The 55,573-nt window shown below is 67.0% G+C and carries 54 protein-coding genes, 1 other RNA gene and 3 pseudogenes; 21 read left to right on the top strand and 37 right to left on the bottom strand.

The features are described 5' to 3' along the window. Nucleotides 1-7 precede the first annotated feature (7 nt). From gcvP to ACYVD0_RS13905, 9 genes are all read right to left on the bottom strand, one after another. Nucleotides 8-2,881: an aminomethyl-transferring glycine dehydrogenase gene (gcvP, locus tag ACYVD0_RS13945; RefSeq protein WP_460427358.1), complete on the bottom strand. Its 2,874-nt coding sequence runs from the start codon at nt 2,879-2,881 to the stop codon at nt 8-10. A gap of 99 nt (nt 2,882-2,980) precedes the next feature. After that, complete coding sequence (gene gcvH / locus ACYVD0_RS13940; RefSeq protein WP_460427357.1) at nt 2,981-3,370, bottom strand: glycine cleavage system protein H; 390 nt, start codon at nt 3,368-3,370, stop codon at nt 2,981-2,983. A 43-nt stretch (nt 3,371-3,413) separates the two neighbouring features. Beyond that, nucleotides 3,414-4,496, bottom strand: a complete 1,083-nt coding sequence (gcvT, locus tag ACYVD0_RS13935; RefSeq protein WP_460427356.1) for a glycine cleavage system aminomethyltransferase GcvT — start codon at nt 4,494-4,496, stop codon at nt 3,414-3,416. A gap of 146 nt (nt 4,497-4,642) precedes the next feature. Then, entirely contained in the window at nt 4,643-6,259 is a 1,617-nt protein-coding gene (locus tag ACYVD0_RS13930; RefSeq protein ID WP_460427355.1) for an ABC transporter permease, read from the bottom strand. Between the two features lie 94 nt (nt 6,260-6,353). Beyond that, nucleotides 6,354-7,355: an extracellular solute-binding protein gene (locus tag ACYVD0_RS13925; protein ID WP_460427354.1), complete on the bottom strand. Its 1,002-nt coding sequence runs from the start codon at nt 7,353-7,355 to the stop codon at nt 6,354-6,356. A gap of 106 nt (nt 7,356-7,461) precedes the next feature. Continuing rightward, entirely contained in the window at nt 7,462-8,679 is a 1,218-nt protein-coding gene (locus tag ACYVD0_RS13920; protein WP_460427353.1) for a Rossmann-fold NAD(P)-binding domain-containing protein, read from the bottom strand. 65 nt (nt 8,680-8,744) lie between these two features. Next, on the bottom strand, nt 8,745-9,932 hold the full coding sequence (gene ubiH / locus ACYVD0_RS13915) for a 2-octaprenyl-6-methoxyphenyl hydroxylase (RefSeq protein ID WP_460427352.1): 1,188 nt from the start codon (nt 9,930-9,932) through the stop codon (nt 8,745-8,747). Between the two features lie 2 nt (nt 9,933-9,934). Beyond that, a complete protein-coding gene (gene pepP, locus ACYVD0_RS13910) occupies nt 9,935-11,269 on the bottom strand; it encodes a Xaa-Pro aminopeptidase (RefSeq protein ID WP_460427351.1) in 1,335 nt (444 codons plus the stop codon). Between the two features lie 35 nt (nt 11,270-11,304). Continuing rightward, nucleotides 11,305-11,859, bottom strand: a complete 555-nt coding sequence (locus ACYVD0_RS13905) for a YecA/YgfB family protein (RefSeq protein WP_460427350.1) — start codon at nt 11,857-11,859, stop codon at nt 11,305-11,307. A gap of 186 nt (nt 11,860-12,045) precedes the next feature. Here ACYVD0_RS13905 and ACYVD0_RS13900 point away from each other — a divergent pair, with 186 nt between their 5' ends. The 5 genes from ACYVD0_RS13900 to ACYVD0_RS13880 all read left to right on the top strand — a co-directional run bounded on the left by ACYVD0_RS13900 (nt 12,046) and on the right by ACYVD0_RS13880 (nt 14,281). Continuing rightward, nucleotides 12,046-12,255: a TIGR02449 family protein gene (locus ACYVD0_RS13900; RefSeq protein ID WP_460427349.1), complete on the top strand. Its 210-nt coding sequence runs from the start codon at nt 12,046-12,048 to the stop codon at nt 12,253-12,255. Further along, complete coding sequence (locus tag ACYVD0_RS13895) at nt 12,252-12,566, top strand: cell division protein ZapA (protein ID WP_460427348.1); 315 nt, start codon at nt 12,252-12,254, stop codon at nt 12,564-12,566. The genes ACYVD0_RS13900 and ACYVD0_RS13895 overlap by 4 nt, the downstream gene beginning before the upstream one ends. A gap of 29 nt (nt 12,567-12,595) precedes the next feature. Further along, nucleotides 12,596-12,773: non-coding RNA, 6S RNA (ssrS, locus tag ACYVD0_RS13890), on the top strand. 76 nt (nt 12,774-12,849) lie between these two features. Beyond that, nucleotides 12,850-13,509, top strand: coding sequence for a 5-formyltetrahydrofolate cyclo-ligase (locus ACYVD0_RS13885; RefSeq protein WP_460427347.1), 660 nt, complete (start codon nt 12,850-12,852; stop codon nt 13,507-13,509). A 322-nt stretch (nt 13,510-13,831) separates the two neighbouring features. Next, nucleotides 13,832-14,281 (top strand): EVE domain-containing protein, encoded by a 450-nt coding sequence (locus tag ACYVD0_RS13880; RefSeq protein ID WP_460427346.1) that lies wholly within the window; start codon nt 13,832-13,834, stop codon nt 14,279-14,281. Nucleotides 14,282-14,302: 21 nt separating this feature from the next. On the opposite strand, the gene ACYVD0_RS13875 is transcribed toward ACYVD0_RS13880, so the two are convergent. The 4 genes from ACYVD0_RS13875 to trxA form a co-directional block, all read right to left on the bottom strand. Continuing rightward, entirely contained in the window at nt 14,303-15,271 is a 969-nt protein-coding gene (locus ACYVD0_RS13875) for a CDP-6-deoxy-delta-3,4-glucoseen reductase (protein ID WP_460427345.1), read from the bottom strand. A 67-nt stretch (nt 15,272-15,338) separates the two neighbouring features. Further along, entirely contained in the window at nt 15,339-16,805 is a 1,467-nt protein-coding gene (ubiD, locus tag ACYVD0_RS13870) for a UbiD family decarboxylase (protein WP_460427344.1), read from the bottom strand. A 97-nt stretch (nt 16,806-16,902) separates the two neighbouring features. Next, nucleotides 16,903-18,162, bottom strand: coding sequence for a transcription termination factor Rho (rho, locus tag ACYVD0_RS13865; protein WP_460427343.1), 1,260 nt, complete (start codon nt 18,160-18,162; stop codon nt 16,903-16,905). Between the two features lie 328 nt (nt 18,163-18,490). After that, the gene (gene trxA / locus ACYVD0_RS13860; RefSeq protein WP_460427342.1) at nt 18,491-18,817 is read right to left on the bottom strand and encodes a thioredoxin family protein; all 327 of its coding nucleotides are present in this window, start codon (nt 18,815-18,817) and stop codon (nt 18,491-18,493) included. A 345-nt stretch (nt 18,818-19,162) separates the two neighbouring features. On the opposite strand from trxA, the gene ppx reads away from it, so the two are divergent. Next, a complete protein-coding gene (gene ppx / locus ACYVD0_RS13855) occupies nt 19,163-20,668 on the top strand; it encodes an exopolyphosphatase (protein ID WP_460427341.1) in 1,506 nt (501 codons plus the stop codon). 44 nt (nt 20,669-20,712) lie between these two features. On the opposite strand, the gene ppk1 is transcribed toward ppx, so the two are convergent. Both ppk1 and hemB read right to left on the bottom strand, forming a co-directional pair. Beyond that, on the bottom strand, nt 20,713-22,935 hold the full coding sequence (ppk1, locus tag ACYVD0_RS13850) for a polyphosphate kinase (RefSeq protein ID WP_460427340.1): 2,223 nt from the start codon (nt 22,933-22,935) through the stop codon (nt 20,713-20,715). Nucleotides 22,936-22,953: 18 nt separating this feature from the next. Then, the gene (hemB, locus tag ACYVD0_RS13845) at nt 22,954-23,967 is read right to left on the bottom strand and encodes a porphobilinogen synthase (RefSeq protein ID WP_460427339.1); all 1,014 of its coding nucleotides are present in this window, start codon (nt 23,965-23,967) and stop codon (nt 22,954-22,956) included. A 360-nt stretch (nt 23,968-24,327) separates the two neighbouring features. Between hemB and elbB the strand changes: the two genes are divergently transcribed. Next, nucleotides 24,328-24,981 carry an isoprenoid biosynthesis glyoxalase ElbB gene (elbB, locus tag ACYVD0_RS13840; protein WP_460427338.1) on the top strand — a complete coding sequence of 218 codons (654 nt, stop codon included), beginning with the start codon at nt 24,328-24,330 and terminating at the stop codon, nt 24,979-24,981. 25 nt (nt 24,982-25,006) lie between these two features. On the opposite strand, the gene ACYVD0_RS13835 is transcribed toward elbB, so the two are convergent. The 5 genes and pseudogenes from ACYVD0_RS13835 to ACYVD0_RS13815 all read right to left on the bottom strand — a co-directional run bounded on the left by ACYVD0_RS13835 (nt 25,007) and on the right by ACYVD0_RS13815 (nt 30,563). Further along, nucleotides 25,007-25,456, bottom strand: coding sequence for a YaiI/YqxD family protein (locus ACYVD0_RS13835; protein WP_460427337.1), 450 nt, complete (start codon nt 25,454-25,456; stop codon nt 25,007-25,009). A 175-nt stretch (nt 25,457-25,631) separates the two neighbouring features. After that, nucleotides 25,632-27,524: an FTR1 family protein gene (locus tag ACYVD0_RS13830; RefSeq protein ID WP_460427336.1), complete on the bottom strand. Its 1,893-nt coding sequence runs from the start codon at nt 27,522-27,524 to the stop codon at nt 25,632-25,634. A 103-nt stretch (nt 27,525-27,627) separates the two neighbouring features. Beyond that, nucleotides 27,628-27,834, bottom strand: a pseudogene (locus tag ACYVD0_RS13825) (threonine transporter RhtB); the annotation flags it as partial. Between the two features lie 3 nt (nt 27,835-27,837). Next, on the bottom strand, nt 27,838-28,593 hold the full coding sequence (locus ACYVD0_RS13820) for a TerC family protein (protein WP_460427335.1): 756 nt from the start codon (nt 28,591-28,593) through the stop codon (nt 27,838-27,840). A gap of 59 nt (nt 28,594-28,652) precedes the next feature. Beyond that, a complete protein-coding gene (locus ACYVD0_RS13815; protein ID WP_460427334.1) occupies nt 28,653-30,563 on the bottom strand; it encodes an ATP-binding cassette domain-containing protein in 1,911 nt (636 codons plus the stop codon). Nucleotides 30,564-30,613: 50 nt separating this feature from the next. On the opposite strand from ACYVD0_RS13815, the gene ACYVD0_RS13810 reads away from it, so the two are divergent. Next, a complete protein-coding gene (locus ACYVD0_RS13810) occupies nt 30,614-31,072 on the top strand; it encodes a TIGR02444 family protein (protein WP_460427333.1) in 459 nt (152 codons plus the stop codon). On the opposite strand, the gene ACYVD0_RS13805 is transcribed toward ACYVD0_RS13810, so the two are convergent. The 8 genes from ACYVD0_RS13805 to ACYVD0_RS13770 all read right to left on the bottom strand — a co-directional run bounded on the left by ACYVD0_RS13805 (nt 31,069) and on the right by ACYVD0_RS13770 (nt 38,160). After that, a complete protein-coding gene (locus tag ACYVD0_RS13805; RefSeq protein ID WP_460427332.1) occupies nt 31,069-31,749 on the bottom strand; it encodes an AlgP family protein in 681 nt (226 codons plus the stop codon). The genes ACYVD0_RS13810 and ACYVD0_RS13805 overlap by 4 nt on opposite strands. A 136-nt stretch (nt 31,750-31,885) precedes the next feature. Next, entirely contained in the window at nt 31,886-32,353 is a 468-nt protein-coding gene (gene rsd / locus ACYVD0_RS13800) for a sigma D regulator (RefSeq protein WP_460427331.1), read from the bottom strand. A 212-nt stretch (nt 32,354-32,565) separates the two neighbouring features. Continuing rightward, entirely contained in the window at nt 32,566-33,057 is a 492-nt protein-coding gene (locus tag ACYVD0_RS13795) for a disulfide bond formation protein B (RefSeq protein WP_460427330.1), read from the bottom strand. Nucleotides 33,058-33,192: 135 nt separating this feature from the next. Continuing rightward, entirely contained in the window at nt 33,193-34,422 is a 1,230-nt protein-coding gene (locus tag ACYVD0_RS13790; RefSeq protein ID WP_460427329.1) for a heme biosynthesis HemY N-terminal domain-containing protein, read from the bottom strand. Continuing rightward, on the bottom strand, nt 34,419-35,534 hold the full coding sequence (locus ACYVD0_RS13785; RefSeq protein ID WP_460427328.1) for a uroporphyrinogen-III C-methyltransferase: 1,116 nt from the start codon (nt 35,532-35,534) through the stop codon (nt 34,419-34,421). The genes ACYVD0_RS13790 and ACYVD0_RS13785 overlap by 4 nt, the downstream gene beginning before the upstream one ends. 16 nt (nt 35,535-35,550) lie before the next feature. Then, nucleotides 35,551-36,339, bottom strand: coding sequence for a uroporphyrinogen-III synthase (locus ACYVD0_RS13780; RefSeq protein ID WP_460427327.1), 789 nt, complete (start codon nt 36,337-36,339; stop codon nt 35,551-35,553). After that, nucleotides 36,336-37,274, bottom strand: coding sequence for a hydroxymethylbilane synthase (hemC, locus tag ACYVD0_RS13775; protein ID WP_460427326.1), 939 nt, complete (start codon nt 37,272-37,274; stop codon nt 36,336-36,338). Before hemC ends, ACYVD0_RS13780 begins: the two co-directional genes overlap by 4 nt. Nucleotides 37,275-37,401: 127 nt before the next feature. Continuing rightward, on the bottom strand, nt 37,402-38,160 hold the full coding sequence (locus tag ACYVD0_RS13770; RefSeq protein ID WP_460427325.1) for a LytR/AlgR family response regulator transcription factor: 759 nt from the start codon (nt 38,158-38,160) through the stop codon (nt 37,402-37,404). Nucleotides 38,161-38,386: 226 nt separating this feature from the next. Between ACYVD0_RS13770 and argH the strand changes: the two genes are divergently transcribed. Further along, a complete protein-coding gene (gene argH / locus ACYVD0_RS13765; RefSeq protein WP_460427324.1) occupies nt 38,387-39,781 on the top strand; it encodes an argininosuccinate lyase in 1,395 nt (464 codons plus the stop codon). A 37-nt stretch (nt 39,782-39,818) separates the two neighbouring features. Here argH and ACYVD0_RS13760 read toward each other — a convergent pair whose 3' ends face one another. Beyond that, nucleotides 39,819-40,793: a magnesium transporter CorA family protein gene (locus tag ACYVD0_RS13760; RefSeq protein ID WP_460427323.1), complete on the bottom strand. Its 975-nt coding sequence runs from the start codon at nt 40,791-40,793 to the stop codon at nt 39,819-39,821. A 289-nt stretch (nt 40,794-41,082) separates the two neighbouring features. On the opposite strand from ACYVD0_RS13760, the gene ACYVD0_RS13755 reads away from it, so the two are divergent. Further along, complete coding sequence (locus ACYVD0_RS13755; RefSeq protein ID WP_460427322.1) at nt 41,083-41,367, top strand: hypothetical protein; 285 nt, start codon at nt 41,083-41,085, stop codon at nt 41,365-41,367. A 68-nt stretch (nt 41,368-41,435) separates the two neighbouring features. Beyond that, a complete protein-coding gene (locus ACYVD0_RS13750) occupies nt 41,436-41,681 on the top strand; it encodes a TIGR02647 family protein (RefSeq protein WP_460427321.1) in 246 nt (81 codons plus the stop codon). 22 nt (nt 41,682-41,703) lie between these two features. Here the strand turns inward: ACYVD0_RS13750 and cyaY are convergent, their stop codons facing one another. After that, nucleotides 41,704-42,036, bottom strand: coding sequence for an iron donor protein CyaY (gene cyaY / locus ACYVD0_RS13745; protein ID WP_460427320.1), 333 nt, complete (start codon nt 42,034-42,036; stop codon nt 41,704-41,706). Between the two features lie 174 nt (nt 42,037-42,210). Between cyaY and lptM the strand changes: the two genes are divergently transcribed. From lptM to ACYVD0_RS13710, 7 genes are read left to right on the top strand one after another with little or no spacing between them, the layout of a single operon-like run. Then, a complete protein-coding gene (lptM, locus tag ACYVD0_RS13740; protein WP_012703235.1) occupies nt 42,211-42,345 on the top strand; it encodes an LPS translocon maturation chaperone LptM in 135 nt (44 codons plus the stop codon). A gap of 52 nt (nt 42,346-42,397) precedes the next feature. Next, the gene (lysA, locus tag ACYVD0_RS13735) at nt 42,398-43,645 is read left to right on the top strand and encodes a diaminopimelate decarboxylase family protein (protein ID WP_460427319.1); all 1,248 of its coding nucleotides are present in this window, start codon (nt 42,398-42,400) and stop codon (nt 43,643-43,645) included. Between the two features lie 13 nt (nt 43,646-43,658). After that, nucleotides 43,659-44,489 carry a diaminopimelate epimerase gene (gene dapF / locus ACYVD0_RS13730; protein ID WP_460427318.1) on the top strand — a complete coding sequence of 277 codons (831 nt, stop codon included), beginning with the start codon at nt 43,659-43,661 and terminating at the stop codon, nt 44,487-44,489. A gap of 2 nt (nt 44,490-44,491) precedes the next feature. Continuing rightward, entirely contained in the window at nt 44,492-45,196 is a 705-nt protein-coding gene (locus ACYVD0_RS13725; protein WP_460427317.1) for a DUF484 family protein, read from the top strand. Nucleotides 45,197-45,203: 7 nt separating this feature from the next. Continuing rightward, nucleotides 45,204-46,103, top strand: a complete 900-nt coding sequence (gene xerC, locus ACYVD0_RS13720) for a tyrosine recombinase XerC (RefSeq protein WP_460427316.1) — start codon at nt 45,204-45,206, stop codon at nt 46,101-46,103. Beyond that, nucleotides 46,100-46,801 (top strand): HAD family hydrolase, encoded by a 702-nt coding sequence (locus tag ACYVD0_RS13715; protein ID WP_460427315.1) that lies wholly within the window; start codon nt 46,100-46,102, stop codon nt 46,799-46,801. Before xerC ends, ACYVD0_RS13715 begins: the two co-directional genes overlap by 4 nt. A 5-nt stretch (nt 46,802-46,806) precedes the next feature. Next, nucleotides 46,807-47,619, top strand: coding sequence for a CPBP family intramembrane glutamic endopeptidase (locus ACYVD0_RS13710; protein WP_460427314.1), 813 nt, complete (start codon nt 46,807-46,809; stop codon nt 47,617-47,619). A gap of 68 nt (nt 47,620-47,687) precedes the next feature. Here the strand turns inward: ACYVD0_RS13710 and sutA are convergent, their stop codons facing one another. The 4 genes from sutA to glnK form a co-directional block, all read right to left on the bottom strand. Then, nucleotides 47,688-48,008: a transcriptional regulator SutA gene (gene sutA, locus ACYVD0_RS13705; RefSeq protein ID WP_460427313.1), complete on the bottom strand. Its 321-nt coding sequence runs from the start codon at nt 48,006-48,008 to the stop codon at nt 47,688-47,690. 123 nt (nt 48,009-48,131) lie between these two features. After that, nucleotides 48,132-48,557: a YjbQ family protein gene (locus ACYVD0_RS13700; RefSeq protein WP_460427312.1), complete on the bottom strand. Its 426-nt coding sequence runs from the start codon at nt 48,555-48,557 to the stop codon at nt 48,132-48,134. A 155-nt stretch (nt 48,558-48,712) separates the two neighbouring features. Next, nucleotides 48,713-50,029, bottom strand: a complete 1,317-nt coding sequence (locus tag ACYVD0_RS13695) for an ammonium transporter (protein WP_460427311.1) — start codon at nt 50,027-50,029, stop codon at nt 48,713-48,715. Between the two features lie 32 nt (nt 50,030-50,061). Beyond that, nucleotides 50,062-50,400, bottom strand: coding sequence for a P-II family nitrogen regulator (gene glnK / locus ACYVD0_RS13690; RefSeq protein WP_090621567.1), 339 nt, complete (start codon nt 50,398-50,400; stop codon nt 50,062-50,064). A gap of 364 nt (nt 50,401-50,764) precedes the next feature. Here glnK and ACYVD0_RS13685 point away from each other — a divergent pair, with 364 nt between their 5' ends. Beyond that, complete coding sequence (locus tag ACYVD0_RS13685) at nt 50,765-51,040, top strand: accessory factor UbiK family protein (protein WP_460427310.1); 276 nt, start codon at nt 50,765-50,767, stop codon at nt 51,038-51,040. A 31-nt stretch (nt 51,041-51,071) separates the two neighbouring features. After that, the gene (locus tag ACYVD0_RS13680; protein ID WP_460427309.1) at nt 51,072-52,565 is read left to right on the top strand and encodes a YifB family Mg chelatase-like AAA ATPase; all 1,494 of its coding nucleotides are present in this window, start codon (nt 51,072-51,074) and stop codon (nt 52,563-52,565) included. 47 nt (nt 52,566-52,612) lie between these two features. Here the strand turns inward: ACYVD0_RS13680 and ACYVD0_RS13675 are convergent. The 3 genes and pseudogenes from ACYVD0_RS13675 to ACYVD0_RS13665 form a co-directional block, all read right to left on the bottom strand. Next, a pseudogene (locus tag ACYVD0_RS13675) lies at nt 52,613-53,475 on the bottom strand (SPFH domain-containing protein). Between the two features lie 27 nt (nt 53,476-53,502). Continuing rightward, nucleotides 53,503-53,928: pseudogene (locus tag ACYVD0_RS13670) on the bottom strand (NfeD family protein). A gap of 141 nt (nt 53,929-54,069) precedes the next feature. Beyond that, nucleotides 54,070-54,951 (bottom strand): LysR family transcriptional regulator, encoded by an 882-nt coding sequence (locus tag ACYVD0_RS13665; RefSeq protein WP_460427378.1) that lies wholly within the window; start codon nt 54,949-54,951, stop codon nt 54,070-54,072. Nucleotides 54,952-55,068: 117 nt separating this feature from the next. On the opposite strand from ACYVD0_RS13665, the gene ACYVD0_RS13660 reads away from it, so the two are divergent. Then, complete coding sequence (locus ACYVD0_RS13660; protein ID WP_460427308.1) at nt 55,069-55,491, top strand: DoxX family protein; 423 nt, start codon at nt 55,069-55,071, stop codon at nt 55,489-55,491. Nucleotides 55,492-55,573: the final 82 nt, after the last annotated feature.

The following is a 55,573-nucleotide window of genomic DNA, read 5'->3' as shown; positions in this document are numbered from 1 at the left end:
CCTCTCCTCACTCGCGGTAGTCCTCCACCGGCACGCAGGCGCAGAACAGGTGGCGGTCGCCATAGACGTTGTCCACCCGGTTCACCGTCGGCCAGTACTTGTGGGCCCGGGTGTGGGGGGTCGGCGTCACCGCCTCGTCGCGGGCGTAGGCGCGCTGCCAGTCGCCGAGCACGTCGGCCAGGGTGTGCGGGGCGTGCTTGAGGGGGTTGTCCTCGGCCGGCCAGTCACCGGCCTGGACCTTGGCGATTTCCGCGCGGATGTTCAGCATCGCCTCGACGAAGCGGTCCAGCTCGTGCAGGGACTCGCTCTCGGTGGGCTCGATCATCAGCGTGCCGGGCACCGGGAAGGACATGGTCGGGGCATGGAAGCCGTAGTCCATCAGGCGCTTGGCGACGTCCTCCTCGCTGATCCCGGTTTCCGCCTTGAGCGGGCGCAGGTCGAGGATGCACTCGTGGGCGACCCGGCCGTTGCGGCCGCTGTAGAGCACCGGAAAGGCGCCGCCCAGGCGGTGCGCCAGGTAGTTGGCGTTGAGGATGGCCACCTCGGTGGCGGCCTTGAGTTGCGGGCCCATCATGGCGATGTACATCCAGCTGATCGGCAGGATGCTCGCACTGCCCCAGGGCGCTGCGCTGACCGCACCGTTGTCCGGGTTCGGGCCGTCCAGCGGCACCACCGGGTGGTTGGCGATGAAGGGCGCCAGGTGCGTCTTGACACCGATCGGGCCCATGCCCGGGCCGCCGCCGCCGTGGGGGATGCAGAAGGTCTTGTGCAGGTTCATGTGCGAGACATCGGCACCGATGTCCGCCGGGCGCGCCAGGCCGACCTGGGCGTTGAGGTTGGCGCCGTCCATGTAGACCTGGCCGCCGTGGGTGTGGATCACCTCGCAGATCTCCCGCACGCCCTCCTCGTAGACGCCGTGGGTCGAGGGGTAGGTGAGCATCAGGCAGGACAGCGCGGCGCCGGCCTCCTCGGCCTTGCGCTTGAGGTCGGCGAGATCGACGTTGCCGGACCTGTCGCAGTCGACGATGCGCACCTGCATGCCGACCATCTGAGCCGAGGCCGGGTTGGTGCCGTGCGCCGAGGACGGGATCAGGCAGACGTTGCGCTGGCTGTCGCCGCGGCTCAGGTGGTAGCTGCGGATCGCCAGCAGGCCCGCGTACTCGCCCTGGGCGCCGGAGTTGGGCTGCATGCAGATGGCGTCGAAGCCGGTGATGGCGCACAGCCAGGCTTCCAGCTCGTCGATCATCAGGCGGTAGCCCTCGGCCTGCTCGTGCGGGACGAAGGGGTGCAGGCTGGCGAATTCCGGCCAGGTGATGGGCATCATCTGGCTGGTGGCGTTGAGCTTCATGGTGCAGGAGCCGAGCGGGATCATCGCCTGGTTGAGCGCCAGGTCCTTGTTCTCCAGCTGCTTCAGGTAGCGCAGCATCTCGGTTTCGCTGTGGTGGCTGTTGAACACCGGATGCTGCAGGTAGGCCGAGGTGCGCTGCAGCTCGGCGGGGATGCCCGAGGCGGCGATATCGTCCAGGGCGGCGAGGTCGAGATCATGGTCGGCGCCGAGGAAGATCGCCAGCAGCCGCTCGACGGTCTCCGCCGTGCAGGTCTCGTCCAGGCTGACGCCGAGCCGGCCACGGCCAAGGATGCGCAGGTTGATGCGCGCCTCCTGGGCGCTCTCGATGATCGCCGTCTGGGCACCGCCGACCTCCAGGGTCAGGGTGTCGAAGAAGTGCCGGTTGAGACGCTCGATCCCCTTCTGCGCCAGGCCTTCGGCAAGGATGGCGGTCAGCCGGTGGACACGCCGGGCGATGCGCCTGAGGCCTTCGGGGCCGTGGTAGACGGCGTAGAAGCCGGCCATGTTGGCCAGCAGCACCTGGGAGGTGCAGATGTTCGAGTTGGCCTTCTCGCGGCGGATGTGCTGCTCGCGGGTCTGCAGGGCCATGCGCAGGGCGGTGTTGCCGCGGGCATCCTTCGACACCCCGATGATCCGTCCGGGCATGGCGCGCTTGAACTCATCGCGGGTGGCGAAGTAGGCCGCGTGCGGGCCGCCGTAGCCCATCGGCACGCCGAAGCGCTGCGCCGAGCCGAGCACCACGTCGGCGCCCAGCTCGCCCGGCGGGGTCAGCACCAGCAGGGCGAGCAGGTCGGCGGCGACGCAGGCCAGCGCCTGCTGCGCGTGCAGCTGCTCGATCAGCGGCCTGAGGTCGCGGATCTCGCCATGGGTGTCGGGGTACTGCAGGAGGGCGCCGAACACCGCGTGTTCGGTTAGGCTCTCCACGGCATCCACCACCACCTCGAAGCCGAAGCCCTTGGCGCGGGTGCGCACCACCGAGATGGTCTGCGGGTGGCAGTTCTCGTCGACGAAGAAGCGGTTGCTCTTGCTCTTCGCCACGCGGCGGGCCATGGCCATGGCCTCGGCGGCGGCGGTGGCCTCGTCGAGCAGCGAGGCGCTGGCCAGGTCGAGGCCGGTGAGGTCGATGGTCAGCTGCTGGAAGTTCAGCAGCGCCTCCAGCCGACCCTGGGCGATTTCCGGCTGGTAGGGGGTGTAGGCGGTGTACCAGCCGGGGTTTTCCAGCACGTTGCGCAGGATCACCGGTGGTGTAACGGTGCCGTGGTAGCCCATGCCGATCAGGCTGGTCCACAGCGCGTTGCGTTCGGCGTAGCCCCTGAGCTTCGCCAGGGCGCCCTGCTCGTCCAGTGCCTCCGGCAGCTCCAGGGCACGATTCAGGCGGATCGCCGGCGGCACCGTCTGCTCGATCAGCTGGTCACGGCTGGCCAGGCCGAGGCAGGCGAGCATGGCCCGCTGTTCGGCCTCGTCAGGACCGAGGTGGCGCTGCAGGAAGGCGTCGGGCTGCTGGAGTTGGGCGAGACTGGGAGTCTGGGACATGGCGGCTCTCGGCTGAAAAGACGAAGCCCCGACGGGCGAGGCTTCAGGCAAGGAAAGGCTCGGCGACCGGCGCCCGCTGGCGCCGGAAGCGCCTGGTGATCAGGCTTCGGCGGCGCAGGCGGCCTCGTAGCCGGCCGCATCGAGCAGCTTGTCCAGCTCGCCGGCGTCGTTCGGCTTGAGCTTGAAGAACCAGCTGTCGTAGGGGTCGCTGTTGACCTGCTCGGGGCTGTCGGTCAGGGCTTCGTTGACCGCGACAACCACGCCGGCGATCGGTGCGTAGATGTCGGAGGCGGCTTTCACCGATTCCACCACCCCGGCTTCCTGCTCGGCCTCCAGCTGCTTACCGACTTCCGGCAGCTCGATGAACACCACATCGCCCAGGGCTTCCTGGGCATGATCGGAAATGCCCACGGTGATGGTGCCGTCCGCTTCCAGTCGGGCCCATTCGTGGCTGGCGGCGTAACGCAGATCGGCGGGGATATTGCTCATGTCGTGTCCTCGAGTTGGGGGCGAAAGGGCTCGCCCGAAAAATCTAGATCAATGCCTTGCCGTGGCGGACGAAATTCGGCCGGACGACGCGTACGGGAAGCCAGCGGCCGCGGATTTCCACCTCGGCGCGCTCGCCGGTGGCCGCCGGCAGCCGGGCCAGGGCGATGGACTTGCCCAGCGTCGGCGAAAAGCTGCCGCTGGTGATCTCGCCCTCGCCGATGCCCTCCACCCGCACCACCTGGTGGGCGCGCAGCACACCGCGCTCCTCCAGCAGCAACCCCACCAGTTTAGGCTGGCCGCCGGCACGGCGCTGCGCCTCCACCGCCGCGCGGCCGATGAAGTCGCGCTCGACGGGGTCCCAGGCGATGGTCCAGCCCATGTTCGCAGCCAGAGGCGAGACGCTCTCGTCCATGTCCTGGCCGTAGAGGTTCATCCCCGCCTCCAGGCGCAGAGTATCGCGGGCGCCGAAGCCGATGGGGGCGATGCCGGCGCCGACCAGCTCGCTGAAAAAGTCCGGGGCCTGCTCGGCGGGCAGCATGATCTCCAGGCCGTCCTCGCCGGTGTAGCCGGTGCGGGCGATGAACCTGTCGCCCTCGGCCAGCCCCTCGAACGGCTGGAGTTCGTGAATCAGAGCGGCGCGCGAGGCGGACACGAGTTCGCCGGTGCGCGCCCGCGCATGCGGTCCCTGGATGGCCAGCATGGCCAGATCGCGGCGCTCGCACAGTTCGACGGCGCAGCCTGCAGACTGCGCCTGCATCCATGCCAGGCCCCGGAGGCGGGTGGTGGCGTTGAGCACCAGGCGGTAGCCGAAATCGGTGAGATAGACGATGAGATCGTCGATCACCCCGCCGCACTCGTTGAGCATGGCGCTGTAGAGAGCCTTGCCGGGGGCCTCCAGGTGCGCCACGTCGTTGGCCAGCAGATGCTGCAGCCAGATCCGGGCATACGGACCGTGAACATCCACCACGGTCATGTGGGAGATGTCGAAGACGCCGCAGTCACGGCGGACCTGATGGTGCTCCTCGACTTGCGAGCCATAGTGCAGGGGCATGTCCCAACCGCCGAAATCGACGATCTTGGCCCCCAGGGCAAGGTGCTGGTTATAAAGAGGTGTGCGCTGTCCCATGGTGGTTCTCCTTCCGTGCCTGGCGCGTTGCAACGCGAAAGACCTGCAGGACAGGCCGGCCGCGAATGGCGCGCATTGTAGCCGCAAGGTCGAATCTGGTCACGGCGCCGGGAAAGCCGGGGGCCGGACGGCTCCGGCCACGGATTTCAGCCAGGCTGGCGCGCCGAGCGGCGGATCAGGCCGATCACCGGCAGCAGTCCGACCAGCACCAGGGTCAGCGCCGGCAGTGCGGCGCGGGCCCACTCGCCCTCGCTGGTCATCTCGAAGATGCGTACCGCCAGGGTGTCCCAGCCGAACGGACGCATCAGCAGGGTCGCCGGCATCTCCTTGAGCACATCGACGAACACCAGCAGGGTGGCGCTCAGGGTGCCGGGCAGCAGCAACGGCAGGTAGAGCCGCGAGAACAGCTGCGGCCCGCCGACGCCGAGGCTGCGCGCCGCCTCCGGCAGCGACGGGCGGATCCGCGCCAGGCTGCTTTCCAGCGGCCCGAAGGCCACCGCCATGAAGCGCACCAGGTAGGTCAGCAGCAGGGCCGCCAGGCTGCCCAGCAGCAACGGCTTGCCGGCCCCGCCGAGCCAGTTGGACAATGGGATCACCAACTCGCGGTCGAGATGACTGAAGGCGAGCATGATGGACACCGCCAGCACCGAGCCCGGCAGGGCATAGCCGAGGTTGGCCAGGCCGACCGCCGCGCCCATGGTCCGGTCCGGCACCTGGCGCCGGGCGAAGGCCAGCAGCATGGCGCAGGCGACGGTGATCAGCGCGGCGCAGCCGCCCAGATAGAGGGTGTGCAGGATCAGCCCGGTGTAGCGCTCGTCGAGGTCGAAGCGGCCGCGCTGCCAGAACCAAGCCAGCAGTTGCAGGAGCGGCACGACGAAGGCGCAGAGGAACACCAGCCCGCACCAGGCTATGGCCGCCAGTGCCTTGAAGCCACGCAGCTGGTACAGCGCGCGGCCGCACGAGCGCTCGGTGCTCGGCCGCGGCACGCCGCGGGCACGCCGCTCGCCGTAGACCACCAGCATCACCGCCAGCAGCAGCAGACTGGCCAGTTGGGTGGCACTGGACAGGCTGTAGAAGCCGTACCAGGTCTTGTAGATGGCGGTGGTGAAGGTATCGAAGTTGAACACCGAGACGGCACCGAAGTCGGCCAGGGTCTCCATCAGCGCCAGCGCCAGCCCGGCACCGATCGCCGGCCGCGCCATCGGCAGGGCGACGCGCCAGAAGGCCTGCCAGGGCGACTGGCCGAGGACCCGCGCCACCTCCATCAAGCCCTTGCCCTGGGCCAGGAAGGCGCTGCGCGCGAGCAGGTAGACGTAGGGGTAGAAGACCAGCACCAGAACGATGATCACCCCGCCGGTGGAGCGCACCCGCGGCAGCCGCAGGCCGCTGCCGAACCACTCGCGCAAGAGGCTCTGAACCGGGCCGGCGAAGTCCAGCAGGCCTACGAAGACGAAGGCCAGCACATAGGCGGGAATCGCGAAGGGCAGCATCAGCGCCCAGTCCAGCCAGCGCCGGCCGGGAAATTCGCAGAGGCTGGTCAGCCAGGCCAGGCTCACCCCCAGCAGGGTGACACCGATGCCGACGCCCAGCAGCAGGGTCAGGGTGTTGCCAAGCAGGCGCGGCATCTGGGTATCCCACAGATGCTTCCAGATTTCGCCGTCCACTGTGTGCCAGGACAGCGCCAGCATACTGAGGGGCAAAAGTACCAGGGCGGCGATGGCGAAGACGACGGGATACCAATGGCGCTGGGCGGAATGGGACACAACAGCTCCCTGCAACACGGAAAAAAATACGACGGGCTGCAGACGGAGCGATCCGCCCGCAACCCGGGATTGGCAAGACCTCAGGCCGCTTCGGTCAGTTCCAGCCGGCACGGTCCATCAGGCGGATCGCCTCGACCTGGCGCTTGCCGGCAACTTCGACCGGCACGCTGTCGGCCTTGAAGCTGCCCCAGGCGGCGACCTCCTCGGACGGGGCCACCTGCGGATTGGCGGGATATTCCTGGTTGACGTCGGCCAGCAGGTGCTGGGCCTTCTCGCCGGTCATCCACTCCAGCAGCTTTTGCGCGGCCTCCGGATGCGGCGCATGCTTGGTCACGCCGGCACCGGAGAGGTTGACGTGCACGCCGCGGTCGCCCTGGTTCGGCCAGAAGGGCTTAACCTTCAGGCCCGGGTTCTGCTTGTGCAGGCGGCCGTAGTAGTAGGTGTTGGCGATGCCCACGTCGCACTGGCCAGCGTCGATGGCCTGCAACAGGGCGGTATCGTCAGCGAACACGTCGGTGGCCAGGTTGTTCACCCAGCCCTTGACGATCTGCTCGGCCTTCTCCGCGCCATGGGTCTCGATCAGGGTGGCGGTCAGCGACTGGTTATAGACCTTCTTGCTGGTGCGCAGGCACAGGAGGCCTTCCCAGTTCTTGTCGGCCAGGGCCTCATAGGTGGAGAGCTGTTCCGGCTTGACCCGCTCGGTGGAGTAGAAGATGGTCCGCGCCCGCAGCGACAGGCCGTTCCAGGAGCCGGTGCCGGAGCGGTACTGGGCGGGGATGTTCGCCTTGATCACCGCGGAGTCCAGCGGACGCAGCACGCCTTCCTGCTCTGCCTGCCAGAGGTTGCCGGCATCCACGGTGATCAATAGGTCGGCCGGGGTGTTCTTGTCCTCGGCCTTGAGGCGGGCCAGTAGCGGAGCCTCCTTGTCGGTGATGAACTTCACCTTGACCCCAGTCTCGGCGGTATAGGCGTCGAAGACCGGCTTGATCAACTCGTCGATCCGCGACGAATAGACCACGACCTCGTCGGCGGCCTGGGCGACGCCAGAGAGCGCGCCAAGGGCCAGGGCGGCGAGAATGTGCTTGCTTGCCTGCATGGAATCCACCTCGTTTGGATTTTCGAGGCGAATAATAGTGACTAGCATTTAGCTTCACAACTCGCCATGTGTCTCGCGGCGTGTCGCGAACGGCGGAGGCGCCTCTTCAGGCCCGCGCCAGATCGGGCAGATCCCCGCTCAGCCCGAGGGCCTGGCGAACGAACAGGGCCTTCGCCCCGGGCAGGTCGTCCATCCACTTCAGGCCGGCGTTACGCAGCCAGCGCAGCGGCAACGGATCGGCCTGGAACAACCGCTCGAAGCCTTCCATCGCCGCCATCATCGCCAGGTTGTGGGGCATCCGCCGGCGCTCGAAACGGCTCAGCACGCGCAGGTCGGCCAGCCGCTCGCCGCGGGCGCGGGCATGCAGCAGCACCTCGGCCAGAGTGGCGGCATCGAGGAAGCCGAGGTTGACCCCCTGCCCCGCCAGCGGGTGGATGACGTGGGCGGCATCGCCGATCAGCGCCAGGCCGGGCTCGACATAGCGCCGGGCATGCCGCTGGCGCAACGGGATGCACTGCCGCGGGTCGACCTCCAGCACCGCGCCGAGCCGCCACTCGAAGGCCGCACCCAGCGCCGCGGCGAAAGCCGCATCGTCCAGAGTCATCAGGCGCTCGGCCTGCTCCGGGGTGATCGACCAGACGATCGAGCACCAGCGGCGGTCGCCACCCCGCTCCAGCGGCAGGAAGGCCAACGGACCGTCGTCGGTGAAGCGCTGCCAGGCGGTACGGCGGTGCGTCTCGGCGCAGCGCACACTGGTGACGATGGCACGGTGCAGGTAGTCCCACTCGCGGGTGGCACAGCCGGCCAGGCGGCGGATCGTCGAGTTGGCGCCGTCGGCGGCGACCAGCAGCGGCGCACGCAGCTGGCGGCCGTCGCCGAGGCTGACCAGCCAGCCGTCGCCGGAACGGCGCAGGCCGTCCAGGCGCACCGCGGACAGCAGCCCGATCCCGCTGCCGGCCAGGCGCTCGAGCAGGGCGTCCTGCACCACACGATTCTCGACGATATGGCCTAACACCTCGGCATGCACGCTAGTCGCGGCGAAATGGATCTGCCCGGTGCCGGAGCCGTCCCACACATGCATCTCGCCGTAGGGAGCGGCGCGCCGGGCGCGGATGCCCTCCCAGGCACCGAGGCGATCGAGGATGCGCTGGCTGGCGGCGGACAACGCACTGACCCGCGGTTCGAAGGGCGCGTCATGGGGCCAGGGGGCCACCTCGAGCGGCCCGCGGTCCAGCAGGAGGATATCCAGGCCGCTGTTCTGCAGGGCCAGCGCCAAGGCGCTGCCGACCATTCCGGCACCGACGATGATCAGATCCGCGTGCATGCTTTCCTCAATTCGCAAGGGGCGTCCAGCCAGGCCCGCCGTTCTTCGATGATCCCGTGCCGGCCTCAGACCTGCATACGGGTGCCGAGCCCCATGCCCTGGCGGGCGAACCAGCGCTTCGCCGGCGGCAGCAGATCGAGGCCGAGCAGGCCGAGACTGCGCCCGTCGGCGAGCAGCGGCGTGGCCGTGGCGAACAGCCGGGTGACCCGGTCGGAGAAACCCACGGTCAGTTGCTGGTCGAGACGCTGGCGGGCCTGGTAGCGCAGCAGGGTGGCGAAGTCGCCAGGCTCGGCCGGACTGCCCAGCAGCTCCTCGGCCAGGCACAGGGTGTCGCGCAGGGACAGGTTGTAGCCTTGGCCGGCGATCGGGTGCAGGCTGTGGGCGGCATTGCCGAGCAGGACCAGATGGGGCCGCACCTGCTCCTCGGCCTCGACCAGCGTCAGCGCATAGGGATGGCGGGCGCCCAGCTGGCGGAAGGCGCCGAGGCGATAGCCGAACTGCTGCTGCAGCTCGTCGAGGAACTGCCGCTCGTCCAGCGCCAGCAGCCGGCCAGCATCGCCCGCCGGCCGGGTCCAGACCAGCGCGCAGCGGTTCTCCGCCAGCGGCAACAGGGCCAGCGGGCCGTCCTGGGTGAAGCGCTCGAAGGCCTGGCCGCGGTGCGGCTCGCTGGGCGTGAGGTTGGCGATCAGTGCCGTCTGCCCGTAGGGCTGGTGGTGCACATGGATGCCGAGCTGCTCGCGCAGATCGGAGCGGCCGCCGTCGGCGAGCACCGCTAGGGCGCAGTCGAGGTGACCGTCGTCATCCAGGTGCAGCCGGTAGCCGTCGCTCAGGGGAGTCATGCGCAGCACCTCGGCCGGGCAACGCCAGGCGACCACCTCGGAATCCAGCGCCTGCCACAGGCACTCGCCGAGCCAGGCGTTCTCGACCACGTAGCCGAGGGCCGGCACGCCCTCCTCCGCCGCCCGCAGGCGCGCAGCGCCGAAACGGCCGCGCTCGGAGACGTGGATCTGCAGGATCGGCTCGGCGCGGCGGGCGATCGCCGGCCACAGGCCGAGGCGCTCGTAGATTCGCCGGGTGCCGAAGGACAGCGCCGAGGAGCGCCCGTCGTAGCTCGGCTGATAGGCCTCGCCGGGCGCGTGGGGCTCGATCAGCACGATCCGCCAGCCGCGCGCCTTGGCGCCCTCCTGCAGGGCCAGGGCCAGACTGGCGCCGACCAGGCCGCCGCCGACAATCGCCAGCTCCACCCGTGTCATGTTCAGGCCACCTGGCCGCGAGCCACGGCCATCAGTGCCTCGATCTCGGCGACGCCCTTCGGCACGCTGTCGGTGAGGATTTCGCAGCCGTCGCGGGTGACCACCACGTCATCCTCGATGCGCACGCCGATACCGCGCCATTTCCGCTCGACCTTGTCGTTGTCCGCGGCGATATAGATACCCGGCTCGACGGTCATCACCATGCCCGGCTCGAGCACGCGCCACTGGCCGTCGATCTTGTAGTCGCCTACGTCGTGCACATCCATGCCCAGCCAATGGCCGGCACGGTGCATGTAGAAGGGCTTGTAGGCCTCGGCGGCGATCAGCTCGTCAATATTGCCCTGCAACAACCCCAGCTCCACGAGCCCGGCGGTGATCACCCGTACCGTGGCCTCGTGGGCCTCGTTCCAGTGGCGGCCCGGGGCGATATACCTGAACGCCTCCAGATTGGCGGCCAGCACCAACTCGTAGATGGCCTTCTGCTCGGGCGAGAAAGTGCCGTTGACCGGGAAGGTGCGGGTGATGTCGCTGGCGTAGCAGTCGATCTCGCAGCCGGCGTCGATCAGCACCAGATCGCCGTCGCGGAGCATCCTGTCGTTCTCCCGGTAGTGCAGGATGCAGGCATTGCGCCCGCCGGCGACGATCGAGCCGTAGGCCGGCATCTTCGCCCCGCCCTTGCGGAACTCGTATTCCAGCTCGGCCTCCAGGTGGTATTCGCAGAGCCCCGGACGGCTGGTCTGCATGGCGCGCACATGGGCTCGGGCGGAGATGGCCGCGGCCTCGCGCATCACCGCCACTTCGGCGGCGCTCTTGTATAGGCGCATGTCGTGCAGCAGATGATCGAGGGCGACGAACTCGCTCGGCGGCTGCGCGCCCTGGCGGGCCTTGGAGCGGATGATCTTGATCCACTCCATCAGCCGATGGTCGAACGCCTCGTTGCTGCCGATGGCGTAGTAGACGCGGCCGCGCCCCTCGATCAGGCCAGGCAGGATCTCGTCGATGTCGGCGATGGGAAAGGCGTCATCAGCGCCGTAGTCGCACACCGCGCCTTCCTGGCCGGCGCGCAGGCCGTCCCAGAGCTCGCGCTCGGGATCGCGCTCGCGGCAGAAGAGTACGTATTGGCCATGCTCGCGGCCGGGAATCAGGGCGATCACCGCCTCCGGCTCAGGGAAGCCCGAGAGGTACTGGAAGTCGCTGTCCTGGCGGTACACATGTTCGACGTCGCGATTGCGGATATACATTGGCGCCGCGGGCAAGATGGCGATGCTGTTGGGCTCCATCTGCACCATCAACTCCTTGCGCCGACGGGCGTATTCCGATTTCGGGATGCAGGTCATGTACGCTCCTCGTTGACTGGAAAGGCGTCTGTGCCTCAGTGCACGGACGGCTTGGGCGCCGGCGCGACCGGCCCGACGCATTCGGCGAACAGCAGGAGCGGCGCGACCCGGAGGTACTCCATGACCTCCATGTAGGCGGCCTCGCCCTCCTCGGACTCCTCCAGCGAGCCCTGCACCTGGGCGATGGCAGCAAGATCCTGCAACACTTCCGTGGCCTCCGCGCTCAGTGGAGTGTCGCGGGCGGTCAGGCCGAAACCGCCGAGAAAGCCCTGGCACCACTGCCCCAGGGCGGTGGCACGTTCGGCCAGCGGCGCCTCGTCGGAGGGCAGCAGCAGGACCACAGTGACCTCGCCGCCGGCCAGCTCGCCCTTGACCATCTCCTGCAGACCGACCAGCGCCTGGCGCACATTGTCCGGAGTCTGGCTGCCGAGCAGGTCAGCGGCATCGGTCAGCCAGGCGTCGGCCTCGAAGCCAGCTCCAGCACAGCTGCGGCCGAGCAGCAGGCCGTGCAGCTCCGCCGGAGACACATCCCGGCCGGTCGTGGCCAGCAGGGCGGAGAAAGCTGTGTAGGGGGATTTATCGGTAGACATATCGGACTCGCCCTCCCCGTTCGCCCGGCTTGGCCGCGCTTCGCAAAAACGGCGGCAGCTATAGGCGCCACGGGGAGCAAATGACTAGAATGTGATCGCGTATCCTAGCACCGGCGGATGCACCAAGACCATCGAAGCGCGCCGCCGGAGTCTCGAGTCCTGTTCACTCGCAGAGAAAGAGGTGCCATGGAAGACGACGACCTGCAAGCCCTCACCCGCCAGCTGGAACTACTGATCCAGCGTCTTGAGCAGATCAAGGCCCACAACCGGCTTCTCTTGTTGAATGAAAAGGCCTGGCGAGAAGAACGCGCCCACCTCATCGAAAAGAACGAAATCGCCAGGCATAAGGTCGAATCGATGATTTCACGTCTGAAAGCCCTGGAGCAGGACTCATGAGCCAGCCGCACACCATCACAGTCCATATCCTCGACAAGCACTACTGCATCGCCTGCCCACCGGAAGAACGGGCCAACCTGGAAAGCGCCGCCCGCTATCTTGATGGAAAAATGCGGGAAATCCGTTCGAGTGGCAAGGTTATCGGCGCCGATCGCGTCGCGGTGATGGCCGCTCTCAACATTACTCATGATCTGCTGCACAAGCAGGAGCGCCTGGATCTGCAGGCCGGCTCGACCCGCGAACAGGTCCGCACCCTGCTCGAGCGGGTCGACCGCGCCCTGACCAATAATCCGGATGAGCTGACGACCTGACTCCCCTTCGGTTCAGGTATACTGGCGATCACTCTCTGGTGTGTACGCCAGTCGGCCACGTCCCTCTCCCGATACGCAAAACTTTGGAGGCTGTACGTGTGACCCGTGTGCATGTCCGCCTGACGGAAAGCCTTAAAGTCATCGTCAGTCGCCACCTTGAACTTTCGGGTTCAAGGGTCAAGCCGGCAGCGGCACTTCGGGGAGCCCACTTTCTGCGATTGCAGCGACGCGGCGAATCCATCAGGATCGCTGCCAATTCATTCCTGATATTCACTCACCGGGCATGATCGAAACCGCCGGCCTTTCCCGCGCCCAGCTGCGCCGCCTGCTCCGCCAGCGGCGTCGCGCGCTCGGCCCTCACCGCCAACGCCAAGCCGCCCAGCGGCTCTATCTCCAGCTCGCGCAGCATCCGCTGTTCCGCCGCTGCCGCCACGTGGCGCTATACCTGCCCAACGATGGCGAGATCGATCCCGGGCTGCTGCTCGAAGCCGCCCAGCGCCGCGGCAAGGCGACCTACCTGCCGGTGCTCAATGCCTGGCCGGCGACGCGCATGGTGTTCCAACGCATCCATCCCGGCGAGGCGCTGCGCCTGAACCGCTTTCGCATCCGCGAACCCAACCCGAACCGGGCCCGGCAGCGCAAGGTCTGGGCACTGGATCTGCTGCTGATGCCCCTGGTCGGCTTCGATCCCGAGGGCGGACGGCTGGGCATGGGTGGTGGATTCTACGATCGCAGCCTGGCCTATCGGGCCCGCCACAAATACTGCCGCAAACCCGCGCTGCTGGGCCTGGCCCACGAATGCCAGAAGGTCGATCGACTGGCGCTGGCCAGCTGGGATGTGCCACTCGAGGCTACGGTGACGGACAGGGCCTGGTATGCGGCCGCGAAGAGGATGGCGAGGAGGGAGCAGTTGCACCGCGATCCCTGCGGCGCCTGCGAATAGATCAAAGACTCCGGAACAGGCTCGGCGACCGAACGCTCTGCTGTTTTTCCCAGTGGCTTTGCGCGTAGCCTGTGGTGACCACCCCCAGTCCGAAGAGAATGACAAGAACCCACAGTAGATCTGGCTTGCGCTTCATCGATTGCCTCCCCCTTCAAGGCACATCACGATGATGAACAGCGATGAATGGTGGCTACAGAAGCCACCCTCCCCCCAAGAAGCGGCGGCATTCTCCGCCAACTCAATCAGTCAATCAAACCCCGGTCATCACTAAGATCGAAGCTTCATCCGACATCCCGATGACCGGCACCCGGAGCCAATTTCCATGCCGTACTGGCTGATGAAATCCGAACCCGACGCGTTATCCGTGACTACACTACAGCGCCTCAGCCAGGCGCGCTGGGATGGAGTGCGCAATTATCAGGCGCGCAATTTCCTGCGAAGCATGCAACCTGACGAACTGTTCTTCTTCTACCACTCGAGCTGTCCGCGCCCGGGGATTGCCGGGATCGGTCGGATCATCAAGGCAGCCTATCCGGACCCCAGCGCCCTCGAGCCGCAAAGTCCCCATTTCGATGCCAGGGCCAGCACGGAGAAAAATCCGTGGACCGCAGTCGATGTGGAGTTCGTCGAGGCTTTTACCGAAGTTATCGATCTGGCACGCCTGCGCAACGCCCCGGGACTGGCGAAACTGCCGCTGCTGCAGAAGGGCAGCCGGCTCTCGGTGATGCCGGTGGACACCGGCGAGTGGGCTGCCACGCTCGCGCTGCGCTGAGCGGGCAGGCGGCGTAGATCGTCAGGCCCGAGGCGCGTAGGCGAAGACGTCGGCGCGCATCTGCCGGACATCCATGCCGGCCTCGACCAACGCATCCAGGGTGGCGTAGACCATGCTTGGCGAACCGCTGGCATAGACGTGCAGCGCCCGAAGATCGGCGAAGTCCTCGCGCACCGCCTCATGCAGCAGGCCGCAGCGTCCCTCCCAGTCGCACAGGTCGCTGACCACCCGGTGCAGGTGCAGCTTGGGCAGGCGCTGCCACTCGTCCCCATATGGCAGCCGGTAGAAGTCCTCCGGTCGCCGTGCACCCCAGTAGAGATGGATCGGATGGGCGAAGCCGTTCGCCCGGCAATGCTCCACCAGGCTCTGCATCTGCGCCATGCCGGTACCGGCGGCGATCAGCACCAGCGGCCCGTCCGGCAGATCGGCCAGATGGGCGTCACCGAACGGTAGGCGCACTCGAACGAAGCCTTGGCGACGAATGAATGCCAGCAGCTCCCGGGCCGACGCCTCGCGCGCCAGGACGTGCAGCTCCAGCTCGCGCCCCATGTCTGGCGCCGAGGCCAGGGAGAAGGAGGAGAAGCTGCCGTCCTCGCGCTGCAGTTGCAGGTACTGTCCGGCGTGGTAGCGCGGTGGCTTGCCCGCCGGGGCGCGCAGTCGCACGCAGAACACGTCGCCGCCGAGCTCCGCACACTCGGTCAGCTGGCAGCTCAGCTCGCGCAGTGGCAGCTCGCCCGGCGCCAGCACGCCACTCCAGTGCAGCAGACAATCCTCCAGCGGCTCGGCCTGGCAGGCCAGCAGCTCGCCCTGAGCGAGCACCTCGCCGCCCTGGCGCACTCGCCCCCCGATCAGGCGCGCCGAGCAGGCATGGCAGTTGCCGTTGCGGCAGCTTTGCGGGCACTCATAGCCGAGACGGAGTGCGGCATCGAGGATGGATTCGCCGATACCTATTTCGAGTTCGGCGCCGGAGGGTTGCAGGGTCACTTTCATGATGTTCCGCCCCTGAAGAGGTAAATCGTGGGAGCGGCCTGGACCGCGAAAGAGTGATACCGCCCCCTCAGTCGATGCCCAGCAACGGCCAGAGTTCGTCGACGCGCTGCTTCACCGCCGGGTCCTGGCGGATAGCCCGCCCCCACTCGCGACTGGTCTCGCCCGGCCACTTGTGGGTGGCATCCAAGCCCATCTTCGAACCCAAGCCGGAGATCGGCGAGGCGAAATCGAGGTAGTCGATCGGCGTATTGTCGATCAGCACTGTGTCGCGCTTGGGATCCATGCGCGTGGTGACGGCCCAGATCACATCGTTCCAGTCGCGGGCATTGATGTCGTCGTCGGTGACGATGACGAACTTGGTATACATGAACTGACGCAGGAACGACCAGACCCCGAGCATCACCCGCTTGGCGTGGCCCGGGTACTGCTTCCTGATGGTCACCACCGCCATGCGGTAAGAGCAGCCCTCCGGCGGCAGGTAGAAGTCGACGATCTCCGGGAACTGCTTCTGCAGGATCGGCACGAACACCTCGTTCAGCGCCACGCCGAGCACTGCCGGCTCATCCGGCGGCCGCCCGGTATAGGTGCTGTGGTAGATGGCGTCGCGTCGGCGGGTGATGCGCTCGACGGTGAACACCGGAAAGCGGTCGATTTCGTTGTAGTAGCCGGTGTGGTCGCCATAAGGCCCCTCGTTGGCCATCTCGCCGGGATGGATGTGGCCTTCGAGGACGATCTCGGCACTGGCCGGCACCTGCAGGTCGCTGCCGACGGCCTTGACCAGCTCGGTGCGCCGGCCGCGCAGCAGGCCGGCGAAGGCGTATTCGGACAGGGTGTCCGGCACCGGGGTGACCGCGCCGAGAATGGTCGCCGGGTCCGCCCCCAGCGCCACCGCCACCGGGTAGGGGCGATCCGGATGCTTCTGGCACCACTCGCGGTAGTCGAGGGCGCCGCCGCGGTGGCTGAGCCAGCGCATGATCACCTTGTTGCGGCCGATCACCTGCTGGCGGTAGATGCCGAGGTTCTGCCGTTCCTTGTTCGGCCCACGGGTGATGGTCAGGCCCCAGGTGATGAGCGGAGCAGCATCGCCTGGCCAGCAGTGCTGCACGGGCAGCTTGCCGAGGTCGACATCCTCGCCCTCGAGAATCACCTCCTGGCAGGGTGCGTCCTTGAGCACCTTGGGCGCCATGCTGACCACCTTCCTGAAGACCGGCAGCTTGCTCCAGGCATCCTTGAGCCCCTTGGGCGGTTCCGGCTCCTTGAGGAAGGCCAGCAGCCTGCCGATCTCGCGCAGCTCGGAGACATCCTCGGCGCCCATGCCAAACGCCACGCGCTGCGGCGTGCCGAACAGGTTGCCGAGCACCGGCATGTCGAAGCCAACCGGCCTCTCGAACAACAGCGCAGGGCCCCCACGACGCAGGGTGCGGTCACAGATTTCGGTCATTTCCAGCACGGGCGAAACCGGCGTCTGGATGCGCTTGAGCTCACCGCGCGCCTCCAGGGCACGCAGGAACTCGCGGAGGTCGGAATATTTCATGGGAGCTGCGAGCCTCTGACTGCAAGCCAAAAGCCAGAGCGTGACGGCGCCAACCGGCACCTTTTGCAGCCTGAGGCTTGCGGCTTGTCGCTGCGGATTATTTCCGCTTCATCGACTGAAAGAATTCCTCGTTGGTCTTGGTGTCCTTCAGACGATCGAGGAGGAATTCGATGGCGGCGATCTCGTCCATAGGATGCAGGATCTTGCGCAGGATCCACATACGCTGCAGCTCCTCCTCACCGGTCAGGAGCTCTTCGCGACGGGTGCCGGAACGGTTGATATTGATCGCCGGAAACACGCGCTTCTCGGCAACGCGCCGGTCCAGCTGCAGCTCCAGGTTGCCGGTGCCCTTGAATTCTTCGTAGATCACTTCGTCCATCTTCGAGCCGGTTTCCACCAGCGCGGTGGCGAGGATGGTCAGGCTGCCGCCCTCCTCGATGTTGCGCGCGGCGCCGAAGAAGCGCTTGGGCTTCTCCAGGGCATGGGCGTCGACACCGCCGGTAAGCACCTTGCCGGAGCTGGGGATCACGGTGTTGTAGGCGCGTGCCAGGCGGGTGATGGAGTCGAGCAGGATGACCACGTCCTTCTTGTGCTCGACCAGGCGCTTGGCCTTCTCGATGACCATCTCGGCGACCTGCACGTGGCGGGTCGGCGGCTCGTCGAAGGTGGAGGCAACCACTTCGCCGCGCACGGTGCGCTGCATCTCGGTCACTTCTTCCGGACGCTCGTCGATCAGCAGGACGATCAGATGTACTTCTGGGTTGTTGCGCGTGATGTTACTGGCGATATTTTGCAGCATGATCGTCTTGCCCGCCTTCGGCGGCGCGACGATCAGACCGCGCTGGCCCTTGCCGATCGGCGCGCAGAGATCGATCACGCGGCCGGTGAGGTCTTCGGTGGAGCCGTTGCCGGCTTCCATGGTGAGACGGACGTTGGGGAACAGCGGGGTGAGGTTTTCAAAGAGAATCTTGTTCTTCGCGTTTTCCGGCCGATCGAAGTTGATCGAGTCGACCTTGAGCAGTGCGAAGTAGCGCTCGCCCTCCTTCGGCGGGCGGATCTTGCCAACGATGGTATCGCCGGTACGCAGGTTGAAGCGGCGGATCTGACTCGGCGAGACGTAAATGTCGTCCGGACCGGCCAGGTAGGAGGAGTCCGCACTGCGCAGGAATCCGAAGCCATCCTGAAGGATCTCCAGCACGCCATCACCGGAAATTTCCTCGCCGCTTTTCGCATGCTTCTTCAGCAGGGAGAAGATCACATCCTGCTTGCGCGAACGGGCCATGTTCTCCAGGCCCATCTGTTCGGCCATTTCCAGCAGTTCGGTAATAGGCTTTTGCTTGAGTTCGGTCAGATTCATAAGACGATTAAGAGGGCAGAAAGCGTTGAGCTTGAGAAAGCCGCGCCGCAGGGAAGGCGATCGGATCGCTGTGCTTATTCTAAAGGGGTGCGTCGGCGACGACTGACGGAGGACAGCGGTAAACTCGCTGCGAGAGCCGAATCTAACACCCTGAAAAAGGTGCGTCCAGCCTCACACGATAAAAACAGCCCCCGAACCCGGCGAGAAAGCCGCTCTCGGCCTCTATCAATACGCGCCGATTGCCAGGCTCGGGACCACGGGACCAGCCAACCCTGGCTTGCACGCTTTCAGCCGGTCCGGGAAAGGAAGATGCGCTTGGCAGGCAGACTCAGATATTGCTGTCGAGGAAGGCTGCCAGTTGCGACTTGGACAGGGCACCGACCTTGGTCGCCTCGACATTGCCGCCCTTGAACAGCATCAGGGTCGGAATGCCGCGCACCCCATACTTCGCCGGAGTACCCTGATTTTGGTCAATATTCAGCTTGCAGACCTTCAGCTTGCCCTCGTAATCCTTGGCAATTTCGCTGAGCACCGGGGCGATCATCTTGCACGGTCCGCACCATTCGGCCCAGTAGTCGACAAGCACTGGGCCCTCGGCCTGGAGCACATCCTGCTCGAAGCTGGCGTCGCTGACATTGGTGATGAGTTCGCTCATGGAAAATCTCCGTGGTCGGAAGCACAAATTTCCGAGCATGATAGCCCGCATTGGCCTGCACAGGAAGGTAAGCACGCCGCCCTGCCCCGCCTCCAGCCCCTCTGACGTGCGGCAAACCGCGCCTGGACGCAAGCTGGCGACCAGTCGCGCGAGGCACCGGAGCGAGCCCGCCTGCGCATCGCTCCGAGCGTCTCAGGGAGACATTCGGGCGCATCGTCCCCAACCGGCACCAAACCTTATAATAGACCGTTTACCGCTCAACCTGCTTTGGACCCTTCATTCGGAAACTGGTACAACTGCTCTCCCGTGGCCGGGCAGCGCGGTTCTGCCATCGAGACACCTGACATGCCAAAAACCCAAGCCGAGAGCTTTCCCCTGATTGCCGCCATCGACCTTGGCTCCAACAGCTTCCACATGGTGTTGGCCAAGCCTGATCGGACCGAAATCCGCCCCCTCGAGCGCCTGGGCGATAAAGTCCAGCTGGGTGCAGGGCTCGACGACCAGCACCAGCTCAGCGAGGAGGCCATGCAACGCGGGCTCGACTGCCTGCGCCGCTTCGCTCAACTGATCAACGGCCTGCCGAAGGGGGCGGTGCGCATCGTCGCCACCAACGCCCTGCGCGAGGCGCGTAACCGCAACGCATTCATCCGCCGCGCCAATGAGATACTCGGCCACCCGGTGGAAGTGATTTCCGGCCGCGAAGAGGCGCGCCTGATCTATCTCGGCGTCTCCCACACCCTGCCCACCGCGACCGGCAAGCGGCTGGCCGTGGACATCGGTGGTGGCAGCACGGAATTCATCATCGGCGAGAATTTCGAACCGCTGCTACGCGAAAGCCTGCAGATGGGCAGCGTCAGCTACACCCGCAACCACTTTGCCGACGGCAAGATTACCCCGGCCCGCTATGCCCAGGCCTACACCGCGGCGCGCCTGGAGCTGATGTCCATCGAGAATGCCCTGCAGCGCCTGGGCTGGCAGGAAGCGGTGGGCTCCTCGGGGACCATCCGTGCGGTCGGCCAGGCGATCCAGAGCGGAGGTCATAGCAATGGTGAGGTGACCGCCGAAGGCATCGCCTGGCTGAAGCGCAAGCTGTTCAAGCTCGGCGACGTGGACAAGCTGGACATGGACGGCCTCAAGGCGGATCGCCGGGCCATCTTTCCCGCCGGCCTGGCGGTTCTGGAGGCGGTGTTCGACGCCCTGCAGCTGCAGACGATGACCTACTCGGACGGCGCCCTGCGCGAAGGTGTGCTTTACGACCTGCTCGGCCGCCATCATCACGAGGACGTCCGTGAACGCACCCTCGGCTCGCTGATGGAGCGCTATCACGTCGATGTGGAACAGGCGGCGCGGGTCGAGGCCAAGGCGCTCTCGGCACTAGAGCAGGTCGCTGCGGCCTGGGGCCTGGAGGACGAGAGTCATCGCGAACTGCTTGGCTGGGCTGCGCGGGTGCACGAGATCGGCCTGGACATCGCCCACTACCACTACCACAAGCACGGCGCCTATCTGGTCGAGCACTCCGACTTGGCCGGCTTCTCCCGCAAGGACCAGCAGATGCTCGCCCTGCTGGTCCGCGGCCATCGACGCAACATCCCGCGGGACAAGTTCAACGAATTCGGCAGCGACGATGGCGACAAGCTGGTGCGGCTGTGCATCCTGCTGCGCGTCGCGATCCTCTTCCACCACATCCGCGGCACCCAGGAGATGCCCAAGGTGCAGTTCCGCGCCAGCGAATGCGAGCTGGAGCTGACCTTCCCCGAGGGCTGGCTGAACGCCAACCCACTGACTCAGGCCGACTTCGAACAGGAAGCCAAGTGGCTGGCGCGAGCCGGCTACAACATTCAGGTACGCTGAGCCACTGACGACGGAGCCGCTGTCGTGGCGGCTCCGCCGCGATTTCAGCGCGCACCGAGCAAGGGACTGCTCAGCTTCTCCAGCAGCATCGCCTGGGCATTACGCGGATTCTGGTTGCCGCTCGGGCTGTTGCGCAGGTAGCTGCCGTCGGGCTGCAGCTGCCAGCTCTGGGTGTTGTCGCCGAGGTACGCATCCAGCTCCTTCTTCACCCGCAGCATCAGTCTCTTGCCCTCCACCGGAAAGCAGGTCTCGACTCGCCGATCGAGGTTGCGCTCCATCCAGTCGGCACTGGACAGGTAGAGCCTTTCCTCGCCATCGTTGAGGAAATAGAACACCCGCGTGTGCTCGAGGAAGCGGCCAATGATCGAGCGTACCTGGATGTTGTGCGAGACCCCCAGGATACCCGGGCGCAGACAGCACATGCCGCGCACGATCAGATCGACCCGCACCCCGGTCTGGCTGGCCTTGTACAGCGCCCGGATCATCTTCGCATCGGTCAGCGAATTGATCTTGATGATGATGTGCGCCGGCCTGCCCTCGCTGGCATGCTGGGTCTCGCGGGCGATCATGTCGAGCAGGGCCTTCTTCAGGGTAAAGGGCGCATGCAGCAGCTTCTTCATGCGCAGAGTCTTGCCCATGCCGATCAGTTGGCTGAACAGCTTGGAGACGTCCTCGCAGAGCGCCAGGTCGGCGGTCAGCAGGCTGTAGTCGGTGTACAGGCGGGCATTGCCGGTGTGGTAGTTGCCAGTCCCGAGATGCGCGTAGCGGCGCAGCTCGCCGTTCTCGCGACGCAGGATCAGCATCATCTTGGCGTGGGTCTTGAACCCGACCACGCCGTAGATGACCACCGCGCCGGCCTGCTGCAGGCGGCTGGCCAGCTGCAGGTTGGACTCCTCGTCGAAGCGCGCGCGCAGCTCGACCACCGCAGTGACCTCCTTGCCGTTGCGGGCCGCCTCCACCAGGGCATCGACGATCTCCGAATTGGCCCCGGAGCGGTATAGCGTCTGCTTGATCGCCAGCACATAGGGGTCCTTGGCCGCCTGGCGCAGCAGATCGACCACCGGCGTGAAAGACTCGAACGGATGCAGCAGCAGCATGTCCTGCTTGCCGATCACGTTGAACATGTTCTCGCTGTTCTGCAGCGCCTTGGGAATCACCGGGGTGAAGGGGGCGTGCTGCAGTTCCGGGTGGCTGTCCAGACTGGTGATGCTGAACAGCCGGGTCAGGTTGACCGGCCCGTCGACCCGATACATCTCTGTCTCGGACAGGCCGAACTGCTTGAGCAGGTAGCCGGTCAGGTGCTGCGGACAGATGTCTACCACCTCCAGCCGTACCGCATCACCGAAGCGCCGGGAATACAGCTCGCCGCGCAGGGCGCGGGCCAGGTCCTCGACATCCTCGTCCACCGACAGGTCGGCGTTGCGGGTCAGGCGGAACTGGTAGCAGCCCTTGACCTTCATACCCTGGAACACGTCGTCGGCATGGGCATGGATCATCGAGGAGAGGAACACGAAGTTGTCGCCGGGACCGCCCACCTCCTCCGGAATCCGAATCACCCGCGGCAGCAGGCGCGGCGCCGGCAGTATGGCCAGACCGGAATCGCGGCCGAAGGCATCCAGCCCCTCCAGCTCGACGATGAAGTTCAGGCTCTTGTTCACCAGCAGCGGGAAGGGGTGCGTCGGATCGAGGCCGATCGGCGTGATGATCGGTGCAATCTCCTCGCGAAAGTAGCGACGCACCCAGGCCTTGACCTTGGGCGACCAGTTCCGGCGGCGGATGAAGTTGATCTGGTGGCGGGCCAGTTCGGGCAGCAGCACCTCGTTGAGGATGGCGTACTGGCGGGCCACCAGCTCATGCACCTGCTCACCGATCCAGGGCAGCGCCTGATGTGGCTGCAGGCCGTCGGCACCGGCCAGTTCGCGGGCGAAGGCGACCTGCTTCTTCAGGCCGGCGACACGGATCTGGAAGAACTCGTCAAGGTTGCTGGAGAATATCAGCAGGAACTTCAACCGCTCGAGCAGCGGATAGGATTCGTCCAGCGCCTGCTCCAGCACGCGGGCATTGAACTGCAGCTGGGACAGCTCGCGATGGATGTATAGGCTGGTGTCGTCCAGACTCGGCACCGGCGCGAGCGGCGCCTCCGGGGCCGACTCATCCTGGACGGGCTCCGCTTCCTGTTCGGGCTCCGCCTCCTGGAGCTCGGCGAGCGGCTCTTGTGCCGGTTCGGCTTCGAGCAAGGCGTTGTCGTTGAGACCTTCAGTGTTCATCTGAGCTTCCCGGGGAGGTTAATGCCCTTGTTTTAGCAGTTCTGCCGCACGCTTGGCGAAGTAGGTGAGGATGCCATCGGCCCCGGCACGCTTGAACGCAACTAGAGACTCGAGGATTACCGCCTCGCTCAGCCAGCCGTTCTGGATCGCCGCCATGTGCATGGCGTACTCGCCGCTGACCTGGTAGACGAAGGTCGGCACGCGGAATTCGTCCTTCACCCGGCGGAGCACATCCAGATAAGGCATGCCCGGCTTGACCATCACCATGTCGGCGCCTTCGGCCAGGTCGAGGGCCACCTCGTGCAGAGCCTCGTCGCCGTTGGCCGGATCCATCTGGTAGGTGAACTTGTTGCCCTTGCCGAGGTTGCCGGAAGAACCAATGGCATCGCGGAACGGGCCGTAGTAGGCGCTGGCGTATTTCGCCGAATAGGCCATGATCCGCACGTTGGTGTACTCGGCCAGTTCCAGGGCCTCGCGCATCGCCTGGATGCGCCCATCCATCATGTCCGAGGGCGAAACGATCTGCGCACCGGCCTCGGCATGAGACAGCGTCTGCCTGATCAGGGCGTCGATGGTCACGTCGTTCTGCACGTAGCCGTCTTCGTCGATGATCCCGTCCTGGCCATGGGTAGTGTAGGGATCGAGCGCCACGTCGGTCATCACCCCCAACTCGGGGAAGCGCTCGCGCAGGGCGCGGATCGCGCGCTGGATCAGGCCGTCCGGGTTCCACGCCTCGGCGGCTTCCAGTGACTTGCGCTCGGCGGGGATGTAGGGGAACAGGTCGATGAGTGGGATCCCCAGTTCTACCAGCTCCTCGGCCTCCTTCAGCAGCAGGTCGATCGACAGGCGCTCGACACCCGGCATCGACGGGATCGGCTCGCGGCGGTTCTCGCCGTCGAGCACGAACACCGGCAGGATCAGATCGTTGGTGGTGAGCACGTTCTCGCGCACCAGGCGACGGGAAAACTCATCGCGGCGGTTGCGGCGCAGGCGGGTGGCGGGGAACAGGCGATTGGCAGGGGTAAAGCTCACGGCGGACTCCAAGACCCGGGCAGGCGGGCGCAGTGTGACAGTTATAAGCCGTCCAAATGACTGAAACATGACAACCGGAGCTCGAGCGATGACGCCTCGTCGCTCCGCGACTCCATTGTCGCCAGCCCTGCCGTCGAGGGCCAGCACTTTGCCCGGGGGTTGCGCCGCAATGCCCGTAATAGAGTTCGCCGGAAGGGCTTGAAGCAATTCAGCCATGCCGCCGTCATGTCGCTCCTCGCGGCGAGCGGCTAGGATTGCTCCAGGGCTACTCATCCATCCCGGATGCGCAGCGTCCCTTCATCAGAAGACCCGCCGGGATCCACCGCAAGCGTGGGCGCCCGGCCCATCCCAGGAGGTTCCATGAACAAGAAAGTTGCCGTCATCCTCTCCGGCTGCGGCGTCTACGACGGCTCCGAAATCTACGAGAGCGTGCTCACCCTGCTGCGCCTCGACCAGCGCGGCGCTCGGGTACAATGCTTCGCACCGAACATTCCGCAACTGCAGGTGATCGACCACTATCGCGGCGAAGAAATGCAGGAAAGCCGCAACGTGCTGGTGGAAGCGGCGCGCCTGGCCCGCGGCAACATCAAGGACGTTCGCGAAGGCAAGGTCGAGGACTTCGATGCGCTGATCCTGCCCGGCGGCTTCGGCGCGGCGAAGAATCTTTCCGACTTCGCGGTCAGCGGCGCCAACTGCACGGTGCAGCCCGACGTGCTGGCCTTCGCCCAGGCCTTCGCCCAGGCCAGCAAGCCGATAGGACTGATCTGCATCGCGCCGGCGCTGGCGGCGAAAATCTACGGCCCCGGCGTAGTCTGCACCATAGGCACCGATCCGGACACCGCAGCCGCCCTGACCCGGATGGGAGCCCAGCACGAGGCCTGCGCGGTAGACGAGATCGTCGTCGATCCCCAGCGCAAGCTGGTCACCACTCCCGCCTACATGCTCGCCAAGTCGATCGGCGAAAGCGCCAGCGGGATCAACAAGCTGGTCGATCGCGTTCTCGAGCTGGCCTGAGCAGCGCAGGATGCGCGCTGCCGGCTCAGCAGCTCAGGCGCACCAGCAGGCGATCCAGGGCGTTGGCGAAGGCCTGTCGCTCGCGCTCGCCGTAGGGCGGCTGGCCACCGCCCATCTGGCCCAGGTCGCGCAGGTCGCTGAGCAGATTGCGCAACGCCAGGCGCTCACCCATATTGCGCTCGTCGAACTCGCGCCCGCGCGGGTCCAGCGCGGCGACGCCCTTCTTGAACAGGCGGTCGGCCAGCGGGATGTCGCTGCAGATCACCAGCTCCCCCGGCGCGGCGTGCTCCACCAGGTAGTCGTCGGCCGCATCGGGGCCGCTCGGCACCACGATCAGCCGCACGCAGGCGAATGCCGGCTTGACCTGGCTCTGGCCGGCCACCAGCAGCACCTCGAAACTGCGTTTCAGAGCGAACCTGATCACCAGGTCCTTGGCCGCCTTCGGGCAGGCGTCGGCATCGATCCACACACGCACGTCTCGGCTTCTCCACGTAAAAGCATCAGTATGCCGCAAACGGCAGCTCCAGCCCCAAACAGGAAGGGCAGCCCGAGGGCCGCCCTTTTTCCTGGCTGGACTCCGGCTCGGCCGCTGCGCAAAACCGCCGGCAGCGAGCCGAACCTCAGAGCGGCCCTGGCCGCGACGCTCCGGCCTACGCCGACTCGCCAGCCCTGCGCTGCTCGACCAGCCGGCTGCGCCCGTAGAGCACGACAATGACCGCCACGACCAGCGTCTGGGCGCCCAGCGTCAGTGCGTCGGCATGAATGCCCAGCCACTCGAACTCGAAGAATGCCACCGGATGCAGATCCAGCACGCCCGCCTCCTGCAACGCGGCGACGCCATGCCCGGCGAACACTACGGAGAGTAGACAGAGCAGCGCCGCATTGATGCCGAAGAAGATCGACAGCGGCAGCCGGCGCGAACCGCGCAGGATCACCCAGGCCAGCGCGAAGAGCAGCGCCAGGCCACAGCCGGCGCCGGCCAGGACCATGCCGTGGCCGGCCGGACCGGCCTGCAGCCAGAGGGTCTGATAGAACAGGATGACCTCGAACAGCTCGCGGTAGATGGCGAAGAACGCCAGTACGGCGAAGCCCAGGCGCCCACCGCCGCCGATCAGGCTGTTCTGGATGTAGTCCTGCCAGCTCGCCGTATGGCGCCGATCGTGCATCCACACTCCGACCCAGAGCAGCACCAGGCTGGCGAATAGCGCAGTGGAGCCTTCCAGCAGCTCGCGCTGAGCGCCGCTGACGTCGATCACGTAGGCCGCCAGCGCCCAGGTCGCGACACCGGCCAGCAGGGCCAGCCCCCAGCCGACATGCACGCTGCGCAGCGCCTGCTGCTGACCGGTGTTGCGCAGGTAGGCGATGATCGCCGCCAGCACCAGGATCGCCTCCAGTCCCTCGCGCAGCAGGATCAGCAGGCTGGAGACGAAGGTCAGCCAACCCGACATGCTTCCGCCGGCGAGCAGCGCGGCACTGCTCACCAGCTCATCCTGGGCGGCTTCCAGGCGCTGCTCCATCTCCTCGACGGGCAAGGAATCCTGCAACCCCTGGCGGTAGGTCAGAAGCACCCGCTCGGTGGCCTTGCGCTGTTCCTGATCGAGATTGCTCAGCGCATCCTCGACCAGCTCGAAGCCCTCCAGATAAGCCGTCACCGACAGGTCGTAGGCCTCTTGGCGGCGGCCTTCGCGGTAGGCAGCCAGGCTCTGGTTGAGGGTATCGCGGGCCGAGTCGATCAGTTGCTGCGAGCTGCGCTGCGGGAACGGCGGTTGCGCGCGCTGGGCACGAAAGGCCGCGGCAGCTTCGGCCCCCTGCTCCACCGTCACCTGTTCCGGGGTCAGGCCGACCAATTGCGCCAGGCTGAAGGACGGACCGGCCGCCCCCGGGGTGGCGCTGAGGCCGGCGACATAACTGGCCAGATCCCAGCGCTGGCGCTCGTCCAGCTGGGCAGCGTAGGCCATCATGCCGGTGCCCTCGACGCCGAGAGTGATGGTGTTGAATTGGTCGTGCAGGCTCAGGCGGTCCATCCGCGCCGCATCGCGCAGGTTGGAGGGCGGCGGCTCCAGCCCCGTCCCGGCCGGGCCGTCGCCGGCTCCATCGGCCCCGTGGCAAGCACTGCAGTGCTGGGCGTACAGGGGGGCGGCACGGGCCGGGTCGGGGGTGATCCGCGGGATCAGGCTGACCTGGTAGGTCTCGGCCAGGGCGGCGGCCAGCTGGCGCGCCTGGGTGGTCACCAGGACGCCCTCGCGGCGCTGCCGGATGTTCTCGCCCAGCTCGACGACGCCCTGCACCAGCCGGTCCTTGCCATTCCGTTCCGGCAGGGCCGCGACCAGCTCCTGGAGGACGCCCTGGAACTCCAGTTGCTCCTGATATTCGCTGCTATCGATCACCTGCCCGTCGGCCACGGTGGCCGGGTAGTCGGCCCCCAGATAGCCGAGCAGATGCAGGGCACGGGCCATGCCCGGAGGATCGGCCTGGGCGATCAGGCTGCTCAGCACCAGCAACGGCAACAGCAGCCAGCTCAGAAAACGCTTGCGGATAAACATGGGCAATCCAAATGAGAATAAGTGCGATTGAATTGTTATCTGCCTAACGTTTTCCCTCAAGCATCGATCCCAGCGACGACCGCGGCAATTTGCCGCAAGACCCTCAGCTTGATGCGCGGCGCACCAGCGTCAGGAGCCCGGCGGCGGCGACGAACAGAGCGGCGAAGGTGCGGTTGAGCAGGCGCTGCTGACGCGGCGAGCGCAGCAGCTGCAGGACCCTCGCCGCCAGCCCGGTGTAGCCGGCCATGACGACCAGATCGACGCCGATCATGGTCGCCGCCATCAGCAGGTACTGCACCAGGAGCGGCCGGACTCAGTCCGGCAGATTCTTGTGCAGCTTCACCGGCTCGCTGAGCTTGCGCTTCATCGCAGTGCGCACGCGGATGTTGAGCGCCTCGACCGCCAGGGAGAAGGCCATGGCGAAGTAGATGTAGCCTTTTGGCACGTGCACGCCGAAGGCCTCGGCCACCAGCAGGGTGCCGACCACGATGAGGAACGACAGCGCCAGTATCTTCAGCGACGGGTGCTTTTCGATGAAGTCGCTGATGGTGCCGGCGGCCATCATCATCACCAGCACGGAGATGATGATCGCGGCGATCATCACCGGCACGTTCTGCACCAGCCCGACGGCGGTGATCACCGAGTCCAGCGAGAAGATGATGTCGATCACTGCAATCTGCAGAATCACCCCGACAAAGCCGGCCTTGGCGCCGCCCTTGTGGCCCTCCTCCTCCTCGCCTTCGAGACTGTGCCAGATCTCCATGGTGCTCTTGAACAGCAGGAACAGGCCGCCGAAGAACAGGATCAGGTCGCGCCCGGACACGCCCTGGTCGAGTATCGTGAACAGGTCGCTGGTCAGGCGCATCACCCAAGCGATCGACAGCAGCAGCAGGATCCGCGTCCCCATGGCCAGCGCCAGGCCGAAGAAGCGCGCCTTGGGCTGTTGCTCCTTCGGCAGGCGGCCGACCAGAATCGAGATGAAAACGATGTTGTCGATGCCGAGGACGATTTCCAAGGCGGTCAGGGTGAGGAACGCGACCCAGATCTCCGGGTTGGCAAGCCATTCCATTTGAGGCTACATCTCGCTGTGGGGGTGATGGAAAGTCCTGTCCATATCTCGGTACGCGCTCAGACGCCGACCTCCAGCTGGGCCTGCAGGGCCTCGAGGGTTTCCAAGGCCTCCAGCCAGGCTTCTTCCAGTTCGCCCTCGCAGCCCTTGAGCGCCGCCTGCTCGGCCAACAGCTCGCGCAGCTCATCCTTGCGCGCGGCCTCGTAGAGTGCGCCATCGCCGAGCCGGGTTTCCAGCGCGGCGAGCTTTTCCTGCACGCGGCCCAGTTCCTGCTCCAGCTTGTCCGCCTGGCGCCGGTGCGGCGCCAGCTGCTGGCGCAGGGCAGCGGCGGCCTGGCGCTGGGCGCGCTTGTCGGTCTTGTCGCCAGTTGCCGTGGCATCGCCGGCCGGCGCCTGGCGGGCGCGATAGTCCACCAGCCAGCGGGCGTAATCCTCGAGGTCGCCGTAAAAGCCCTGCACACGGCCATCGGCGACCAGCAGAAATTCGTCGGTGGTGCTCTTCAGCAGATGGCGATCATGGGAGACCACCAGCACCGCGCCCTCGAAATCCTGCAGGGCCAGGGTCAGGGCCAGGCGCATCTCCAGGTCGAGGTGGTTGGTCGGCTCGTCCAGCAGCAGCAGATTGGGCTTGCCCCAGGCGATCAGCGCCAGGGCCAGGCGGGCCTTCTCGCCGCCGGAGAAATTACCCACCGGCTCGTCGCAGCGCGCACCACGGAAATCGAAGCCGCCGAGAAAATCCCGCAAGCTCTGCTCACGCTCGCCCGGGGCGATGCGCTGCAGATGCAGTAGCGGACTGGCCTGGGCGTCCAGCGCATCCAGCTGGTGCTGGGCGAAGTAGCCAACCAGCAGATTCTCGCCGCAGGCGAGGCGTCCCCCAAGCGGCTGAAGCTCGCCGGCAAGGGTCTTGATCAGGGTCGACTTGCCGGCGCCGTTGGGGCCGAGCAGGCCGATCCGCGCGCCAGGTGTCAACTGCAGCTTGACCTTCTCCAGCACGGCTTTGTCGCCATAGCCGAGACGGCCTTCGGCGAGGTCAAGCAGCGGGCTGGAGACCTTGTCGGCCTCGCGGAAGCGGAAATCGAACGGCGAGTCCACATGTGCCGGAGCCAACTCCTCCAGCCTCTCCAGCGCCTTGATGCGGCTCTGTGCCTGGCGCGCCTTGGTCGCCTGGGCCTTGAAGCGGCGAATGAAGCTCTCCATGTGGGCGCGCTGCGCCTGCTGCTTCTCGTAGGCCTGCTGCTGCTGCGCCAGGCGTTCGGCGCGGGTGCGCTCGAAGGCCGAGTAACCGCCGCGGTAGAGGGTCAGCCGGCACTGCTCCAGGTGCGCGATGTGGTCGATCACCGCGTCGAGGAAGTCGCGGTCGTGGGAGATCAGCAACAGGGTACCGGGGTAGCCCTTCAGCCAGTCCTCCAGCCATAGGATGGCGTCGAGGTCGAGGTGGTTGGTCGGCTCGTCCAGCAGCAGCAGGTCGGAGGGGCACATCAGGGCCTGCGCCAGGTTCAGGCGCATCCGCCAGCCGCCGGAGAAGTCGCCGACCCGGCGCTCCATCTGTTCGGCAGCAAAACCCAGTCCGGCCAGCAGCTTGCGCGCCCGGGCATCGGCGGTATAGCCGTCCGCATTGTCCAGCTCGGTATGCAGGCGAGCGATGGCCGTGCCGTCATGGAGCATCTCCACCGCCGCCAGCTCGCACTGGATGCGCCGCAGGTTGCCGTCGCCGTCAAGCACGTAGTCGACCGCCCGGCGCTCGAGGTCGTCGACCTCCTGGCGCATGTGGGCGATGCGCCAGTCCGGCGGTAGCTGGCAATCGCCGGCATCGGGCGAGAGCTCACCGCGCAGCAGGGCGAACAGGGTGGATTTGCCGGCGCCGTTGGCTCCGATGAGGCCGGCCTTCTGGCCGGCGTGCAAGGTCAGTTCGGCGCCATCGAGCAGGCGCTGCGGACCGCGTTGCAGGGTAAGATGCTGGATTCGGATCATGATGGCGGTGGAGTTTATCAGCTTCACCGCGCGCCGCGGAGGGACACAGCATGTCGCTCGACCTGCGGGCTTTCGCCCTGCAGCTGTACCAGCGCCCTGGCGTCGAGGCCGCCTGCCTGCACTTGCAGGCGCAGGGTGCCGATGTCTGCCTGCTGCTCTGCGGCGCCTGGCTGGAGGCGCGCGGCGTCAACTGCACGAGCGGACGTTGCGCCGAGCTGCGACGGCTGGCGCAGCCCTGGCAGGCGGCGGTGGTCGCACCGTTGCGGCGGTTGCGTCAGGACTGGCGCACGGCCGCCCGCGACGACGTCGTTCTAGGCGAGCTGCGTGAGCGGCTGAAAGCACTGGAGCTGGATGCCGAATGGACGCTGCTGCGGCGCCTGGAGACGGCCTGCCACGACTGGCCGGTGGTGCCCGGCGCCGGAGAAGCCTGGCTGGACGGTCTGGCGGAAACGGCTGCGGATTGCCACGACGCACTCGAAACCTTGCGCGCCGCAACGCGAGCGGATTAGGACACGCTCGGCTCGTCCGATGCGGACGGGGCGCTCGCCGCAACTGGCCCGGCCTTGGGTGAGGCCGGCGCCGCGGAGCGGCTCCGCCGTACCGCCGGCTTGCGGGGAGCAGCCGGCTTGGCGGGCGGCTCGGCCGCAACCACCGGGCGTGGGCGCTTGGCCGGTGCTTCGCTGACAGTCGCGGCGACTGCCGACTTGGCACCACGGGTGGCAGTCGACTTGCGGGCCGTCGTTTTCGGCGCAGGCCTGCTCACCGGCTTGCCGGCCGGTGCCGCCCCAGGGGCCGCCAGCGTCTGGGCGGCAGCTTCCCTCACCTGGGCGATCCCCTGCGCCAGCTCCAGAGCCTGCAGGGTGTCATGGCGCAGCCGGACGATGTAGACGCGGGTTTCCGCCTGGCGCGCCTTGAGCTCGTCGAGCAGCTGCTCCAGCTCGTCGACCGCCTTTCGGCCCTTGGCCTGCGCCTTGGCCTTGCCGGACAGCGCCGCATCCTGCAGCCGCGCGCGCGCCTCGTGCAGTTTTTCCTGGGCCTTGCCGCGCTGCTTTTCCAGCTTGGCGAGCGCCTTCTCGGCATCCTGCAGCGCCTGGGTACAAGCCTCCTCCAGATGGACGAGCAGATTCTGCGAAAGCTGCTGCAGCAGGTGCAACGGGGTCGTGACGGGGGGCTTCTTGGCCAGCATGCCATGCTCCTAGCGAAGGGAATCCATTGATACTAACCGCCCACCCCACAACCGCCAACGAGGCTAGCGCAGGCGGGCAGGTTTCGGGGGATGCAGCTGCTGGCGATAAGCCATGACAACCCACTGCCGAAGGGAGTCAGGCGCTGGCGGCGATCTGCCGGTGCGCGTTGTGCAGCACCTCGATCAGGCAGTCCTCCAGCTCGAAGCGTTCGCGCAGCAGGCTGCCGAGCGCCTTGATCTCGTGGCACAGGGAGCCATCCTGGCAATCGCCGTTGTCGCAACGGTCATTGAAGGACAGCGCCGCCTGGGTAATCGCCTCGAGACGGGGATAGATCTGCCGGGCCAGATCGAGCCCGCGCCGGTCGCCGAAGGACTCGGCCTCACCCATCAGTTGCTCGTACACTTCGAAATGACCGGCGGAGACGTAATCGACCAGCAGCTCACAAAAGACCTGCAGGGCCTCGGCACTTGGCATAGGGGCCGGCTGCTTGTGATTGATGGACCCGAAGGCATCGACCAGCGCGCGGCGCTCGGCCAGCCAGCGATCGATCAGGAGATGGACGCCGCCCCAGCGTTCTTGGGCGTCTTGGCAGAGTTCAGGCATGGTCTGGCTTCCCTACGTTGTTTTGTCTTCAGCCCCAATCGGGCTCCCTATGTCGATGCATCCAGCTTAAGCAAATTAAGAAGGAGCAATCGAACAACAAGATCGACTGACACATGCTGGCAGAGTATGCCCGTCGCGCCGCGCCAGCAAGCCATGCGCCGACGAAAGCTCATACGCTTGTTCGAGGCACCTGGCCAGCGTCCTAGGAGAGATCAGACGCGACGCAGCAGTTGGAACAGAGCGAACAGGATCATCGCGACGAAAGCCAGCAGGCTCCATTCCGGCAGGCTCATGCCGAACAGCGTCCAGCCGACCTCGGCGCAGTCGGCGGTGCCGTGCAGGACCTGGCGGACGATTTCCTGGAGCGGCAGCGCCTCCATCATGTATTCCAGGCTCGGCAGGCAGGACGGCAGCTGCTCCGGCGGAATGTTCTGCAGCCAGACTTGGCGCCCGGCGGTGGCCGCACCGCCCGCCGCGGCGAACAGGGCGAAGCCGGCATACACCCGCCGGCCGATCGGCGCTGGGCCGTGCAGCGCGGCCACCAGGCAGACCAGACCGAAGAGGATGACGAAGATGCGCTGCACGATGCACAGCGGGCAAGGCTCCAGGCCGACCCCGTGCTCCAGGTAGAGCGCACCACTGAGCAGCGCGAGGCAACCGAGAAAGGCGAAAAAGAAGAGGGAACGTGAACTGGCCAGGCTCATGGCTGCTCCGAGTCGAAGACAAGGGCGCTACGGTAGAGGAAAGCGCCCCGGGCTTTCAAGGCGAGAAAGCTCTAGGGCGCTCGATTTGTGCCGAGCATGGCATTCGCTCGTTCGAAGAGGAACGCGCGGCCGCCCTCAGGGGGTAGCCGGCTCGGACAGAGCAGGAAGCCGGTTGAGCTGCAGCCCCTCCTGGAACAGCCGGTTGCTGTGCTCGGTCTCGCCCAGCTGGGCCAGCAGGCGCGCCAGCTCGGCACAGGTCTCAGCGCTGCGACTGAGGGCCAGGCTGGCCTCCAGGTATTCCCGCGCCTTGTCGGCCTGCTCGTTGACCTGGTACAGGCGACCCAGGGTCAGCAGCAGCAGCGGATCGTTCGGCTGCTTCTCCAGCAGGCTCTGGGCCAGATGCAGCTGGCGGGCCGGATCGCTGCTGCGCACCTGACCGTAGAGATAGACCAAACGATCCTCGTAATGCTGCTTGAGGGCTGCGCGCAAGACCGCCTCGGCCTCGTCCTCGGCATCCAGCTCACGCAGACGCGTGGCATAGGCGTAGAGCAGATCGGCATCGTGCTGCAACGCCGAGGGCATCTGGCTCCAGCAACCGGTCACGAGACTGCGGACGGTTTCGCCGCCCTTCAGCTCGCCCTTGCCGGCCCGCTCCAGGGCAGCGGCCCAGGCCAGGTGCTCCAGCTCCTCCAGCCTGTCGGCAGGCAGCACCTTGCGCTTGCGCAGCGTGGGCAGCAGCTGGCACAGCGCCGACCAGTCCTGCAGCTGGACGTAGAGCTTCTGCAGCAGGCGCAGGACATAGGGATGCTGGGGGTGGTCCTCGTTCAACTGCTGCAGGCCAGCCAGCGCCTGCCGATATTCGCTGCGGTCGATCAGCAGACGGGCTTGGGTCAGGCCGATGGCGACTTCCGCCTTCGGATCGCGCTCGCGGGCCTCGCGCAGCAGGTCATCGCTCTGGGTGTACTCGCCCAGCTCGTTGGCCGCCCGCGCAGCACCCAGGTAGTGCACCAGCGGCTGCTGGTCGCTGGCCGCGGCCCGGCTCAACTGGCGCAGCGCCTGCTGCCAGTTGCCCTCGGCCAGATCGCGCTGCCCGTGCAAGGCGGCCTGGCGGGCGCGCCGGTTGCGGTTGCGCTGCGACCAGGGCAGCACCACGCCGGCGGAAGCGGCGATCAGACCGACCACCCAGCGCAGGACGAAGAAGGCGACGCCCAGCACCAGCAGCAGGCCGAGGAAAACCCAGAGGCTGGACTCGAAACGGTAGCCCTTGTAGGCGAACAGCACGTAGCCTGGATGCTCGGCGATGGCCATGCCGAGCAGGGCGGCGCCGGCGATGACCGCCAGCAGGAGCAGATAGAGACGGCTCATTGACGGGCGCCCTCCTTCTTCGTGGAGGAGGCGGCAGCCTCGGCCTCGTCACGCTGCGCCTGACGGCGCTGCAGATAATTCTGCAGGGCACTCACGGTCGACGACAGATCGGGCATCTGCAGCGCCACTGGCTGCTTGGCGAGCTCGGTCAGACGCTTGCCGAGGGCTGAGCTCTGCGGATGTTCTGGATTGAACTGTCCGGCCAGCACTTCCTGGGCCTGCTGCAGCGCCTGCCGATAAACCTCGGGGGAGGCATTCAGCACTGCCCACTGGGCCTGCTCCAGGGCCAGGGCCAGGGCCAGGCGGACCTGCGCCAGATTCTGTCCGGTCAGCAGCGGGCGAATGTCCTGATCTGCGTGCAGGTCGACGCGCACGAAGCGGGAGATCTTCTCCCACCACTGCTGCCAGCGGTCGGCGACGACCGGCGCCTGCTCCTGCTCGTAGACCGGCGCCAGGGGCTGGAGCTGGGCGACCTGCTCGCGCAGCGCACCGAGGCTCAGGAAGAGTCCGATGCGGTCGGGCGGCGTCAGGCTGCGCAGGGTTTCGAGGCTGCGCGCCAGCACCTGACGCACCGGGAAGGAGGCCGGGTCGTCCTGCTCGCGGAGGATACCGTCCGCCGCCTCGAGCAGATGGCGGGCGCTGTTGATGTCCTGCATGGCCGACAGGCGCAGGTTGGCCAGACGCAGCAGGTATTCGGCCTCGGCCAGCCGCCAGTCCTCGCGGCTGGCGCCGGTCAGCTTGTCCAGCCGCTGGACGAGCCGCTCCTGGCCGCTCTCCAGCATGGCCATGGTTCGCCAGTGCTCCTCCAGCTCAGTACGTGCCGGGAACTGCGACAGGCGGCTGGTGATGCTGCGCTCGCTCTGCTTCAGGGCGTCCATCTGGCTGCTCAAGGCCGCATCGAAGCGGCTGTTCTGTGCCAGCTCGCCGGCCTGCATTTCGCGCAGCTGCCAGAGGCCCCAGCCACCGAGACCCGCGCCGCCGGCGCCGATCAGCAGGGCCAGGACGGCCACGGCGCCGGAGACTCCGCCACCACTCTTGGTGGTCGAGGCGGGCACGGCGAGCGGTTGTTCATTATTGTTCGGGGGAGTGTTCGGGGGGGCTGCTTCGCTCACGTATACATCCTTCGGGTCAAAAGGTCGGCGCTGGGCGGCCCTGGAGCGCGGCCAGCAAGGCAGTGGCACTGGCGCCATGGCAGTCCACGACAGTCTGCGATCCTGCCGCACGGGCCAGTTCGGCGACCCGCGGGCTCGGCACGAACAAGGGTATCCGAAGCAGTACCGGCCAGTCAGCCGCCGCCAGCTGGCGCAGATGTTCGAATCCCTGCCCGCTACTGATCTGCAGGCCGTTCAGGCGCTCCGTGCGGATCCGCTCGAGCAGAGTGCCGGGCGGGTAGTCCGGCAGGGCGCGCCGGTAAAGTTTCACATGATCGACGGCCAGCCCCGGGCTGCGCAACGAGTCGGCGATCAGCTCGCGACCGCCCTCCCCACGCAGGATCAGCACCCGCGGCTGGGGCACGGCCAGCGCCGCGGCCAGGCCGGGCAGCGCCAGCAGCGCCTCGCTGTCCTCGCCGGCGGTCGGCCAGACGACCGTCAGACCGTAGTCGGCGAGGATCTCGCCGGTCGCCGCACCGACGCTGAACCAGCACTGGTTCGCCGGCGGCTGCGGCCAGTAACGGTCGAGCAGCGCCAGCCCCAGGCGGGCGGCAGGCTTGCTGACCACAATCACCGCGCTGTAGCGGTCCAGGTCGAGGAAGCGGCTGCGCAGCTCCGGAGTTTCCGCCAGCGGCTCGATGGCCAGCAGCGGCAGGCTGCTGCTGTGGATGCCCTCCTCGGCCAGCCGGCTGGCCAGGGCGGCGCACTCCTCGGCCGGACGGGTGAGTAGCAGACGCCATCCGCTGGCGTCCGGCCGCGCCGTCACAGCCGCTCGCCCTCGCCGTAGACCGCCTCGAGAATCCGCTGCGCGCCTTGCGCCAGCAGCGCCTCGGCCACCTGCACGCCGAGCGCCTCGGCCTCGCCGCTGGCGGCACGGGCCTCGGCGCGCAGCAGCAGGCTGCCATCCGGCTGACCGACCAGGCCGCGCAGCCACAACTGGTCGCCCTCCAGCTCGGCATAGCAGGCGATGGGCACCTGGCAGCCGCCGTTAAGGCGCCTGTTCAGCGCGCGCTCGGCACCGACCCGCAGAGCGGTCGGCTCATGGTTGAGCGGGGCGAGCAACGCCTGGATCGCGTGATCGGCGCTGCGGCACTCGATGCCCACCGCGCCCTGGCCGCCAGCCGGCAGGCTGTCGGCAACGGCGATGCGGGAACGGATGCGCGCCTCGAAACCAAGGCGGATCAGCCCGGCGGCGGCGAGGATGATGGCGTCGAACTCGCCGGCATCCAGCTTGGCCAGACGGGTATTCACGTTGCCGCGCAGGAACTGGATCTTCAGGTCCGGCCGGCGTGCGAGCAGTTGGGCCTGGCGGCGCAGGCTGGAGGTGCCGATCACGCTGCCTGCCGGCAGCTCGTCAAGGCTGGCGAAGGCGTTGGAGATGAAGGCGTCGCGCGGGTCCTCGCGCTCGCAGATACAGTACAGGCCGAGCCCCTCGGGAAACTCCATCGGCACGTCCTTCATCGAGTGCACGGCGATGTCGGCCGTGTTCTCCAGCAGGGCGGTTTCCAGCTCCTTGACGAACAGGCCCTTGCCGCCGATCTTCGCCAGCGGCGCGTCGAGCAGCTTGTCGCCGCGACTGACCATCGGCACCAGGCTGACCACCAGGCCTGGATGGGCCAGTTCCAGACGCGCCTTGACGTATTCAGCCTGCCACAGGGCCAGGGCACTCTTGCGGGTGGCGATGCGAATCTCGCGGGACATGGGGGCATTCCAGAACGACGGAGTGCCACGGATGATAGCAGGATCGCACTGAAAGCTGGGCAGCCCTGCCCGTGACGAGCGCTCCGTCAACGCAGGAGAGGCGGCAAGCCTCCCGGCCGGCCGGACCTCAGGGCGCGGCCAGGTGGGTGTGCATCAGCTTGCGTACCCCGGCGACGTGCCGCCGGCTCACGGTCAGCGCGGAGTCGCCAAGCCCGCGCAGATAGAGCTGGAAATGCCCGAGCGGCGTGCGCTGTAGACGTTCGATGCGGTCGCGGGCGACCAGCGCGTTGCGATGGATGCGCACGAAGCGGTCGCCGAACTCGTCCTCCAGGGCCTTCAGCGGCTCGTCCAGCAGCACTTCGCCGCCCTCGTGGCGCAGGGTCACGTACTTGTGGTCGGCGATGAAGAAGATCGCCTGGTCCACCGGCACCAGCTCGACGCCTCGGCGGGTGCGCGCGCCGATATGGGTGCGCGGCACAGTGCCACCCATCACGGCCGGACGGGTCAGCATGGCCAGTTGGGCACAGCTGGGACGCTGAGCCTTCTGCAGGGCCTCGCGCAGCTGTTCGAGCTGCACCGGCTTCACCAGAAAGCCCACCGCGGTGTTCTGCAGGGCCGCCACGACAAATTCGTCGGCAGCGGCGCAAAAGATCAGCGCCGGCGATGCATCCCGCTCGCACAGCCGGGCGGCCACCTGCAGGCCATCCAGTCCGGGCATGCGGATATCCAGCAAGACGATATCCGGCCTCAAACTGTCGATCAGGGCCAGCGCCTCCTCGCCGTTGCTGGCCGAAGGCTCGAGTACGCGATAGCCATCGAGCTCACTCACCAAACGGCAGAGGTGCTCCCTGGCCAGAGGTTCGTCGTCGACGATCAGAACATTCATGTTGCTTTGGCTTCCCGCGTTCAGTCCGGACATAAATAGCGTAGACAGCCGGAGTGACAGCCGTCACGGCCTGTGCCGGGAGAATTGTGTAGCGCGCGATGTCGGGCGCGGCCGACAGGGTCTGCAGGGTTTTTCCGCATACCCTGCTATCATCCGCGCAACCTTCATCCACCCTGCCGGCCGCTTCCGCGGCCGTCCGCATTTGCGCACCAGCCGAGAGAACTCCATGAGCGCCGAGAAAACCAACCAGTCCTGGGGCGGCCGTTTCAGCGAGCCGGTCGACGCCTTTGTCGCCCGCTTCACCGCCTCCGTCGACTTCGACAAGCGCCTGTATCGCCACGACATCATGGGCTCCATCGCCCACGCCAGCATGCTGGAGCAGGCCGGCGTGCTGAGCGCGGCCGAGTGCGAAGCGATCATCGACGGCTTGAAGCAGATCCAGGGCGAGATCGAGGCTGGCAGCTTCGACTGGCGCGTCGACCTGGAAGACGTGCACATGAACATCGAGGCACGCCTGACCGACCGCATCGGCATCACCGGCAAGAAGCTGCACACCGGCCGTAGCCGCAACGACCAGGTGGCCACCGACATCCGCCTGTGGCTGCGCGACGAGATCGACACCATCCTCGGCGAGATCACCCGCCTGCAGCAGGGCTTGCTGGAGCAGGCCGAGCGCCATGCCGAGGTGATCATGCCCGGCTTCACCCACCTGCAGACCGCCCAGCCGGTGACCTTCGGCCATCATCTGCTGGCCTGGTTCGAGATGCTGTCGCGCGACTACGAGCGCCTGGTCGACTGCCGCAAGCGGGTCAACCGCATGCCGCTGGGCTCGGCGGCGCTGGCCGGCACCACCTACCCGATCCAGCGCGAGATCACCTGCCGGCTGCTCGGCTTCGAGGCCATCGGCGGCAACTCACTGGACGGCGTGTCGGATCGCGACTTCGCCATCGAATTCTGCGCCGCCGCCTCCCTGGCGATGATGCACCTGTCGCGCTTCTCCGAGGAGCTGGTGCTGTGGACCAGCGCCCAGTTCAATTTCATCGAGCTGCCCGACCGCTTCTGCACCGGCTCCTCGATCATGCCGCAGAAGAAGAACCCGGACGTGCCGGAGCTGGTGCGAGGCAAGAGCGGCCGGGTGTTCGGCGCCCTGACCGGCCTGCTGACCCTGATGAAGGGCCAGCCGCTGGCCTACAACAAGGACAACCAGGAGGACAAGGAGCCGCTGTTCGACGCCGCCGACACCCTGCGCGACTCCCTGCGCGCCTTCGCCGACATGGTCCCAGCGCTCAAGCCGCGCGTCGAGGTGATGCGCGAGGCGGCGCGGCGCGGCTTCTCCACCGCCACCGACCTCGCCGACTACCTGGTGCGCAAGGGCCTGCCGTTCCGCGACTGCCACGAGATCGTCGGGCATGCCGTCAAATACGGTCTGGAGTCGGACAAGGATCTGGCCGAGATGAGCCTCGACGAGCTGCGCCAGTTCAGCGACCAGATCGGCGAGGACGTGTTCGCCGTGCTGACCCTGGAAGGCTCGGTCAACGCCCGCGATCACATCGGCGGCACCGCACCCAAGCAGGTGCGCGCCGCTGTCGCCCGAAACAAGCAGCTGCTGGCCGCGCGCTGAGGCAGGCCGGCTGTGCGGGCGCGCCACGCCGCCCGCGCTACAGCCAGCCTTTGAACCTGAACCAGGCGTAGGACAGCGCGGCCGAGCCAACCATCATGCCCAGCGCCAGCGGATAGCCGAGGTACCACTCCAGCTCCGGCATGTGACGGAAGTTCATCCCGTAGACGGTGCCGACCAGGGTCGGCGGGAGGAACAGCACCGCGGCGATGGAGAACACCTTGATGATGCTGTTCTGCTCGATGTTGATCAGCCCGAGGGTGGCCTCGAGCAGGAAGCTGCTCTCTCCGGACATCTTCGCCTGGTATCCGCTAAGGGAATGCACGTCCCGTTCGGCGGTTCTCAGCCGGCCCCGGGCCGACTCGTCCAGCCAGCCGTTACCGGCCTGGCGGACGTAGCTGATCTGCCGATCGATGCTCAGCAGGCTTTCGTTCAGCCGGGCCTGCAGGGCATTGTGCCGCCCGAGCAGCTTGACGACCTTCTGCAGGTCGGTCTTTTCCGAGTGGCGCTCGGCGGATTCGCTGAAGATCGCCCGCGACAGGCTGTTCAACTGCCTCTGCAAAAGCTCCAGTACGTCGGCGATGCGATCGACGACACTGTCGATCAGCGCCGCAAAAAGCATCTCGCTGCAGCCATGCAGTCCGGGGCGATGCAGGTTCTTGCCGACGAAGGTACGAAATGCCGACAGCTCGGCGTAGCGCACCGTTACCAACCACTGGCGGCCGAGCACGAAGGTCACCTCGGCGATGCCGGGCTGTTGTTCGCTGATACCGCTGACCAGGCTGACGGTCATGTAGAGAGTGCCGGCATTCTCGTAGAAGCGCGAGGAATCCTCAATCTCCACCATTTCCTCGCGGGTCGGAATGTCCACCCCGAGCATCCGCTCGAGGAACAGCTCCTCCTCGCGGCTGGGCTGCAGCAGGTCGATCCACAGCACTCCCGGCGGCAGCGCCTGGAGATCTTCCGCCGGCAACCGGCGCAGGCCATCGGCGTCGAGCAGGTAATAGGTGATCATGCAACGCGGTCCTGTTCCAGGGCATAGTGGCCTTGCGACCGCGGCCTGCGGCCGGTCGCCAGGCGTTATCATTGCGCAGCAGACCTTCACCACGGAGTCACCGCCATGGGTGCCGGGCGAATCACTGACAAGGGCAGAGCCGCCTCGGGCGCCCCGCGCCTCCAGAGTGCCGCCGACCGCCAGTTCGGCTGCGCGGCGCGTACGTTACATCGAGACCAGCCATGCCGACGATGGTCGCTGCCCTCTCTGCCAATTGGACAGCGGCACCTTGACCGCTGCGGGAGAACCCATGAGCCAGCTAGATCAACAACCGATGGATGATGAAGCCTTCGCCGAGCAGACCCTGATCGAGGCCATCGAAAACCAGATCGCAGCGGACGATCCGCTGGCCGCCAAGGCCACACTGAACAAGCTGACCCTGGTCGGCTACGAACGGGAGGAGATCCTCCATCTGATGGCCCTGGTGCTGGCCCACGAGATCGCCGCCATGCTGCGCGAGGATCGCCCGTTCGACGGCGCCTGGTACGAGCAGGCCCTGCGCGCGTTGCCGGAGTTGCCCGAGGCAGCCGGCTAGGCGCCGCGGCGGCCGCTACACTGGAGGAAAAACTGCCGTCGCCGACGGCCCGCCTCCGGAGTCCCCCCATGGCCTACACCCAAACGCTGGTTGCCGAGCTGGAAATCCTCGCCCTGTTCAACCTGGACAATTGCCAGGAAGAAGGCATCAAGGTCCATCACGATGCGGCTCCGGAGACCGTGGCCGCCGCCCGTCGGCTGTACGACAAGGGCCTGATCAGCCGACCCGACGGCGGCTACCTGACCAGTCTGGGCCTGGATGCCGCCGAACAGGCACAGAACCTGCTGACCATCCTCGCCGGCCCACGCCCCTGAGCGCGACCGCGGGCCACCCGGCTCAGAGTTCGGGGAATGCCAGCTCCTCGCCGACCTGCTCGAGGGTGACGCGGGCGAGCAACTCGCCCAAAGGCTCACCGCTGGCGTCGCAGATCCAGCGGCCGGTGGCTTCGTCGTAGTCGAAGTGGAAACCGCCGGAGCGCGCCGCCAGCCATAGCTGGCGCAGGGGCTCCTGGCGACTGAGGATAATCTGGCTACCGCTCTCGAAACGGACGGACAGGACGCCCGCAGAGTTCTCCAGATCGACGTCCAGGTCGCTGTCTTCGAAAATGTCCTCAACGGCCTGCTGCAGGTCGTCGATCAGGCCGTGGAAGCGGGCTTCGGTAAGGCTCATGCTGGTTCCTCGTCAGAACAATGACGTCGCGGCTGGCGACGATAGCCGATTCGCGCGCCGGCGGGGGCGACAGTGCCCCGCAAGGCCCGCCACGCGGGAGACCCGGCGCATAGGCAAGCCGCCGGGGGGCCGGTATACTTTGGCACACTCAATGCGTTCACAAGGATTTCCGTCATGAAGCGCCTGCTGCTTCCGCTCCTCGCGCTGGCCGTGCTCGCCGCTCCCCTGGCCGGCTGCGGCCAGAAGGGTCCGCTCTACCTTCCTGACGACAAGAAAGCCGGCCACCGCAAAGACCGTTTCGAATTCTAAGAACCTGCCCGCCGCCGCAGCGCCCGGACAGGCTTCTTCCCAGGAGGCCCCCATGGAACCCTTCAACTACCGCGACGGCACGCTGTTCGCGGAAGGCGTGGCGCTGTCCGCCATCGCCATACGCTTCGGCACCCCCACCTACGTCTACTCCCGCGCTCATATCGAGGCCCGCTACCGCGCCTACGCCGATGCCCTGGCGGGTATGCCGCACCTGGTCTGCTTCGCGGTCAAGGCCAATTCCAACCTCGCCGTGCTGAACCTGCTGGCGCGCCTTGGCGCCGGCTTCGACATCGTCTCCCGCGGCGAACTGGAGCGCGTGCTGGCCGCCGGCGGCAATCCGGCAAAAGTGGTGTTCTCCGGGGTTGGCAAGACCCGCGAGGACATGCGTCGCGCCCTGGAGGTCGGCGTGCACTGCTTCAACGTCGAATCCGAGGTAGAGCTGGAGCGCCTGCAGGAGGTCGCCGCCGAACTGGGGGTCAAGGCCCCGGTGTCGCTGCGGGTCAACCCGGACGTGGACGCCCAGACCCATCCCTACATCTCCACCGGACTCAAGGAAAACAAGTTCGGCATCGACATCGAGCAGGCCGAGGAGATCTATGCCCGAGCCGCCGCGCTGCCCAACCTGGAAGTGCTCGGCGTCGACTGCCATATCGGCTCGCAGCTGACCACCCTCTCGCCCTTCCTCGACGCCCTGGACCGCCTGCTGCTGCTGATCGACCGCCTGGCCGCGAGCGGCATCGCCATCCGCCACCTGGACCTCGGCGGCGGCCTCGGCGTGCAGTACCGTGACGAGCAACCGCCGCAGCCCGGCGCCTACATCGCCGCGGTGCGCGAACGCCTTGCAGGCCGCACCCTGGCCCTAGTGCTCGAGCCGGGCCGCTCGATCGTCGCCAATGCCGGCGTGCTGCTGACCCGCGTGGAATACCTCAAGCACACTGAGCACAAGGACTTCGCGGTGGTCGATGCGGCAATGAACGATCTGATCCGCCCGGCCCTCTACCAGGCCTGGATGGACGTGGTGCCGGTGACGCCCCACGGCGGCGAGGTCTGCAGCTACGATTTGGTCGGACCGATCTGCGAGACCGGCGACTTCCTCGCCAAGGACCGCGAGCTGGCCCTGGTCGAGGGCGACCTGCTGGCCGTGCGTTCGGCCGGCGCCTACGGCTTCGTCATGAGCTCCAACTACAACACCCGCGGCCGCGCCGCCGAGGTGCTGGTGGACGGTGGGCAGATGCACCTGGTACGTCGCCGCGAAACCATCGAGGAACTCTACGCCGGCGAAAGCCTGCTGCCCAATTGACACGGAGGCAGGCATGCTGCTGCGTTTCACCAAGATGCACGGCCTCGGCAACGACTTCATGGTCCTCGACCTGGTCAGCCAGCACGCGCACATTCAGCCCAAGCACGCCAGGCAGTGGGGTGACCGCCATACCGGCATCGGCTTCGACCAACTACTGATAGTCGAGCCGCCGACCGATCCGGACGTGGACTTCCGCTACCGCATCTTCAACGCCGATGGTTCCGAGGTGGAGCAATGCGGCAATGGCGCACGCTGCTTCGCCCGCTTCGTGCTCGACAAGCGCCTGACAGTGAAGAAGCGCATCCGCGTGGAAACCCAAAGCGGCATCATCGAACTCGACGTCCGCCCGGACGGCCAGGTCTGCGTCGACATGGGCCCGCCACGCGTGGAACCGAAGGAGGTTCCCTTCCAGGCAGAAGCCGCCGCCCTCAGCTATCGGGTCGAAGTCGACGGCCAGCCGGTCGAGCTCGCCGCGCTGTCCATGGGCAACCCCCATGCGGTGCTGCGGGTGGAGGATGTCGAAAGCGCACCAGTGCACGAGTTGGGGCCTAAACTGGAACATCATCCACGCTTTCCGCAGCGGGTCAACGCGGGTTTCCTCCAGGTCGTCGACCGCCAGCACGCCAGGCTGCGCGTCTGGGAACGCGGCGCCGGCGAGACCCAGGCCTGCGGCACCGGCGCCTGCGCAGCAGCGGTGGCGGCGATTCGTCAGGGCTGGATGGATTCGCCGGTGCTGATCGACCTGCCGGGCGGCCGGCTGTCCATCACCTGGGCGGGGCCGGGCCAGTCGGTCATGATGACCGGCCCTGCGGTGCGCGTGTACGAAGGCCAGGTACGTCTATGAGGATGCAGCAAATGAGTGAGCAGCCCCAAGAGCCCGTCGATGCCACAGCCGTTGCAGACTTCCTGCTGCGGAATCCGCAGTTCTTCCTGGGTCGCGAAGAGCTGCTGGCGGAACTGAATATTCCCCATTCGAGCGGTGCCGCGGTGTCGCTGGTGGAGCGCCAGCTCAGGCTGCTGCGCGAACGCAACAACGAGCTGCGGGGACGCCTGGGACAGTTGATGGACGTGGCCCGTGACAACGACCGCCTGTTCGACAAGACCCGGCGCCTGGTGCTCGACCTGCTCGACGCGACCACGCTGGAAGAGGCAGTCGGCCTGGTGGAGGACAGCCTGCGCCACGAGTTCCAGGTCCCCTTCGTCGGGCTGATCCTGTTCGGCGAACATGCCAGCCCAGCGGGCCGCTGGGTTGACACCGAAGAGGCCCAGCAAGCCATCGGCGGCCTCCTGGCCTGCGGCAAGCCCCTCTGCGGCGTACTGCGCAGCCACGAGCTGGGCTTCCTGTTCGGCGAGGAGCGTCGCCCGCAGATAGGCTCGGCCGCGGTGGCCGCCCTCGACCACCAGGGCCTGCACGGCGTGCTGGCGGTCGGCAGCCCCGATCCCCAGCACTACAGGAGCAGTCTCGGCACCCTCTTTCTCGGCTACATCGCCGACGTCCTCGCCCGCCTGCTACCGCGCCTGGTCAGCACCCCGCTGCGCTCGGTCAGATAAGCCGCCCATGCAGGCCGATCTCGATGCCTTCCTCGACCACCTGCGCAGCGAGCGCCAGGTGTCGCCCCACACCCTCGACGGCTACCGCCGCGATCTCGGCAAGGTCCTCACCCACTGCGAACGGGAGGGGCTGGCCGCCTGGAGCGCGCTGGACGCCGCCCGCCTGCGCCGGCTGATCGCCAAGCTGCACTTGCAGGGCCTCTCCGGTCGCAGCCTGGCGCGGCTGCTCTCGGCGGTGCGCGGCTTCTACCGCTACCTGCTGCGCGAAGGCCACTGCCAGCACGATCCCGCCGCCGGCCTGAGCCCGCCCAAGGGCGAGCGCCGGCTGCCGCGCACCCTGGATGCCGACCGCACCCAGCAGCTGCTCGACGGCGCCATCGAGGACGACTTCATCGCCCGCCGCGACCAGGCCATCCTCGAACTTTTCTACTCCTCCGGCCTGCGCCTCTCGGAGCTGGTCGGCCTGGACCTGGAGCGCCTCGACCTGGCCGACGGGCTGGTGCGGGTGCACGGCAAGGGCAACAAGGTCCGCGAACTGCCGATCGGCAGCAAGGCACGCCAGGCGCTGGAGGCCTGGCTGCCGCTGCGGGCGCTGGCGCGGCCGGCCGACGGCGCGCTGTTCATTGGCCGCCAAGGCCGCCGCCTGAGTCCGCGCGCCGTGCAGCTGCGGGTGCGCCAGGCCGGCGTGCGCGAACTGGGCCAGCACCTGCACCCGCACATGCTGCGCCATAGCTTCGCCAGCCACCTGCTGGAGTCCTCCCAGGACCTGCGCGCGGTGCAGGAACTGCTCGGCCATGCCGACATCGCCACCACGCAGATCTACACCCATCTCGACTTCCAGCACCTGGCGGCGGTCTACGACCAGGCCCATCCACGGGCGCGCCGCCGCAAGGACGAGACCCCATGAGCATCCGCCTGATCACCTTCGACCTCGACGACACCCTGTGGAACGTCGCCCCGGTCATCGAGGGCGCCGAAGCCGAACTGCGCGACTGGCTGGGCCGCCACGCGCCGCTGCTCGGCGCGGTGCCGGTCGAACACCTGTGGCCGATCCGCACCCGCCTGGTCGAAGGGGAGCCGACGCTCCGGCACCGCATCAGCGAGCTGCGCCGCCGTGTGCTGCTGCACGCCCTCGAGGAAGCCGGCTACCCTGCAGCCGAGGCGCGAGAGCTGGCCGAGCAGGCCTTCCAGACCTTCCTCGCCGCACGCCACCGGATCGAATTCTTCCCCGAGACGCAACCGACCCTGGAAATCCTCGCCAACCGTTACGTCCTTGGCGTGCTCACCAACGGCAACGCCGACGTGCGCCGCCTGGGCCTGGCCGACTACTTCCGCTTTACCCTCTGTGCAGAAGAGCTGGGCATCGGCAAGCCCGATCCGCAGCCGTTCCTCGAGGCCCTGCGGCGCGGCGGCGTGGCGGCCGAACAGGCAGTGCACATCGGCGACCACCCCGACGACGACATCCAGGGTGCCCAGCGCGCCGGCCTGCGGGCGATCTGGTACAACCCCGCCGGCAAGCCCTGGAGCCACGACGGCACACCAGACGCGCAGATCGCCAGCCTGGCCGAGCTGCCGGCGCTGCTCGGTCACTGGCAAGCCGGCTGACGGCGGTGCACGGCGATCCCGCCGTCCCCGGCCGACCCCATGCCTGGCCGGCGGAAAGCCGCTACCGCCTGTTGCCACCAGCGCTGGTGCTGCTCGCCGGCAGCCTCGCCGGAGGCATCCAGCCAGCCGGCCTGCTCGCCGGCAGCCTCTTCGTCGCCTGGGTGTTCTACTCCCGGCCATACTTGGCGGATGGCCCCTGGCGCGCCAGCGTGCTGCTTGCCAGCCTGGCGCTGGCCGCCCACCTGCTACCCGGCTTCGTCCCGCTGCTGCTCGCCGAACCGCACCCGCTCAGCCCCGACGCGCCGCCCTACGGCGTGCGCTTGTCCTGGGACAAGCTGCTGCTCGGCGCCACCTTGCTGGGCTGGTGGTGGACGGAGGCCGCCACGCGCCCCCGCGCGCCGGCACGGCCAGGCCGGGCCTGGGCCTGCGCCCTGGCGACCCTGCTCGGCGTGCCGACGCTGGCCCTGGCCGGCGGCATGCTGGCCTGGCAGCCGAAATGGCCCGCCGAGCTGCCGGCCTGGCTGGCGGTGAATCCCGGGGTGACGGTACTGGCCGAGGAGCTGCTGTTTCGCGGCCTACTACAGGGCGCGCTGGTGCAGCGCCTCGGCACGGTCCGCGGGATCGCCTTGAGCGCCGCCCTGTTCGGCCTGGCCCATGTGCCCTTCAGCCTGTCGTTCGCCCTGCTCGCCGGCGTGGCAGGCCTCGGCTACGGCTGGGTCATGCAGTTGTCCGGCCGCCTGGGCGCGGCGGTGCTGCTGCACGGGGCGGTCAACCTGCTGCACTTCCTGCTGCTCAGCTACCCGCTGCGCCTGAACTGAAGGCACAAAAAAGGCGGCCCGGGATTCGCTCCCAGGCCGCCCTTGCGCCGCCAGCCGACCGGAAAGGGTCAGATGGGGCGGCTACCGTACTTGCTGTCCGGCTTCTTCGGCGGGTCGGCGACCACGTTCGGCTCGACTTCCTGCACCTTGCCGCCGCGCGCCAGGAATTCCTCCATGGCCCGCGCCAACGCATCGCGATCCTTCTGCTTGGCCTCAACGCTGAGCATCTCGTCAACGTCCACTGTGCTCTTGGACTTCTTGCCGGAGGCCACCACCCGGTCACTGCCGTCGTCCTCCTCAGCGACTGCCTCGTCGGCGGCGTTCAGCTCCTCACCTTCGTCCTCCTCACCCGCTTCCAGCTCTTCCTGTTCCAGTTCTTCATCGCTCATGTTCGACCTCACGACTTGCATACAACAGGTTGGTTATAGTCCCGCCAGCGGTCGCTTTGACCCTGGCCCGCGGACCACTGCATTCGTTGGGCGATCTCAGCTCTGAGAGCTTCGCCAAAAAAATCAGTTCCCTCGGCCCTGCAGCGTGGCCAGGATGCGGCGCGCGCCCCCATGTTCGCGGTGCTCGCCGAGATAGATTCCCTGCCAGATCCCCAGCGCCAGGCGTCCCGCCGTCACCGGCAGGAGCAGTTGGCAGCCCAGCAGACTGGCCTTGAAGTGCGCTGGCAGATCGTCCGGCCCTTCATAGTCATGTTCGTAGCCGCCGTCGCCCTGGGGCACCAGACGGTTGAAGAAGCGCTCGAAATCGCGCCGCACCGCCGCGTCGGCATTCTCGTTGATCGTCAACGAGGCCGAGGTGTGCTGCAGCCAGAGGTGCAGCAGCCCCACCCGGCAGGAGGCCAGCTCCGGCAGGCCGGCAAGCAGCTCGTCGGTCACCAGATGGAAGCCGCGCGGCCGCGCACGCAGGGTGATAGTCGTCTGTTGCCACATCTGCCACAGCTCCAGGATTCTGCCGCGGGAATTCTAGCGCGGCACAGAAAAAAGCAAAGGGCGCCGATGGCGCCCTTTTGACGGTTTGCGACCATTGCCGGAGCACGGCCGCAGGGAGAATGGCGGCCGGATCGCTCCGGCCGCCCTCCCGACCCTCAGATGTTGTAGCCGCGCTCGTTGTGCAGGGAGAGGTCGAGACCGATGGTTTCTTCCTCATCGCTGATGCGCAGGCCCATCACCCGCTCGATCACCTTGAGGATCGCGAAGGTGACGACACCGGTGTAGATCACGGTGAAGAGCACACCCTTGGTCTGGATCCACAGCTGGCTGGCGATGCTGTCCACCTCGCCGAAACCACCCAGGGCCGGTGCCGCGAACAGGCCGGTCAGCAGCGCACCGACGATGCCGCCGATACCGTGCACGCCGAAGGCATCGAGGGAATCGTCATAGCCGAGGTTGCGCTTCAGGCTGGTGGCGCAGTAGAAACAGATTGCGCCGGAGGCCAGACCGATCACCAGGGCGCCCATCGGGCCGACGGTGCCGGCGGCCGGGGTGATGGCCACCAGGCCGGCGACCACGCCGGAGGCGATGCCCAGGGCGCTCGGCTTGCCGTGGGTCAGCCACTCGGCGACCATCCAGGTCAGTGCCGCGGCGGCAGTGGCGATCTGGGTCACCAGCATGGCCATACCGGCGGTGCCGTTGGCGGCGATCGCGGAACCGGCATTGAAGCCGAACCAGCCGACCCACAGCATGGCCGCGCCGATCAGGGTGTAGCCGAGGTTGTGCGGGGTCATGGCGACGCCCGGGTAGCCCTTGCGCTTGCCCAGCACCAGGCAGGCCATCAGGCCGGCGACACCGGCGTTGATGTGCACCACGGTGCCGCCAGCGAAGTCAAGCACGCCCCAGTCCCACATCAGCGCGCCGTTGCCGCTCCAGACCATGTGGGCGATGGGCGCGTAGACCAGCAGGAACCAGACGGACATGAACACCAGCATCGATGAGAACTTCATGCGCTCGGCGAAAGCACCGGTGATCAGCGCCGGAGTGATGATGGCGAAAGTCATCTGGAAGGTGATGAAGACGCTTTCAGGAAAGGTGCCAACCAGGCTGTCGGTGGTCAACCCGCTGAGAAAGGCCTTCTCCAAACCGCCAACGAAGGAGCTGAAGTTGAGCACGCCCTCTTCCATGCCGGTGGTGTCGAAGGCGATGCTGTAGCCGAAAAGGACCCAGAGCACGCTGATCAGGCCGGTGATGGCAAAACACTGCATCATCACCGAGAGCACATTCTTCGAGCGCACCATGCCGCCGTAGAACAGCGCCAGACCGGGAACGGTCATGAACAGCACCAGCGCCGTGGCGGTGAGCATCCAGGCGGTATCGCCGGAGTCCAACGTGGCCTCCTGGGCGCTGGCTAGAGCAGGCAAGAAGAGAGAGGGAAGGGCAGCGAGCCCTGCGCTTTTGCGCAACATCATTGGTTATCTCCTGGGGCGGGGGGATCGTAGGCTCAGATCGCGTCGGTGCCGGTTTCGCCGGTACGGATGCGGATGGCCTGTTCTAGATTGACTACGAAAATCTTGCCGTCACCGATCTTGCCGGTGTTGGCAGCTTTGGTGATCGCCTCGATGACGTGATCGAGTTGGCCGTCCTCGATGGCCACATCGATCTTCACCTTGGGCAGAAAGTCGACCACGTACTCCGCACCCCGGTACAGCTCGGTATGACCCTTCTGCCGGCCAAACCCCTTGACTTCGGTGACGGTGATGCCCTGCACCCCAATCTCCGACAGCGACTCGCGTACGTCGTCCAGCTTGAACGGCTTGATGATGGCAGTGACTAGCTTCATGAAACGTATCTCCGTGTAGTGGACTTGCCCCAGGAAAAAACGACCCCAATTCAAGTCTAAGCGCAGTGTCTGGCTTTGTAACGCGCGGGTATCTCGGGCCGACCCGCTCGACGGCACCCGGCTCTGGCGAGCACGCTGGATCCCATGCCTTCGCAAAGGCAAAAATCATACCGCTATCGACAAACGGCAAAAACCCCTATTAGCAAACGGTTATAGAACTTCTCTAAAGCGCTACGGGAAAATCCCGCACCCATTCAGTGCGCAGTCCAGCGCACGCCAGCACAAAAACCGTGCACAACACCTCTCGGCAGTCTTGCCGATGCCCCGTGCTACACTGCCGACCGATTGACTCCGGAACCGTATCATGCTGCCACCCAAAGCCCTGTTCGACACCCTCAGCACCCATGCCGCCCGCCTGTTCAACGGCGAGGCGCCACTCCCGCCACGCGAGCTCGAAGCCCAGCTCAAGGCCCTGCTGCAGAGCGCCTTCAGCAAACTCGATCTGGTCAGCCGGGAAGAGTTCGACAGCCAGATGGCCGTCCTCGCCCACACCCGCGCCCGCCTGGAGGCTCTGGAAGCCAAGGTCGCCGAACTCGAGGCACGCCTGGGCGAACAGCCCCCCACCCCGCCCGCCGCCTGAGCGTGCGGGGAATGCGATCAAGGAGAGATCCATGTCCCTGGCCATCGTCCACAGCCGCGCCCAGGTGGGCGTCGAAGCGCCCGCCGTCACCGTGGAGGCTCACCTCGCCAACGGCCTGCCGGCGCTGACCCTGGTCGGCCTGCCGGAAACCGCGGTCCGCGAGAGCAAGGACCGCGTGCGCAGCGCCATCCTCACCTCCGGCTTCGACTTTCCGGCGCGGCGCATCACCCTCAATCTGGCACCCGCCGACCTGCCCAAGGACGGCGGACGCTTCGACCTGGCCATCGCCCTCGGCATCCTCGCTGCCAGCGAGCAGCTGCCCACCGAGGCCCTCGGCCCCCTGGAATGCCTCGGCGAGCTGGCCCTCTCCGGCAGCCTGCGGCCGGTCCAGGGCGTGCTGCCCGCCGCGCTGGCCGCCCGCGCCGCCGGACGCACCCTTGTGGTGCCGCGGGCGAACGCCGAGGAGGCCAGCCTGGCCTCGGGACTGACCGTGCTGGCCGTCGACCACCTGCTGGAGCTGGCCGCCCACCTGAACGGCCAGGCCCCGCTGGCGCCCTACCAGGCCCAGGGCCTGCTGCGCCAGGCGCCATCCTACCCCGACCTCGCCGAAGTGCAGGGCCAGGCCGCGGCCAAGCGTGCCCTGCTGGTGGCCGCCGCCGGCTCCCACAACCTGCTGCTCAGCGGCCCGCCGGGAACCGGAAAGACCCTTCTGGCCAGCCGCCTGCCGGGACTGCTGCCGCCTTTGGACGAGCGCGAGGCGCTGGAAGTGGCGGCGATCCACTCGGTGGCCGGCGCCGCACCGCTCGCGGCCTGGCCGAAGCGGCCGTTCCGTCAGCCGCACCACAGCGCCTCGGGACCAGCGCTGGTCGGCGGCGGCAGCCGGCCGCGCCCCGGGGAGATCACCCTGGCCCACCAGGGAGTATTATTTCTCGACGAATTGCCGGAGTTCGACCGCAAGGTGCTGGAAGTGCTGCGCGAGCCCCTGGAAAGCGGCGAGATCGTCATCGCCCGGGCCAACGACAAGGTGCGTTTTCCGGCGCGCTTCCAACTGGTCGCGGCGATGAACCCCTGCCCCTGCGGCTACCTGGGCGACCCCGCCGGCCGCTGCCGCTGCAGCCCTGAACAGATCCAGCGCTACCGCGCCAAGCTGTCCGGCCCGCTGCTCGACCGCATCGACCTGCATATCGGCGTCACCCGCGAGGCCACCGCCCTGGGCGCACCGCGCCTGGACGGCCCGGATACCGCCAGCGCCGCGACCCAGGTGGCGGCGGCGCGCAACCGCCAGCTCGCACGCCAAGGTTGCCCCAATGCTTTCCTCGACCTGCCTGGTCTGCACCAACACTGCGCACTGGACAGCGAAGATCGTCAGTGGCTGGAATGCGCTTGCGAACGCCTCGGCCTGTCGCTGCGCGCCGCCCACCGCATCCTCAAGGTGGCACGCACCCTGGCCGATCTCGAGGCGGTGCCGGACATCGCCCGCGTGCACCTGGCCGAAGCCCTGCAGTACCGGGCCAGCACCGCCTGAGCACACGTCCCGCCGGGGAGAGGGTTGAGTTGAGGGGAAAAGTCCCCTCAGTTGCGCCCAGTCAGCCTGCCGAGCAGGCCGCGCAGAGTTTCCTGCAGGTCGGCGGGCATCACCACCACCTTGGCGTTGCCGCTCTGGGCAAGCTTTTCCAGGGAGGTGATGTACTTCTCGCCGAGCAGGTACATCATCGGCCCGGGCTCCGTACCGACCGCATTGGTCACCCGGCTGATCGCCTCGGACGAGGCCTCGGCCAGCAGCACCTGGGCATTGGCGTCGCGCCGCGCCGACTCCAGGCGCGCCTCGGCTTCGAGGATCGTCGCCTGCTTCGCGCCCTCGACCTTGGTCACTGCGGCCTTGCGCTCGCGCTCGGCGGCTGCCTGCAGTTCCATTGCCCGCTGCATCGACTCGGACGGCTTGATGTCCTGGATCTCCACCGACTTCACCGTCAGCCCCCAGTCCACCGCCTCGTCGGCGATGCTCTCGCGCAGCCGGGCCTTGATCTTGTCCCGCGAGGACAGCGCCTCGTCCAGCTCCATCTCGCCAACGATCGAGCGCAGAGTGGTCATGATCAGGTTGCGGATCGCCTCGGAGAAGCCGGTGACCCCGTAGACCGCCTTGGCCGGATCGGTGACCTTCACGAAGGCGGTGGCATTGGCGAGGATCACCGCATTGTCGCGGGTGATGACTTCGTGCTGCTGCACATCGAGGATGATGTCCTTGGTCACCAGCTTGTAGGCGACGTTGTCCAGGAAGGGGATGATAAGGTTCAGTCCCGGCCGCAGAGTGACGTGGTAGCGCCCCAGCCGCTCCACGACCCACGCCTCGCCCTGGGCCACCAGCCGTACCCCTTGGCGACGGTAATGAGGACGAACGCGAGAACCGCGATCGCCACTGCCAATCCCGCACTCATGTAGTGCTCCTTGTTTCTTTGGAAAGATCAGACCCTGGCTACCTTGACGTAACTGCCCTCGATTGACACCACGCGCACCCGCTCCCCCGCAGGAATGGTCGCCTCGGCCATGCAGGCCCACTCCTCGGCGCCAAGAATCGGCTTCTGGAAACGCACCCGGCCCCGCTCGAAGGGGGCGATGGCGCTGACCAAGAGCCCCATCTCGCCGATCGCCTCGCCGGCCGCCGTGCCGATCCGCGTCGTCTACCGGCCGGGCCGGAACACGCCGAAGCACAGCGCGGTCATCGCCAGCGAACTCGGGATCCAAACCAGCAGCTGCGCGGTCAGCGAAAGAGCGCCGGCCAGCAGCAGGGCCCAGAGGCCGAACCAGATCACGAAAAACGCCGGTATGGCCAGTTCCAGCAGGATCAGTACGACCCCGCCGACGACCCAGTGCCACCACTCCATCGCCATCCACTCCTCAGCGTTCATCGCCGTTATCGGCCGCACGATATTAACTGGCCAGCAATCCCGGCAACAGGATGCAGCGCCGTGGAGCAGACTTGACCTGAGTGCCTTTCCCATCTCTCCGTGAAACGACGCCATTGCCCTCTGTCACCGATTCAAGTCCTCATGCAGATAGTCGGTGAAAGCGCGAATCAGCGCCGAGACCTGGCGATGCTGCGGGTAGACCGCGTAGATCTTCGCCGGTGGCGGCAGGAAGGCTTCGAGCACCGGCACCAGCGCGCCCGTGGCCAGTTCCGGGCCGACGATGAAGGTCGGCAGCCAAGCGAGGCCGAGCCCGGCGAGGGCGGCGTCGCGCACCAGCTCGTCGTTGTTGACGCGATAGCGGCCACGAACGCCGATGCGCTCGGGCCGGCCGTCGCGCCAATAGGTCCACTCCACCGCCTTGCCGTGGCCGTAGAGCAGGCAATCGTGGTCGCGCAGTTCCGCCGGCATCTGCGGCGTACCGCGGCGAGCAAGGTAGGCTGGACTGGCGCAGGTGACCATCTCCAGCGGGGTCAGGGCGCGGGCGATCAGCGTAGAGTCGGCGAGCTCGCCGATGCGCACCGCCATGTCGTAGCCCTCCTCGAGCAGATCGACCCGCCGGTCGCTCAGGTCCAGCTCAACGGCGATCTCCGGGTAGCGCTCGAGAAAGCCCGGCAGCAGGCGACCGAGATGCAGGGTGCCGAAGGACATCGGCGCCGACAGGCGCAGCGTGCCTCGCGGCGTCGCCCGCTGCTGCAGGATGGCCTGCTCGGCCGCCTCCACGCCGTCGAGGATCTGCCGGGCGCGCTCGCAGTAGAGCAGCCCAAGCGGGGTGACGGCGAGCCGGCGGGTCGAGCGGTTGAGCAGGCGCACCCCCAGCCGTGCCTCCAGGCCCATCAGCCGGCGGCTGACGAACTGCTTGGACAACCCCAGCGCCTCGGTAGCGGCGGTGAAGCTTCCGCCGTCCACGACGGCGACGAACAGGCGCATGTCCTCGATCTGGTTAATTGTCTCTTCTGAATGGACTATATAGCGCTTTCCGGCATCTTAATTGAATCGCAATAAGACACTAGTCTGTGCTCACGGTGCTGAACAAGGCACCTCCACCGACCCGGAGACACGGACATGACCTTCTCGACCAGCACCGTCACCAACACCGCCACCGCCTTCACCGGCCGCATCCTGCTGAGCTCGCTGTTTCTCGTCAGCGGCCTGGGCAAGGCCGCTGCCCCGGCCGCCACCCTCGGCTACATCGGCAGCACCGGCATGCCCTTCCCCACCTTGGCCCTGGCGATCGCGCTGCTGATCGAACTGGGCTTCGCCACGGCGCTGCTGGTCGGCTACCGCACCCGCTTGGTCGCCACCGTCATGGCCGGCTTCACCCTGGCGACGGCCCTGGCGTTCCACAACCAGTTCGGCGACCAGAACCAGCTCATCCACTTCCTGAAGAACCTGGCGATCGCCGGGGGCCTGCTGCAGGTGGCCGCCTTCGGCGCCGGCGCCCTGAGCCTGGATGCCTACCGCAGCCGCCGTACCGCCCACGCCTGAAGTTTCCCGCCCGGCTCCGGCCGGGCCTTGCCGACCGAGGAATTCGATATGAACGAACTGCGCAGATCCGCCGAGCGTGGCG

It is taken from the genome of Azotobacter armeniacus (assembly GCF_054779355.1).
This window is presented reverse-complemented; position numbering and strand designations above follow the sequence as displayed.

Bases quoted from the DNA above. Each gene is read 5' to 3' on its own strand.
- gcvP (WP_460427358.1), bottom strand. From the start codon at position 2,881: ATGTCCCAGACTCCCAGTCTCGCCCAACTCCAGCAGCCCGACGCCTTC.
- gcvH (WP_460427357.1), bottom strand. From the start codon at position 3,370: ATGAGCAATATCCCCGCCGATCTGCGTTACGCCGCCAGCCACGAATGG.
- gcvT (WP_460427356.1), bottom strand. From the start codon at position 4,496: ATGGGACAGCGCACACCTCTTTATAACCAGCACCTTGCCCTGGGGGCC.
- ACYVD0_RS13925 (WP_460427354.1), bottom strand. From the start codon at position 7,355: ATGCAGGCAAGCAAGCACATTCTCGCCGCCCTGGCCCTTGGCGCGCTC.
- ACYVD0_RS13920 (WP_460427353.1), bottom strand. From the start codon at position 8,679: ATGCACGCGGATCTGATCATCGTCGGTGCCGGAATGGTCGGCAGCGCC.
- ubiH (WP_460427352.1), bottom strand. From the start codon at position 9,932: ATGACACGGGTGGAGCTGGCGATTGTCGGCGGCGGCCTGGTCGGCGCC.
- pepP (WP_460427351.1), bottom strand. From the start codon at position 11,269: ATGACCTGCATCCCGAAATCGGAATACGCCCGTCGGCGCAAGGAGTTG.
- ACYVD0_RS13905 (WP_460427350.1), bottom strand. From the start codon at position 11,859: ATGTCTACCGATAAATCCCCCTACACAGCTTTCTCCGCCCTGCTGGCC.
- ACYVD0_RS13900 (WP_460427349.1), top strand. From the start codon at position 12,046: ATGGAAGACGACGACCTGCAAGCCCTCACCCGCCAGCTGGAACTACTG.
- ACYVD0_RS13895 (WP_460427348.1), top strand. From the start codon at position 12,252: ATGAGCCAGCCGCACACCATCACAGTCCATATCCTCGACAAGCACTAC.
- ACYVD0_RS13885 (WP_460427347.1), top strand. From the start codon at position 12,850: ATGATCGAAACCGCCGGCCTTTCCCGCGCCCAGCTGCGCCGCCTGCTC.
- ACYVD0_RS13880 (WP_460427346.1), top strand. From the start codon at position 13,832: ATGCCGTACTGGCTGATGAAATCCGAACCCGACGCGTTATCCGTGACT.
- ACYVD0_RS13875 (WP_460427345.1), bottom strand. From the start codon at position 15,271: ATGAAAGTGACCCTGCAACCCTCCGGCGCCGAACTCGAAATAGGTATC.
- ubiD (WP_460427344.1), bottom strand. From the start codon at position 16,805: ATGAAATATTCCGACCTCCGCGAGTTCCTGCGTGCCCTGGAGGCGCGC.
- rho (WP_460427343.1), bottom strand. From the start codon at position 18,162: ATGAATCTGACCGAACTCAAGCAAAAGCCTATTACCGAACTGCTGGAA.
- trxA (WP_460427342.1), bottom strand. From the start codon at position 18,817: ATGAGCGAACTCATCACCAATGTCAGCGACGCCAGCTTCGAGCAGGAT.
- ppx (WP_460427341.1), top strand. From the start codon at position 19,163: ATGCCAAAAACCCAAGCCGAGAGCTTTCCCCTGATTGCCGCCATCGAC.
- ppk1 (WP_460427340.1), bottom strand. From the start codon at position 22,935: ATGAACACTGAAGGTCTCAACGACAACGCCTTGCTCGAAGCCGAACCG.
- elbB (WP_460427338.1), top strand. From the start codon at position 24,328: ATGAACAAGAAAGTTGCCGTCATCCTCTCCGGCTGCGGCGTCTACGAC.
- ACYVD0_RS13830 (WP_460427336.1), bottom strand. From the start codon at position 27,524: ATGTTTATCCGCAAGCGTTTTCTGAGCTGGCTGCTGTTGCCGTTGCTG.
- ACYVD0_RS13820 (WP_460427335.1), bottom strand. From the start codon at position 28,593: ATGGAATGGCTTGCCAACCCGGAGATCTGGGTCGCGTTCCTCACCCTG.
- ACYVD0_RS13815 (WP_460427334.1), bottom strand. From the start codon at position 30,563: ATGATCCGAATCCAGCATCTTACCCTGCAACGCGGTCCGCAGCGCCTG.
- ACYVD0_RS13810 (WP_460427333.1), top strand. From the start codon at position 30,614: ATGTCGCTCGACCTGCGGGCTTTCGCCCTGCAGCTGTACCAGCGCCCT.
- ACYVD0_RS13805 (WP_460427332.1), bottom strand. From the start codon at position 31,749: ATGCTGGCCAAGAAGCCCCCCGTCACGACCCCGTTGCACCTGCTGCAG.
- rsd (WP_460427331.1), bottom strand. From the start codon at position 32,353: ATGCCTGAACTCTGCCAAGACGCCCAAGAACGCTGGGGCGGCGTCCAT.
- ACYVD0_RS13795 (WP_460427330.1), bottom strand. From the start codon at position 33,057: ATGAGCCTGGCCAGTTCACGTTCCCTCTTCTTTTTCGCCTTTCTCGGT.
- ACYVD0_RS13790 (WP_460427329.1), bottom strand. From the start codon at position 34,422: ATGAGCCGTCTCTATCTGCTCCTGCTGGCGGTCATCGCCGGCGCCGCC.
- hemC (WP_460427326.1), bottom strand. From the start codon at position 37,274: ATGTCCCGCGAGATTCGCATCGCCACCCGCAAGAGTGCCCTGGCCCTG.
- ACYVD0_RS13770 (WP_460427325.1), bottom strand. From the start codon at position 38,160: ATGAATGTTCTGATCGTCGACGACGAACCTCTGGCCAGGGAGCACCTC.
- argH (WP_460427324.1), top strand. From the start codon at position 38,387: ATGAGCGCCGAGAAAACCAACCAGTCCTGGGGCGGCCGTTTCAGCGAG.
- ACYVD0_RS13760 (WP_460427323.1), bottom strand. From the start codon at position 40,793: ATGATCACCTATTACCTGCTCGACGCCGATGGCCTGCGCCGGTTGCCG.
- ACYVD0_RS13755 (WP_460427322.1), top strand. From the start codon at position 41,083: ATGAGCCAGCTAGATCAACAACCGATGGATGATGAAGCCTTCGCCGAG.
- ACYVD0_RS13750 (WP_460427321.1), top strand. From the start codon at position 41,436: ATGGCCTACACCCAAACGCTGGTTGCCGAGCTGGAAATCCTCGCCCTG.
- cyaY (WP_460427320.1), bottom strand. From the start codon at position 42,036: ATGAGCCTTACCGAAGCCCGCTTCCACGGCCTGATCGACGACCTGCAG.
- lptM (WP_012703235.1), top strand. From the start codon at position 42,211: ATGAAGCGCCTGCTGCTTCCGCTCCTCGCGCTGGCCGTGCTCGCCGCT.
- lysA (WP_460427319.1), top strand. From the start codon at position 42,398: ATGGAACCCTTCAACTACCGCGACGGCACGCTGTTCGCGGAAGGCGTG.
- dapF (WP_460427318.1), top strand. From the start codon at position 43,659: ATGCTGCTGCGTTTCACCAAGATGCACGGCCTCGGCAACGACTTCATG.
- ACYVD0_RS13725 (WP_460427317.1), top strand. From the start codon at position 44,492: ATGCAGCAAATGAGTGAGCAGCCCCAAGAGCCCGTCGATGCCACAGCC.
- xerC (WP_460427316.1), top strand. From the start codon at position 45,204: ATGCAGGCCGATCTCGATGCCTTCCTCGACCACCTGCGCAGCGAGCGC.
- ACYVD0_RS13715 (WP_460427315.1), top strand. From the start codon at position 46,100: ATGAGCATCCGCCTGATCACCTTCGACCTCGACGACACCCTGTGGAAC.
- sutA (WP_460427313.1), bottom strand. From the start codon at position 48,008: ATGAGCGATGAAGAACTGGAACAGGAAGAGCTGGAAGCGGGTGAGGAG.
- ACYVD0_RS13700 (WP_460427312.1), bottom strand. From the start codon at position 48,557: ATGTGGCAACAGACGACTATCACCCTGCGTGCGCGGCCGCGCGGCTTC.
- ACYVD0_RS13695 (WP_460427311.1), bottom strand. From the start codon at position 50,029: ATGATGTTGCGCAAAAGCGCAGGGCTCGCTGCCCTTCCCTCTCTCTTC.
- glnK (WP_090621567.1), bottom strand. From the start codon at position 50,400: ATGAAGCTAGTCACTGCCATCATCAAGCCGTTCAAGCTGGACGACGTA.
- ACYVD0_RS13685 (WP_460427310.1), top strand. From the start codon at position 50,765: ATGCTGCCACCCAAAGCCCTGTTCGACACCCTCAGCACCCATGCCGCC.
- ACYVD0_RS13680 (WP_460427309.1), top strand. From the start codon at position 51,072: ATGTCCCTGGCCATCGTCCACAGCCGCGCCCAGGTGGGCGTCGAAGCG.
- ACYVD0_RS13660 (WP_460427308.1), top strand. From the start codon at position 55,069: ATGACCTTCTCGACCAGCACCGTCACCAACACCGCCACCGCCTTCACC.